Source organism: Gordonia sp. OPL2, assembly GCF_003797825.1.
Taxonomy (GTDB): Bacteria; Actinomycetota; Actinomycetes; order Mycobacteriales; family Mycobacteriaceae; genus Gordonia.
Map to the genome: position 1 here is coordinate 1 of NZ_RKME01000035.1, position 53808 is coordinate 53808.

The 53808-nt window shown below is 66.8% G+C and carries 54 protein-coding genes; 25 read left to right on the top strand and 29 right to left on the bottom strand.

Annotated elements, in window-relative coordinates; all coding sequences use genetic code 11:
• The 8 genes from EEB19_RS23255 to EEB19_RS23290 all read right to left on the bottom strand — a co-directional run.
• Positions 1-1894: ATP-binding protein (locus EEB19_RS23255; protein WP_187589698.1), on the bottom strand; the 1894-nt coding region annotated here is incomplete at its 3' end.
• Positions 1894-2559, bottom strand: a complete 666-nt coding sequence (locus EEB19_RS23260; RefSeq protein ID WP_187589699.1) for a MarR family transcriptional regulator — start codon at positions 2557-2559, stop codon at positions 1894-1896. The genes EEB19_RS23255 and EEB19_RS23260, both read right to left, overlap by 1 nt.
• A 1-nt stretch (position 2560) precedes the next feature.
• The gene (locus EEB19_RS23265) at positions 2561-3661 is read right to left on the bottom strand and encodes an endonuclease domain-containing protein (RefSeq protein ID WP_187589700.1); all 1101 of its coding nucleotides are present in this window, start codon (positions 3659-3661) and stop codon (positions 2561-2563) included.
• A gap of 105 nt (positions 3662-3766) precedes the next feature.
• Positions 3767-4981: a NarK/NasA family nitrate transporter gene (locus EEB19_RS23270; protein ID WP_187589701.1), complete on the bottom strand. Its 1215-nt coding sequence runs from the start codon at positions 4979-4981 to the stop codon at positions 3767-3769.
• Complete coding sequence (narI, locus tag EEB19_RS23275; RefSeq protein ID WP_187589702.1) at positions 4978-5727, bottom strand: respiratory nitrate reductase subunit gamma; 750 nt, start codon at positions 5725-5727, stop codon at positions 4978-4980. The genes EEB19_RS23270 and narI overlap by 4 nt, the downstream gene beginning before the upstream one ends.
• Before the next feature lie 14 nt (positions 5728-5741).
• Positions 5742-6389, bottom strand: a complete 648-nt coding sequence (gene narJ, locus EEB19_RS23280; protein WP_262365872.1) for a nitrate reductase molybdenum cofactor assembly chaperone — start codon at positions 6387-6389, stop codon at positions 5742-5744.
• Positions 6386-8050 (bottom strand): nitrate reductase subunit beta, encoded by a 1665-nt coding sequence (narH, locus tag EEB19_RS23285; protein WP_187589703.1) that lies wholly within the window; start codon positions 8048-8050, stop codon positions 6386-6388. The genes narJ and narH overlap by 4 nt, the downstream gene beginning before the upstream one ends.
• The gene (locus EEB19_RS23290) at positions 8050-11760 is read right to left on the bottom strand and encodes a nitrate reductase subunit alpha (protein ID WP_187589704.1); all 3711 of its coding nucleotides are present in this window, start codon (positions 11758-11760) and stop codon (positions 8050-8052) included. The genes narH and EEB19_RS23290 overlap by 1 nt, the downstream gene beginning before the upstream one ends.
• Positions 11761-12110: 350 nt before the next feature.
• Between EEB19_RS23290 and EEB19_RS23295 the strand changes: the two genes are divergently transcribed.
• Positions 12111-13190, top strand: coding sequence for a tellurite resistance/C4-dicarboxylate transporter family protein (locus EEB19_RS23295; RefSeq protein ID WP_262365873.1), 1080 nt, complete (start codon positions 12111-12113; stop codon positions 13188-13190).
• Here the strand turns inward: EEB19_RS23295 and EEB19_RS23300 are convergent.
• The 3 genes from EEB19_RS23300 to EEB19_RS23310 form a co-directional block, all read right to left on the bottom strand.
• Positions 13168-13509, bottom strand: a complete 342-nt coding sequence (locus tag EEB19_RS23300) for a cupin domain-containing protein (protein ID WP_187589705.1) — start codon at positions 13507-13509, stop codon at positions 13168-13170. The genes EEB19_RS23295 and EEB19_RS23300 overlap by 23 nt on opposite strands.
• 103 nt (positions 13510-13612) lie before the next feature.
• Positions 13613-14578 carry a sorbosone dehydrogenase family protein gene (locus EEB19_RS23305; protein ID WP_187589747.1) on the bottom strand — a complete coding sequence of 322 codons (966 nt, stop codon included), beginning with the start codon at positions 14576-14578 and terminating at the stop codon, positions 13613-13615.
• Between the two features lie 187 nt (positions 14579-14765).
• Positions 14766-15554 carry an ankyrin repeat domain-containing protein gene (locus tag EEB19_RS23310; protein ID WP_187589706.1) on the bottom strand — a complete coding sequence of 263 codons (789 nt, stop codon included), beginning with the start codon at positions 15552-15554 and terminating at the stop codon, positions 14766-14768.
• Positions 15555-15695: 141 nt separating this feature from the next.
• Between EEB19_RS23310 and EEB19_RS23315 the strand changes: the two genes are divergently transcribed.
• The 12 genes from EEB19_RS23315 to EEB19_RS23370 all read left to right on the top strand — a co-directional run bounded on the left by EEB19_RS23315 (position 15696) and on the right by EEB19_RS23370 (position 25968).
• The gene (locus EEB19_RS23315) at positions 15696-16358 is read left to right on the top strand and encodes an EthD domain-containing protein (protein WP_187589707.1); all 663 of its coding nucleotides are present in this window, start codon (positions 15696-15698) and stop codon (positions 16356-16358) included.
• Positions 16359-16605: 247 nt separating this feature from the next.
• Positions 16606-17004, top strand: coding sequence for a 30S ribosomal protein S8 (gene rpsH, locus EEB19_RS23320; protein ID WP_187589708.1), 399 nt, complete (start codon positions 16606-16608; stop codon positions 17002-17004).
• A 12-nt stretch (positions 17005-17016) separates the two neighbouring features.
• Complete coding sequence (rplF, locus tag EEB19_RS23325) at positions 17017-17553, top strand: 50S ribosomal protein L6 (protein WP_187589709.1); 537 nt, start codon at positions 17017-17019, stop codon at positions 17551-17553.
• A gap of 3 nt (positions 17554-17556) precedes the next feature.
• The gene (gene rplR / locus EEB19_RS23330) at positions 17557-17961 is read left to right on the top strand and encodes a 50S ribosomal protein L18 (RefSeq protein WP_262365874.1); all 405 of its coding nucleotides are present in this window, start codon (positions 17557-17559) and stop codon (positions 17959-17961) included.
• Positions 17962-18022: 61 nt separating this feature from the next.
• Positions 18023-18670, top strand: a complete 648-nt coding sequence (gene rpsE / locus EEB19_RS23335) for a 30S ribosomal protein S5 (RefSeq protein WP_187589710.1) — start codon at positions 18023-18025, stop codon at positions 18668-18670.
• A gap of 5 nt (positions 18671-18675) precedes the next feature.
• Entirely contained in the window at positions 18676-18858 is a 183-nt protein-coding gene (gene rpmD, locus EEB19_RS23340; RefSeq protein WP_187589711.1) for a 50S ribosomal protein L30, read from the top strand.
• Positions 18858-19298 carry a 50S ribosomal protein L15 gene (rplO, locus tag EEB19_RS23345; protein ID WP_187589712.1) on the top strand — a complete coding sequence of 147 codons (441 nt, stop codon included), beginning with the start codon at positions 18858-18860 and terminating at the stop codon, positions 19296-19298. The genes rpmD and rplO overlap by 1 nt, the downstream gene beginning before the upstream one ends.
• Positions 19299-19554: 256 nt before the next feature.
• The gene (gene secY, locus EEB19_RS23350) at positions 19555-20880 is read left to right on the top strand and encodes a preprotein translocase subunit SecY (RefSeq protein WP_187589713.1); all 1326 of its coding nucleotides are present in this window, start codon (positions 19555-19557) and stop codon (positions 20878-20880) included.
• Positions 20877-21431 (top strand): adenylate kinase, encoded by a 555-nt coding sequence (locus EEB19_RS23355; protein WP_187589714.1) that lies wholly within the window; start codon positions 20877-20879, stop codon positions 21429-21431. The genes secY and EEB19_RS23355 overlap by 4 nt, the downstream gene beginning before the upstream one ends.
• 33 nt (positions 21432-21464) lie before the next feature.
• Positions 21465-22259: a type I methionyl aminopeptidase gene (gene map / locus EEB19_RS23360; protein ID WP_187589715.1), complete on the top strand. Its 795-nt coding sequence runs from the start codon at positions 21465-21467 to the stop codon at positions 22257-22259.
• A 272-nt stretch (positions 22260-22531) separates the two neighbouring features.
• Positions 22532-23824 (top strand): alpha/beta hydrolase family protein, encoded by a 1293-nt coding sequence (locus EEB19_RS23365; RefSeq protein ID WP_187589716.1) that lies wholly within the window; start codon positions 22532-22534, stop codon positions 23822-23824.
• Positions 23821-25968 carry a bifunctional lysylphosphatidylglycerol flippase/synthetase MprF gene (locus EEB19_RS23370; protein WP_187589717.1) on the top strand — a complete coding sequence of 716 codons (2148 nt, stop codon included), beginning with the start codon at positions 23821-23823 and terminating at the stop codon, positions 25966-25968. The genes EEB19_RS23365 and EEB19_RS23370 overlap by 4 nt, the downstream gene beginning before the upstream one ends.
• Before the next feature lie 158 nt (positions 25969-26126).
• Here EEB19_RS23370 and EEB19_RS23375 read toward each other — a convergent pair whose 3' ends face one another.
• From EEB19_RS23375 to EEB19_RS23405, 7 genes are all read right to left on the bottom strand, one after another.
• A complete protein-coding gene (locus tag EEB19_RS23375) occupies positions 26127-27548 on the bottom strand; it encodes an alanine--tRNA ligase-related protein (protein ID WP_187589718.1) in 1422 nt (473 codons plus the stop codon).
• A gap of 160 nt (positions 27549-27708) precedes the next feature.
• Positions 27709-28569, bottom strand: coding sequence for a formate dehydrogenase accessory sulfurtransferase FdhD (gene fdhD / locus EEB19_RS23380; protein ID WP_187589719.1), 861 nt, complete (start codon positions 28567-28569; stop codon positions 27709-27711).
• 40 nt (positions 28570-28609) lie between these two features.
• A complete protein-coding gene (gene dtd, locus EEB19_RS23385; protein ID WP_187589720.1) occupies positions 28610-29062 on the bottom strand; it encodes a D-aminoacyl-tRNA deacylase in 453 nt (150 codons plus the stop codon).
• A 60-nt stretch (positions 29063-29122) separates the two neighbouring features.
• Positions 29123-30484, bottom strand: coding sequence for an LLM class flavin-dependent oxidoreductase (locus tag EEB19_RS23390; RefSeq protein WP_187589721.1), 1362 nt, complete (start codon positions 30482-30484; stop codon positions 29123-29125).
• A gap of 6 nt (positions 30485-30490) precedes the next feature.
• Positions 30491-31255 (bottom strand): ABC transporter ATP-binding protein, encoded by a 765-nt coding sequence (locus EEB19_RS23395; RefSeq protein ID WP_187589722.1) that lies wholly within the window; start codon positions 31253-31255, stop codon positions 30491-30493.
• Complete coding sequence (locus EEB19_RS23400) at positions 31234-32100, bottom strand: ABC transporter permease (protein ID WP_187589723.1); 867 nt, start codon at positions 32098-32100, stop codon at positions 31234-31236. The genes EEB19_RS23395 and EEB19_RS23400 overlap by 22 nt, the downstream gene beginning before the upstream one ends.
• Positions 32097-33188: an ABC transporter substrate-binding protein gene (locus EEB19_RS23405; protein ID WP_187589724.1), complete on the bottom strand. Its 1092-nt coding sequence runs from the start codon at positions 33186-33188 to the stop codon at positions 32097-32099. The genes EEB19_RS23400 and EEB19_RS23405 overlap by 4 nt, the downstream gene beginning before the upstream one ends.
• A gap of 215 nt (positions 33189-33403) precedes the next feature.
• Here EEB19_RS23405 and EEB19_RS23410 point away from each other — a divergent pair, with 215 nt between their 5' ends.
• A complete protein-coding gene (locus tag EEB19_RS23410) occupies positions 33404-34282 on the top strand; it encodes an LLM class F420-dependent oxidoreductase (RefSeq protein ID WP_187589725.1) in 879 nt (292 codons plus the stop codon).
• A gap of 99 nt (positions 34283-34381) precedes the next feature.
• On the opposite strand, the gene EEB19_RS23415 is transcribed toward EEB19_RS23410, so the two are convergent.
• The 4 genes from EEB19_RS23415 to EEB19_RS23430 form a co-directional block, all read right to left on the bottom strand.
• On the bottom strand, positions 34382-35116 hold the full coding sequence (locus tag EEB19_RS23415) for an SIMPL domain-containing protein (RefSeq protein WP_187589726.1): 735 nt from the start codon (positions 35114-35116) through the stop codon (positions 34382-34384).
• A complete protein-coding gene (locus EEB19_RS23420; RefSeq protein WP_187589727.1) occupies positions 35113-35499 on the bottom strand; it encodes a phage holin family protein in 387 nt (128 codons plus the stop codon). Before EEB19_RS23420 ends, EEB19_RS23415 begins: the two co-directional genes overlap by 4 nt.
• Positions 35500-35669: 170 nt before the next feature.
• Positions 35670-36008, bottom strand: a complete 339-nt coding sequence (locus tag EEB19_RS23425) for an iron chaperone (RefSeq protein ID WP_187589728.1) — start codon at positions 36006-36008, stop codon at positions 35670-35672.
• A 4-nt stretch (positions 36009-36012) separates the two neighbouring features.
• Entirely contained in the window at positions 36013-36474 is a 462-nt protein-coding gene (locus EEB19_RS23430) for a MarR family winged helix-turn-helix transcriptional regulator (RefSeq protein WP_187589729.1), read from the bottom strand.
• Positions 36475-36545: 71 nt separating this feature from the next.
• On the opposite strand from EEB19_RS23430, the gene EEB19_RS23435 reads away from it, so the two are divergent.
• The 9 genes from EEB19_RS23435 (at position 36546) to truA (ending at position 42816) form a co-directional block, all read left to right on the top strand.
• On the top strand, positions 36546-37763 hold the full coding sequence (locus EEB19_RS23435) for an FAD-dependent monooxygenase (protein WP_187589730.1): 1218 nt from the start codon (positions 36546-36548) through the stop codon (positions 37761-37763).
• A gap of 260 nt (positions 37764-38023) precedes the next feature.
• Positions 38024-38245 carry a translation initiation factor IF-1 gene (gene infA / locus EEB19_RS23440; RefSeq protein WP_005170487.1) on the top strand — a complete coding sequence of 74 codons (222 nt, stop codon included), beginning with the start codon at positions 38024-38026 and terminating at the stop codon, positions 38243-38245.
• 74 nt (positions 38246-38319) lie between these two features.
• Positions 38320-38433 carry a 50S ribosomal protein L36 gene (rpmJ, locus tag EEB19_RS23445; RefSeq protein ID WP_005207978.1) on the top strand — a complete coding sequence of 38 codons (114 nt, stop codon included), beginning with the start codon at positions 38320-38322 and terminating at the stop codon, positions 38431-38433.
• Between the two features lie 233 nt (positions 38434-38666).
• On the top strand, positions 38667-39035 hold the full coding sequence (rpsM, locus tag EEB19_RS23450) for a 30S ribosomal protein S13 (protein WP_187589731.1): 369 nt from the start codon (positions 38667-38669) through the stop codon (positions 39033-39035).
• Positions 39035-39442, top strand: coding sequence for a 30S ribosomal protein S11 (rpsK, locus tag EEB19_RS23455; RefSeq protein WP_005170497.1), 408 nt, complete (start codon positions 39035-39037; stop codon positions 39440-39442). Before rpsM ends, rpsK begins: the two co-directional genes overlap by 1 nt.
• A 24-nt stretch (positions 39443-39466) precedes the next feature.
• Positions 39467-40072, top strand: coding sequence for a 30S ribosomal protein S4 (gene rpsD / locus EEB19_RS23460; protein ID WP_187589732.1), 606 nt, complete (start codon positions 39467-39469; stop codon positions 40070-40072).
• A gap of 76 nt (positions 40073-40148) precedes the next feature.
• Positions 40149-41201, top strand: a complete 1053-nt coding sequence (locus EEB19_RS23465; RefSeq protein WP_187589733.1) for a DNA-directed RNA polymerase subunit alpha — start codon at positions 40149-40151, stop codon at positions 41199-41201.
• A gap of 63 nt (positions 41202-41264) precedes the next feature.
• Complete coding sequence (rplQ, locus tag EEB19_RS23470) at positions 41265-41897, top strand: 50S ribosomal protein L17 (protein ID WP_187589734.1); 633 nt, start codon at positions 41265-41267, stop codon at positions 41895-41897.
• The gene (gene truA / locus EEB19_RS23475) at positions 41854-42816 is read left to right on the top strand and encodes a tRNA pseudouridine(38-40) synthase TruA (RefSeq protein ID WP_187589735.1); all 963 of its coding nucleotides are present in this window, start codon (positions 41854-41856) and stop codon (positions 42814-42816) included. The genes rplQ and truA overlap by 44 nt, the downstream gene beginning before the upstream one ends.
• Here truA and EEB19_RS23480 read toward each other — a convergent pair.
• Genes EEB19_RS23480 through EEB19_RS23490 form a run of 3 tightly spaced genes read right to left on the bottom strand, consistent with a single transcriptional unit; the run spans position 42813 to position 45889 of the window.
• Positions 42813-43496, bottom strand: a complete 684-nt coding sequence (locus EEB19_RS23480) for a TetR/AcrR family transcriptional regulator (protein ID WP_187589736.1) — start codon at positions 43494-43496, stop codon at positions 42813-42815. The genes truA and EEB19_RS23480 overlap by 4 nt on opposite strands.
• Positions 43497-43541: 45 nt before the next feature.
• Positions 43542-44480 carry a shikimate dehydrogenase gene (locus EEB19_RS23485; RefSeq protein ID WP_187589737.1) on the bottom strand — a complete coding sequence of 313 codons (939 nt, stop codon included), beginning with the start codon at positions 44478-44480 and terminating at the stop codon, positions 43542-43544.
• A gap of 50 nt (positions 44481-44530) precedes the next feature.
• The gene (locus EEB19_RS23490) at positions 44531-45889 is read right to left on the bottom strand and encodes an MFS transporter (protein ID WP_187589738.1); all 1359 of its coding nucleotides are present in this window, start codon (positions 45887-45889) and stop codon (positions 44531-44533) included.
• A 229-nt stretch (positions 45890-46118) separates the two neighbouring features.
• Here EEB19_RS23490 and EEB19_RS23495 point away from each other — a divergent pair, with 229 nt between their 5' ends.
• Positions 46119-48104 (top strand): sugar phosphate isomerase/epimerase and 4-hydroxyphenylpyruvate domain-containing protein, encoded by a 1986-nt coding sequence (locus EEB19_RS23495; protein WP_187589739.1) that lies wholly within the window; start codon positions 46119-46121, stop codon positions 48102-48104.
• Positions 48105-48133: 29 nt separating this feature from the next.
• On the opposite strand, the gene EEB19_RS23500 is transcribed toward EEB19_RS23495, so the two are convergent.
• Positions 48134-48703 (bottom strand): TM2 domain-containing protein, encoded by a 570-nt coding sequence (locus EEB19_RS23500; protein WP_187589740.1) that lies wholly within the window; start codon positions 48701-48703, stop codon positions 48134-48136.
• 77 nt (positions 48704-48780) lie between these two features.
• The gene (locus EEB19_RS23505) at positions 48781-49806 is read right to left on the bottom strand and encodes an alpha/beta fold hydrolase (RefSeq protein WP_262365875.1); all 1026 of its coding nucleotides are present in this window, start codon (positions 49804-49806) and stop codon (positions 48781-48783) included.
• Between the two features lie 274 nt (positions 49807-50080).
• On the opposite strand from EEB19_RS23505, the gene EEB19_RS23510 reads away from it, so the two are divergent.
• Positions 50081-50710, top strand: coding sequence for a DedA family protein (locus EEB19_RS23510; protein ID WP_187589742.1), 630 nt, complete (start codon positions 50081-50083; stop codon positions 50708-50710).
• A 90-nt stretch (positions 50711-50800) separates the two neighbouring features.
• Here the strand turns inward: EEB19_RS23510 and EEB19_RS23515 are convergent, their stop codons facing one another.
• Positions 50801-52348: a MinD/ParA family protein gene (locus tag EEB19_RS23515; protein ID WP_187589743.1), complete on the bottom strand. Its 1548-nt coding sequence runs from the start codon at positions 52346-52348 to the stop codon at positions 50801-50803.
• 161 nt (positions 52349-52509) lie between these two features.
• Complete coding sequence (locus tag EEB19_RS23520) at positions 52510-53730, bottom strand: CaiB/BaiF CoA-transferase family protein (RefSeq protein WP_187589744.1); 1221 nt, start codon at positions 53728-53730, stop codon at positions 52510-52512.
• Positions 53731-53808: the final 78 nt, after the last annotated feature.

The window sequence follows — 53808 nt, forward strand, 5'->3', positions numbered from 1 at the left end:
AGGGCTCGGGGACAGTCAGCGGCTGGGTTGCCAGCGGGGGCAGCAGGGCAGGCTCGGGTGCGGCGTGCCGGCCGTCCTCGCCGGGCCCCGTCATCGGTTCGGTCGCGAGGGACGGCGCCACGATGTCGCGGAGGAACGCGATCTGCCCGGCCGGATTGCGCAGGGCGATCCACTCGCTCAGGAATTCCGAACGCTCCGAACGCAGTTGACGTAGCGCCATCAGGGTGCGGATGTCGTCGTCGGACCACGCGACCACATGCCCGCCGCGTGCGTGCATCTCGTCGACCATCTGGGTGGTCTTCGCTCCCGACGGCCACGGCGTGCGGCGCAGGACGATCAGGGTGCGCCGCTTGCCGCCGAGACTGAGTCCGGCGGCAGTGGTGGCGTTGGCGAGGCGGGATTGAACAGATCGGTAGTGGGTCGCTGCGATTGCCCGAAAGCTCCACGATTGTTCAGAATCGGTCTCGAGGTCCACGATTCGGCGCAATGTCCCGTGGAGGTTGGCTTTGGGGCTGGGCTTCGGATCTTGCTGGAACCGGTCGCCGTCTTCGGGTAGGGCTTCGATCCACGATGCGAGACCTGCGTGGAGCAGCGGCGGAACGACGGTATCTTCCTGCTCGGCCGATGTGGCTGCAGTAATGTCGGCGGTGGACTTGAGCTGTTCGAATCGCCGGTCTAGTTGGGCCAATTCGGGGTTGTCCTCGGAGGCGCGGCCGTTGTCGGTCACGCTCGTTCGACCGAGGCTGCGCATCTCGGTGAAGGTGTCGGAGCGCACGGATGCCGCGATGTGGCGATCAACAGCGCGCATCAGCTCGCGCGGAGTGTAGTCGCGTCCCTCGGCGAGGGCCTCTTCGGTGACAGGCCAGGTTGCGTACGGCGGTGAGAAACCTGCCTCGGCGAAGCACGGAGCGAAGCGTTTCGCGAGGAGGGTCCGCCCGAACTCCACCGTCGTCGGTCGCTGCAAGATCGGCGGTTGGCGGAATCTGTCGACCACTGACCTCATGACGTGGCTCTCGAGGTATTCCCAGGCAGCCGTGATGCAGGAGACGACGGCGACGGTGCGGCTCATCGTCTCCCTGACGGACATGAGTCCGTGAGCCACCTTCTCGACCGAGTTCTCGTCCTCACGTCGTTCCGACTTGGCGGCCTCGATGAGGGTGTCGATCTGATCGATCGCCAGAACCGCGGCATTGTCGAACGCGATGATCCGCGAGATGTTCTCGACGATCTCCTGGTATCCGAGCCGGGCGTTCCGGATGCCCCAGGCCGATAGATCTTCAGCATCGTCGATGTCGAGATGGAGGAACGACTCGCCGAGATCCTTGACGGCGAAGTCATCGGACTCGGTCAGTACGAGCGCGCGCAGGATGTGCTGCGATCGTCGGCGGTGGCGAGAGTGCCTGGTGTAGACACCTCGGATGAACTGGTCGAGGTGGTCGGGTGACAGTTCGGCCTCGCCCGAGACGGCGGCGATGATCTCGTCGGGCAGGCCCGCCTCACGACCCAGACGATCGAGAAGTTGGGTGAGTTGCGAACGGTGCGTCGGGGTCGGACGACTCAGGTCCTCCAACAGGCCGACCAGAATCGATCTCCAGAAGTCCTCACCGTCAAGGAGTTTCACCAGAAAGAAGTACCCGCCGCGGGAGTGGACCTGTTCGCGGACCTGACCGAAGAGGTGTGTCTTCCCCGATCCGGCGGGACCGCGGACAGCGACGCCGAGTGGACTTGCGGAGGTGCTGCGGGCCGCGTCGCCGAAGGCGCGGAGGATCTCGTCGACGATGCTGTCGTGCAATCCCGGAACGTGCAGTGGTGCCTGTGGCCCCCAGACATCGTCCGGTGTGGTCGCCCAGTCGAGACGGATGGCCTCGAGCGCTCGTCTGGTCTGGGTGTCCATCAGACCTCCTCGATGGCAAAGAGGTGGCAATCCTGTGTGCCGACTCGGACGGACGCCTTCCGCCCGTCATCGGTCAGCAGCATCTGGTCCTCCTGCGGGATGAGGCTGACTCCCGGTTCTCGCTGGAGAGCGACCAGCGCAGTGTCCAACTCCGAGCGATCGATGCCGGCGAGCGCCTGACGCAGTGCGAGGACACCGACCCACCGTCCAGGGCCGGACGTCACGGCGTTATACGTGGCCCTGATTCTCCGCTCGAGCGGAACCGCATCCGCCGGCGGCTCTGCGGAGGGTTCCGCGTCTGCCGCCGATCCACCCCCGACCACCCCGAACACCTCGTGCAACCGCAGATCGCTCGCCTCCAGGTAGCGACCGACCCCTGCCATGACCGCGTAGAGCGCGCGGATCGGGGGCAATGACTTCGGCGGGGGCGCGGCGCTGAGTTCCTGGGCACACCATGCCCATCCACGATCGGTCAGCGAATGGCTGAAGGCGTTGCGAGCGCCCTTGCGTGATTCGATCAGACCCAACCGGTTCAGCTTGTCCCGGCTGGACTTCTTCAGCTCGGGCGCGAGTGCCGCCAGGTCAGGGTTGCGTACCTCGCGCGCCTGCGCCATCAGCACGAAGAGCACGGCACTCTCCGACGGTGTCAGCTGCGGATGATCCATCTCAACTCTCCTCGGGACGTTCGACGGTGGTGGCGAATGAGGTTGCGGCAGAAAGAATATGGGTCTCTGAACGCAAACGGAGCGTCGTTCGGAGTTCGTCGACGACGAGCCCGACGTCGGAGAGCACCTGCTGATTGGTGTAGCGCAGGACCATGCACCCCTGGCGTTGCAACATGTTGTCGCGGGCGCGGTCGGCCGCGTATTTGTCCGGCCGACGATGGTCGTCGCCGTCGACCTCGACGACGAGCCGGGCGTGCGGCCAGAACACGTCGACGATCGCCATGGGGAGCATGGGGTCGAGATCGTCGATCCTACGGTTCCATCGTCGGCCGTCGGCCCAGATCGTCCTCGACAAAGCGCGTTCGAGTGCCTGTTCCGCTGCGCTGTGTGGCGACGGCAGTCCCTCGCATCGCGAGATGGTGAGGACCGGAGGATCGTCGGTGTCGTCGGAGCGAGGTGTCGGGTGATCTGCCTGCTGAGCTGGTGCACCCATTCGATCGGGCCGGCCTCTCACGTGGGTGCAGCGCGTCACCTCCGGCATCACCCCTGCCGGCAACCAGACGGTGAGCCGACCGTGGTGGGCGAGCCACGTGAGGGCTTCCGACACCGCGTTCTGAACGTCCGCACCGGAAACCTCGTCGGCCCCGACGGCCACCGCGATCGACTCTCTGCCATAACCGCGTCGGATCAGCCGGGCGAGCCCGCGTATGCGAATCTCCGTGGAGAACTGTGATCGTGGCGCCGTCCCGGCCGCAGCGGCACGCGCCAGCTCGACGACGAACGGTCGATAATCCTCGTTGCCCGAGCACAGCTCGCGTGCCAGCTGCTCTGCGGTCGCGGTATCGACCGTCGGGCCGAGATCGTCGTCGGTGAGCCATACGGGAAACAGGCGCATCGCAATGTCGGTCATCGCGTCGGCGATCTCGTCGACGACTCCGCGCGCACTGTTCAGACCGGTGCGCCAGTACGCGAGGATCACCGGGATGTCCGAGCGGATATCGGTGAGGAGGTCGTCGAGATCCTGCGGCGTGACGTCGACGAGTCGGAGTACACGGCCGGGCCGCACGACGTGACTCGACCATGCGTCATTCGGGCCGCCCACGTCGCTGTTCTCCATCGCTGGTGCGGTGCTCGCAGGCCCGCACGGATTCGTCGAAGAGCAATATAACCGGCGACCTGGACGGTCGCTGATCGGTGGTGTGGACGGTCAGGTGGGATGACCCTCTCGCCGCTTGATCCCGAAGATGGTGAACACCAGGGCGAAGCACGCGGTGATCACCAACAGGACGAGGCCGACCGTGTAGCTGTGCGCCGCGGCGTCGTAGGTCGCTCCCATCACGAGCGGCGGGAAGAACCCGCCGAGACCTCCGGCCGCGCCGACGATGCCGGTGACCGAGCCGACTCGGGCCGCCGGGGCGTCCCGGGCCACCCAACTGAACACCGATCCCGATCCGAGTCCCATGCACACCGCCATCAGGACGAAGTCCAGACCTGCGGGGATCTCGAGCGGCGGCTGGGTGATCATCCAGACCGCGAGGAGTGCCGCGCCGGCGGTGGAGACCGCCGTGATGATGCGCGGCCCGAAACGATCGGACAGGATGCCGCCGAGGGGGCGCGCGATGACCGCGGCGACGGCGAAACCGGCGGTGCGTGTCCCGGCCGCCTGCAGGTCGAAGTCGTAGATGTCCTTGAGATAGGTCGGCAGGTACGTGGAGAAGGCGACGAACCCACCGAAGGTCGCCGCGTACAGGAAGCCCATCTGCCAGGTGATCGGGAGTTTGGCCGCCGCAATCAGTTTGGGTGCCACGGCATCGCGGTTCGGACGCCATTGCGGCGCGTCGTGCATGAACATCCAGACGATGACCGCGACGGCCACCAGCGCGACGGCGATGATGACGTGGGTCGTCACGTAGCCGAACCAGCTCACGAATCGCGGCGTGAAGAACGCCGACAGCGCGGTGCCGCCCATCCCGGCGCCGAACACGCCGGTCGCGAATCCGCGTTTCGACGGGTCGTACCACGCGTTCACGAAGGGGATCCCGACCGCGAACGTGGTACCGCCGATACCGAGGAAGAACCCCATGACGAGGAGCATCGGGTAGGAACCGATCTCCCCGGCGACCGCGACGAGGACTACGAACGGCGCGGTCGCCACCAGCAGCACCGGGAACATGAGGCGACCACCGAAGCGGTCGGTCAGCGCGCCGGTCAGGATGCGGCCGAGCGAGCCGACGATGATCGGGATGGCGACCAGCACCGACTTCTGCGTCGACGAGAGATCGAGGATGTCCGAATACCGGACTCCCAGCGGTGCGATGAGATTCCACGCCCAGAAACTGATGCAGAAGGCGAGGGTGGCGAGGAAGAGGTTCAGTCCCTGACCGGCTCTGAGCGCTGCGGGATCTGCGGTGGGTGCGGTCATCGATCCCGATCCTTTGCTCCGACCGGAGCCCACCCCCGCCGGGCCGGTTGGTTGCCCGGGGCGGTGCGCTGATCACGGCTGCGATAGACGATGTAGGGGCGGAAGAGGTAGTGCAGTGGCGCGGTGAACATGTGTACCAGGCGGGTGAACGGCACGAGGCAGAACAGCAACATGCCGATCAGGACGTGAACGTGGAAACGCAACGGAGCGGCGTTCATGGCGTCGATGTCGGGCCGTAACAGGAATATCGACCGGAACCACGGCGAAACGGTCTGCCGGTAGTTGACGCCCGGTCCGTGTGGGTCGATGGTGCCGATCAGGGTGATGAACGTGCCCGCGACGAGAGCGGTGACGAGTACCGCGTACATCACTTTGTCGTTGCGGGTGGTTGCCATGAAGACGGGGCCGGTCGTCCTGCGCCGGTAGATCAGCAACGCGATCCCGACGAGCGTGGCCACCGCCGCGATGATGCCGAACAGCCCGGCACCGTAGTGATACAGCGTTTCGGACACCCCTAGTGCGTCGGTCCAGGATTCGGGGATCACCAGGCCGATCGCGTGTCCGACGATGACCACCAGGATGCCGTAATGAAACATCGGCGACGCGACCCGGAGCAGCCGCGACTCGTAGAGCTCGGACGATCGCGTGGTCCACCCGAACTTGTCGTATCGGTACCGCCACACGGTCCCGCCGATGAGCAGCCCGAGCGTCACGTACGGCAGGACGCCCCACAAGAAGATGTCCACGGCTCACCTCACAATCACGTCGGGTTGATCGGCAGGAGCCGCGGGTCGAAGGGCTCGAGACCGACGGACTCCATCGGTATCGGCGCGCGCAGTGCCATCGCCGACTCGCGGTCGGCGGGTGCCGGCCCGGGCAACGTCGCGCAGACCGCGGCGAGGACATCGGCGTGGTGGCTGCCCCGCTCTGCCAGCGCCAGTCGGATCAACTCCAGTGCAGGGCGGTACTTCTCGAGGACCTCGCGGCCCCGACGCGGATCCGCTCGAGCGCTGAACTCGAGCACGATGGGGAGATGGTCCGGTAGTTCGCCGCCCAGATCGACGAGGAAACCGCTGTCGCGGTAGAGCTGTTTGAACTCGCCGAGCGTCGCCCCTCGACGACGGGTGTCGCCGTCCGTCCAATACGACAGGTAGAGAGTGTGTTTGCGGGACAGGTCGAAGACATCGATGTAGTCGCGGCGGAGCCCGTCGGGGTCTGCGGTGTCGAGATGATCGACGAATCCGCGCAGCAGCGTGACCTGCCGCACCGGCGGTTGTTCGTCGAGTGCGTCGCGCAGCAGGTCGAGCCGGCCGAGTAGCACGTCATCGGGATATCCGAGGCACCAGGACGCCACCTGATGGATCACCCGGTCGTCCGGACCGGTATGCCTGCGGCGCAGCGATCTCACGGTTGCCCACCCCGTTCGGGAAACATCCCGGGGGGAACGCCGTTGCCGTCCCAGTTGAGCAGATTCGTCCGGCCGGCGAGCGCACGGTCGCCGGCGGCGACATCGCCGGTCTGCCGCTGCTTGAGCGCGTGGAAGGTCTCGACCGACACCGGGGCCGGCCGACCACTCGCCTCCCCGAAGGCCGACGAGTCGAACATGCCGGGGCCGTCCTCGTAGTCGAGCGAGCAGGCCATCTCGTCCAGCTTCTCCGCCTGCTCCAGGTGCGCCGTCGGGATCACGTATCGCTCTTCGTACTTCGCGATGGCCATGAGGCGGTACATGGTGTACACCTCTTCCTCCGTCAGGCCCACCGATGCCGGGATGTCCGCATCGGGCTCACGGCCGAGGGTGACGTCGCGCATGTACGCCCGCATCGCCGCGAGACGTCGCAGCACCGAGTCGATGACCGCCGTGTCGCCGGCGGTGAAGAGTTCGGCGAGGTACTCGACGGGAATCCGCAGGGCGTCGATCGCGCCGAACAGCGTGCGGTGACTCTCGGCGTCATGTCCCTGCTCCGACAGCAGGTCGACGATGGGGGACAGCGGCGGTACGTACCAGACCGTCGGCATCGTCCGATATTCCGGATGCAGCGGCAACGCGACCCGGTATTTCTTCGCGAGTGCGTACACCGGTGAACGGCGGGCCGCGTCGAGCCAGTCCTCGGGGATGTTGGCGGCCCGCGCCGCGGCGATCACGGCCGGATCGTTCGGGTCGAGGATCAGATCGAGTTGCGCCTCATACAGATCGCGCTCGTCGGCGACCGACGCGGCGTCGGTGACCGCATCGGCGTCATAGAGGAAGATGCCCAGGTATCGCAGGCGTCCCACGCACGTCTCGGAACACACCGTCGGCTGCCCCACCTCGATGCGGGGATAACACAGGGTGCATTTCTCGGCCTTGCCCGACTTGTGATTGAAATAGATCTTCTTGTACGGACACCCCGTGATGCATTGGCGCCAACCGCGGCAGCGGTCCTGGTCGACCAGCACGATCCCGTCCTCGCTGCGCTTGTAGATGGCGCCGGACGGACACGACGCCATGCACGACGGGTTGAGGCAGTGTTCGCAGATGCGAGGGAGATAGAACATGAACGTCTGCTCGAAGCTGAACTTGACGGCGTCTTCACAGTCTCGGCGCAGCTTGGCGACGATCGGATCCAGATCACCCATCTCGGTGGCGCCGCCGAGATTGTCATCCCAGTTCGCCGACCACGTCACCGTGGTGTCCTCGCCGGTCAGCAACGATTTCGGCCGGGCCACCGGAAAGTCGTCGCCCAGCGGGGCGTCCACCAGCGTCTGGTAGTCGTAGGTCCACGGCTCGTAGTAGTCGGAGATCGTCGGTTGCACCGGGCTGGCGAAGAGCGTCAGCAACTTCTGCAGGCGACCGCCGGTACGCAGCCGAAGCTTGCCCTTCTTGTTCAGATGCCATCCGCCACGCCAGCGTTCCTGATCCTCATACCGCCGGGGATAGCCCTGTCCGGGACGCGTTTCCACATTGTTGAACCACACGTACTCGGTGCCCGACCGGTTGGTCCACGCCTGCTTGCAGGTGACCGAACACGTATGACAGCCGATGCATTTGTCGAGGTTCATCACCATTCCGACCTGCGCCATGACACGCATCAGTACGTCACCTCCTGGCTGCGCTTGCGGATGGTGGAGACCATGTCGCGCTGGTTGCCGGCAGGCCCGAGATAGTTGAACGCGTAGGAGAGTTGCGCATATCCACCGATGAGGTGAGATGGCTTGACCAGCAGGCGCGTCGCCGAGTTGTGGATTCCGCCGCGGCGGCCCGTCGCCTCCGATTTCGGCACGTCGATGGTCCGCTCCTGCGCGTGATAGACGTACGCGACACCCTCGGGCATCCGATGGCTGACGATGGCCCGGCAGACGACGACCCCGTTGGTGTTCACGCATTCGATCCAGTCGTTGTCGTGGACATCGATCGCGGCCGCATCCTGCGGGCTGAGCCAGGCGGTCGGACCGCCCCGCGACAACGACAGCATGAACAGATTGTCCTGATACTCGGAGTGGATGGACCACTTCGAGTGCGGTGTCAGATAGCGGACCGTGATCTGCTGCTCGCCGTCGGGACCGAGCTTGGGCTCCCCGAAGAGTCGGTGCATGTCCAGCGGTGGCCGATAGGTCGGGAGGGACTCGCCGAGGTCGATCATCCAGTCGTGATCGAGGTAGAAGTGCATCCGGCCGGTGAGGGTGTGGAACGGCTTGAGCCGCTCGATGTTCACCGTGAACGGCGCATATCGCCGACCGCCGGTCTCCGATCCGGACCACTCGGGTGAGGTGATCACCGGAACGGGAGCCCGTTGGGTGTCGGCGAAGGTGATGCGTTTCTCCTCGGCACCGGCCGCCAGGTCGACGAGCGGTTTGCCGACACGTTTCTGCAGTTTCTCGAATCCGTTGACCGCCAAGGCCCCGTTGGTCGTACCGGACAGACCGAGGATCGCCTCGGCGAGCTTGGCGTCGGTGTCGATGGCGGGACGCCCGTCGCCGGCGCCGCCGAGCATGACGCCGTTCGACGCGGCGAGCCGGCTCGTCTCGTCGGTGAGGTCGAAGGTGACGTTCTTGACGGTGAACCCGAGCGTGTCCGCCAGCGGCCCGATGGCGGCGAGCTTGTCGGCGATGGCGGTGTAGTCACGTTCGACGACAACGAAATTGGGCATGTTCCGGCCAGGCCGTCCGGGGGCGTCACCGTCCCGCCAGTCCACGACCCGACCGTGCGGTTGCGCGGTCTCACCGGGCGTGTCGTGCTGGAGCGGCACGCTGACGAGATCCTTGCGCACACCCAGGTGCGTTCGGGCCTGCCGCGAGAGTTCCTGCGCCAGCAGGTGGAACAGATCGAAGTCGGACTTGGCCTCCCACGGCGGATCGATGGCCGGGGAGAACGCGTGCACGAAGGGATGCATGTCGGTCGACGAGAGATCGTGCTTCTCGTACCAGGTCGCCGCCGGCAGCACCACGTCGGAGAGCAGCGTGGTCGACGTCATCCGGAAGTCGGCCGACATCAGCATGTCGAGCTTTCCCTCCGGGGCCTCGTCGTGCCACACGACGTCGCTGGGACGTGGGCTGTCGGGTTGTTCGGAGCCCAGGACGTTGTGATGCGTACCGAGGAGGTGCCGAAGGAAGTACTCGTTCCCCTTGGCCGACGACCCCATCAGGTTCGATCGCCAGAGGACGAGGGTCCGCGGCCAGTTCTCGGGGGCGTCGACGTCGGTGATCGCCGGGGTGAGGCTACCGTCGCCCAGTTGCGCCGCCACGAAGGTCGCCGCATCCGGTGCCGCTCCGGCGTCCACCGCGGCCGTCGCCTGGTCGGCGATCTCGAGCGGATTGCGATCGAACTGAGGGTAGAACGGCATCCAGCCGAGCCGGGCGGACTGCGCGATGGCGTCGGCCGTGTGCTCGTGGGTCAGCGTGCCCCGCGACAGCGGCGATGCGAGCGACGCCGTCGAATATCCGTCGTTGCGCCACTGATCGGTGTGCATGTACCAGTACGACGTCCCGGTCATCGTCCGGGGCGGACGAGACCAGTCGAGCGCGTTGGCCAACGAGATCCAGCCCGTGATGGGCCGGCACTTCTCCTGCCCGACGTAGTGGGCCCAGCCGCCGCCGTTGCGCCCCATACAACCGGTGAGAATGAGCAGGGAGAGGATCGCGCGGTAGGTGGCGTCGCCGTGAAACCACTGGCAGATCCCGGCGCCCATGATGATCATCGATCGGCCGTCGGACTCGATCGCGTTCGCCGCGAACTCGCGTGCGACGCGGATCGCGGCCTCGGCGGGGACGCTGGTGATCTCGGCCTGCCACGCGGGTGTGTACGGCGTCGAGGCGTCGTCGTACCCCGACGGCCAGTCCCCGGGCAGATCGTCGCGCCGCACCCCGTACTGGGCGAGCATCAGGTCGAACACCGTAGTGACGAGGTTGCCGTCGACGCGGATGGCCGGGACACCCCGTCGCAGGACGGAACCGCTCCCGTCCGGCGCGTCGAAGGCGGGCAAGGAGACCGCGATCGATTCGGCGCCGGTGCGGCCGAGCAACGTCAGTGCGGGGGTGATGCCCTCGAGGTCGAGGTTCCACCGGCCCTCCCCGGACGCGGAGTATCGAAATCCCATGGACCCGTTGGGGACGATCGGTGTCCCGGTCGCGTCGTCGAGCACGACCGTCTTCCATGCATCGTCGGCATCGGGGTCCGAATGCGACGGTCCGAGATCCTCGGCGGTGACGAACTTGCCCGGCACGTGACCTGTTTCGTGTTCCTCCAGGTGCACGAGGAACGGCAGATCGCTGTACGTGCGCACGAAGTCGTCGAAGAAGGGGGTCCGCTTCTGGACGAAGTACTCCGTGAGGATCACGTGGCCCATGGCCATCGCCAGCGCCGCGTCCGTGCCGGCCTGGGCCGGAAGCCATTCGTCGGCGAACTTGGTGTTGTCGGCGTAGTCGGGGCTGACGGTCACCACCTTGGTCCCGCGATAACGGACCTCGGCCATCCAATGCGCGTCCGGGGTGCGGGTGACGGGGACGTTGGACCCCCACATCATCAGGTACGTCGCGTCCCACCAGTCGCCCGATTCGGGGACGTCGGTCTGATCTCCGAACACCTGCGGGCTGGCGACGGGCAGGTCGGCATACCAGTCGTAGAACGATGTCATCACCCCACCGATGAGCTGGATGAAACGTGTGCCGACACAGTGCGACACCATCGACATCGCCGGGATGGGGGAGAAGCCCGCGCAGCGGTCCGGCCCATAGGTCTTGATCGTGTGGACGTGGGCGGCGGCGACCATCTCGATGGCCTCGTCCCACGTCACCCGGACGAGGCCGCCCTTGCCGCGCGCCTGCTGGTACGACCGGCGGCGGATCGGGTCTCCGACGACATCGGCCCACGCGAGCACCGGGTCGCCGAGACGTGCCTTCGCCGCCCGGAACATCTCGACCAGCACACCTCGGGCGTAGGGATGACGCACTCGGGTGGGGGAGTAGGTGTACCAGGAGAACGCCGCGCCGCGCGGACACCCGCGGGGCTCGTATTCGGGCCGATCCGGTCCGACCGAGGGGTAGTCGGTTTCCTGTGTCTCCCAGGTGATGATGCCGTCCTTGACATACACCTTCCAGGAGCAGGAGCCCGTGCAGTTCACCCCGTGCGTGGACCGGACGATCTTGTCGTGGCTCCATCGATCCCGGTAGAAGATGTCTCCGGCGCGTCCACCCTCCCGGAAAACGGCTCGGCCGTCATCGGTCTCGTCCCATCGCGTGAAGAATCTGCCGATGTCGAGAAGAGCGGCTGCTGCGTCGCCCTGTACTCCAGAAGACCGGGCCATGTGGTCACTGTAGGGGTGTTTGCATCCCGTTGCCGGGTTTATCGGCGATCAGGTCTGTCGGCATTCGTGATTGTCTGCCTGCCGCGACATCGCCGAAACATGTGGCGCCCGATAGGTTTCAGCGCTGTTGAGGCGATCGGCGAAAAGTATGGGGACACAGGATGTTTCCGAAAAGTACCCGGTAAGTCGACGCGCGGTCCATAAGCTCTCAGTGCACAGAACCACGTGTGAGATCTCTTTCTTTCGCGTATACCTTCCATTCACGACGAGGTCGGTCGCCGCAAAGGTGAGGCAATCCTTTTTTCGTCGTCCTGACGAGAACGGATCGCGTCAATGGAACACTGAGACCTGTGACCGGGGACGCCGCAGACGTCGGGGACGCCGAGCTGGAGGGTGCGCGGGCGCGACGTCTACCGCAGGCCCGACCCGGCCAGTTCACCTTCGTCATGGCCACCGGGATCGTGTCGACCGCGCTGCACAACACCGGAGCGCACGGGCTGTCCGACGTCCTCCTGGTCCTCGCGGTGACCGGATACGTCGTACTCGCCGCTCTGGTCGGCGTGCGGTGGGCGACCGAGCGTTCCGCCCCACGGGACGATCTCCACACGGGTACGTTCACCGTGTTCGCGTTCACCGCCGCGAGTGGGGTCCTCGCCGCGCGATTCGCGGCGATGGCGATCGACGGGGCCGCGATCACCCTGACAGCGATCGCTGCGGTCACGTGGTTCGTCCTCGGCTACGTCGTGATCGGTGTTGTCGTGCGTGACAACGGGACTCGTGGTCTGTCCCGGGTCGACGGCACCTGGTTCCTGGTCGTCGTCGCGACCCAATCGGTGGCGGTGTCGTCGGGAGCCCTCGCCGACGCCGGACATCGCGAGGGCTTCGCAGTCCTGGCCGCCATCTGCTGGTCGGTGGGCCTGGTGCAGTTGATCCTGATCGCCGCACTGATGGCGGCCCGGCTGCTCACCGTGCCGCTCCGCGTCGACGACGAGGTCGCTCCGTTCTGGGTGTTCATGGGCGCGGGCGCGATCTCCGTGCTGGCCGGTGCCGAGATCCTGGGTGCGGCGGCCGATCAGACGTTGCTAGACGACGAGGTCGTCGCGTCGGTGAGCACGGCGCTGTGGGCGTTCGCGACGTGGCTCATACCCCTGCTGATCGCGCTGACGGTGTGGCACGCGCGACGGCCCGGGGCCGTCACCGGATTTCGAACAGCGCTGTGGTCCATGGTGTTTCCCATCGGCATGTACGGCGAGGCCAGTCATCAGCTCGGGGTCTTCCGATCGAGACCGTGGCTGGAATCGCTGGGGGCGTGGGAATCGTGGGTGGCCCTGTCGGTGTGGGCTGTGGTGTTCGTCGGGATGCTCGTCTGGTGGACGCGATGGCTGGGTCGTCGACGAGGGGGTGGGGTCAGGGTTGCTGCGGACCGGTGATCACCGTCAGCAGGATGACCGAATCATCCTGTGCGAGCAGACTGTGTCGGGTGTCGGGCACCGCGGCGAGATCGCCCACGACACCGTCCCAGCGATCGTCGCCGGCCACCAGGGTGACGCGACCCGTCAGCACCTGGAGCGTGGCCTCGCCGGGGCTGTTGTGTTCGGAGAGGGAGTGTCCCGCGGCCAGGGCGATGACGGTCTGTCGGAGGTGATGAGCCGAGTTCCCGTACAACGTGTGTGCGGCCCGGCCACTGTGCGCCTCCCGCGCGGCGGCCAGCAGTTCGTCGACGAGATCGGGCAGATGCGTGACGTCCATGATTCCATGGTGCTCCGATCGGCATCGGTTGTGTCCGGACTCGCGGGTAAACGTGACTGCCATGTCATCGAACTGGTTCAACGGCTGCGATTGCGACGCCGGTTCACGACAGCGGGATCCGCAGGATCCGGTCGTCCCCGTCGCCGGGCAGCCCACGGCCGTCGGTGTTGCTGGTCCCGATCCACAGAGACCCGTCCGGCGCGGCCGCGACCGCTCGAATGCGGCCGTACTCGTCGGTGAAGCGCGCCATCGGTGTCCCGCCGGAGGTGCCCCGCAGCGGGACCTCCCACAGCCTGCGACCGCGCAGAGCGCCGACGTAGGCGCGGTCTCCGACGATGGCGAGTCCTGCGGGCGACGCCTCCCCGGTGGACCACGTCGTGACCGGTGGGATCCATCGCGGGTCGTCGGACTCGCCCTCGACCTCGGGCCAACCGTAGTTGCCGCCGCGGCGGATGAGATTGAGTTCGTCCCGGTCGTTCTGTCCGAACTCGGTCGCCCAGAGCCGGCCGGCGCCGTCGAACGCGAGCCCCTCGACGTTGCGATGCCCATAGGACCACACCTCGTTGCCGAAGGGGTTTCCCGGCGCAGGTCGCCCGTCCCGGGTGATCCGCAGGATCTTGCCGTTGCGTGCCCGGATGTCCTGGGCGACCTCGGGCTGCGCCGCATCACCGACGGCGACGAACAGGGTGCCGTCGCGGTCGAACAGCATCGCACCGCCGTGGTGATTGAACGCGGTGTCGAGTCCGGTGACGACCGGCCGGGGTGTGCCGAGCCGTGCGCCGTCGAAATCCATTCGGACGACGCGATTGTCGTCGGCCGTGGTGTAGTAGGCGAACACCGTTCCGGGGTCGTCGGCGGCGACGGCGAGACCCTGCAGCCCGCCCTCGCCACGTGGCGCGACGTCGGCGACATCGCCGACGGTCCGCACAATGCCGTCCGGCCTGATCTGTGAAATCCGGGCGTCGTCGCGCTGGGACACCAGCGCACTGCGATCGGGCAGGAACACGATGGACCACGGGACGTTCAGGCCGGCCGCGATCACCTCGGGCGCACCGGCGGGCGCGGGCATTCCCGGACTGCCACCATCGGACGGCTCGACGGGTCCGCGGGATGACGACGAGCACGCACCCGCGACCAGGGTGGTGGCCGTCGCGCCGGCCACGGACAGGAATTGTCGTCGGTTCACTCTTCCGATGGTCCACGAAATCGGACATCTGCGACGGCGGTGCACCTCACGGCGAGGTCAACGGTGTGTGTCAGCGACCTGTCTCGACGGGGAAACCGCGCAGGCGAAGCGCTGCCTCGAGTGACGTGCGCTTGCGCAGGAACTCGCCGGTGCGGATCGAGTCCTGCGCGAGATACAGACCACGGAGGAAGGTCGCGCCCCGGTTGTCGCGGTGGCCACCGTCGGCGCCCGCGCGGATGAGCAACAGACAATGGTCGACGTTCTGTACGCCCGCCGCGGTGAACAGCGGTGTCTGGCCGGACAACGGCTGAACCGAATCGAGATCGGCTCCGGCGTCGATGAGCTTTCGGACACTGTCGTCGCGACCGTGGCGCACCGCCGTGTGCAGGGCATTGCCACCGAGCCGATCCTCGGCATCCGCCAGTGTCGGATCGAAGGCGAGGAGCGCGTCGACCGATGCCGGCCGATCGCGCAGCAGGGCGTAGGTCATCGCGTTGTAGCTGCTCCCGCGGGTCAGCCGGGCGTCGGCGCCGACCTCCAGCAACGTCGTCACGGTGCGCGGGCTCTCGAACTCGACGGCTAACTGCAGGGGCGACAGCGCCGTGCGGCGGGGGTCGTGGTCGTTGCCGCGGGCGTCGACGTCGACGCCGTCGGCGATCAGATCGCGAGCTCTGTCCGCATCGCCGGCCCTGGCGGCCTCGATCAGGGCGACGGTGCGACTGTCGAAGTACTCCGCGGCGTCGGCGCCACCGATCACCTTGCGAACCGAGTCACACCCCGACACCGCCAACGCGATGACAATCGAGGCCAGCGCGATGAGGCGGCCACCCCCGCGCAGAGGTCCCGGCGATGTCGACATGAGATCCCCTCGATGATGGACGATCCGAAATTTCGCCACGGGTGGGCAGAAGTATCCATCGGCGGCGACGAGACCTCCATATGCTTCCCGAATGACGGAGGCGGACGAACGGCCGACGGCCGACGGGCGACGGGGGAGACGATGCCGAAAGTGATGATCGCGCTGCGGGGTGCGCTGGGCGCGACCCCGGACATCGGGGTCCTGGCGCCGGGGCTGCGCACGGCCGGGGCGACGCGCGTGCAGCTCAACGTCTCCGACGACGTGGTCGCCGACGCGATGCGGATCACCGAACTCGATCCGCCGATCATGGCGGTGGTGAGCGTATGGCTCGACGATCCGGTGGCGGCGGTCGACGTCGTCGCGGCGCTGGTGCCGGATATCGACGCCTGGCGGGTCGCCGAGCGGACACCACTCGAAGCGGTCGTGTGCGGCGACGGATCTCGCGTGGACGCGTTGTCGAATCTGGCCTTTCTCCGACGACCCGCCGACCTCGACCGCGCCGAATGGCTCCATCGTTGGCTCGACGACCACACCCGGGTCGCGATCGACACGCAGGCGACCTTCGGCTACACCCAGAACATCGTCGAGAAGACCCTGACGGACACGACCCCGCCGGTGGACGCCATCGTCGAGGAGCTCTTCCCGATGGCCGCGGTGCACGACATCCACGCGTTCTACGGCAGCGGTGGAGACCAGGCCGAACTCGAGCGTCGGATGACCGCCATGCTGGAGAGTGTGCAGCGTTTCGGCGCCGACCGGCACCTCGACGTGGTGCCGACCTCGCGCCACGACGTGTCGTGGTGAACGCCGCGATTTGGGTCTGGCCAGCGACTTCTCTACACTAGAACGGTTGCCTGCGCTCTGCGGTCTTCCCCGGGGCGCGCACGCCACAACCGAATAGTCTCCGGTGCCGGTGAAAAACCGAGGGCATCGGCGGCGAGAACCTTATTGACAACTATCCACTTCGTGGAAGGCCCACCGCAGGTCAGGGATCATTTCCCGGCGATCGGCGCTGTATGGGAACCGCTACGAGAAAGGTTGACGGTCAACCATGACCATGACTGACCCGATCGCAGACTTCTTGACACGTCTGCGTAACGCCAACTCGGCGTTCCACGACGAGGTGACACTCCCGTCGTCGAAGATCAAGGTGAACATCGCCGAGATCCTCAAGCGCGAGGGCTACATCACCGACTACCGCATCGAAGATGCCGAGGTCGGCAAGAGCCTCATCGTCACCCTGAAGTACGGCCCGAGCCGCGAGCGCAGCATCGCCGGCCTGCGCCGCGTCTCCAAGCCGGGACTCCGGGTGTATGCAAAGTCCACCAACCTGCCCAAGGTTCTGGGCGGCCTCGGCGTGGCCATCATTTCCACGTCATCCGGCCTGCTCACCGACCGCCAGGCAGCCAACCAGGGCGTGGGCGGCGAAGTCCTCGCCTACGTCTGGTAGGGGAGCCTCACCATGTCGCGTATCGGTAAGAATCCCATCGAGATCCCCGCAGGTGTCGACGTCACCGTCGACGGCCAGAACGTGAAGGTCAAGGGCCCCAAGGGTGAGCTCTCCGTCACCGTGTCGGAGCCGATCTCGGTTGCCAAGGAAGACAACTGCATCGTTGTCACCCGGCCGAATGACGAGCGTCGCAGCCGTGCACTGCACGGACTGAGCCGTTCACTGGTGAACAACCTCGTCGTCGGCGTCACGCAGGGCTACACCACGAAGATGGAGATCTTCGGTGTCGGCTACCGCGTGCAGGCCAAGGGCAAGGACCTCGAGTTCGCCCTCGGCTACAGCCACCCCGTGCCGATCGAGGCTCCCGAAGGCATCAGCTTCGCCGTGGAGTCCCCGACCAAGTTCTCGGTCTCGGGTATCGACAAGCAGCAAGTCGGCCAGATCTCGGCGAACATCCGCCGCCTGCGTCGTCCGGACCCCTACAAGGGCAAGGGCATTCGCTACGAGGGTGAGCAGATCCGTCGCAAGGTCGGAAAGACGGGTAAGTAAGCCATGAGTGATACAGCAACCAAGACCGTTCGCAAGCCCCTGGGCAAGGACGTGTCGACCCGTCGTCGCACCGCGACCACGAGTCGTCACTTCCGTCTCCGCAAGAAGGTCAGCGGAACGCCGCAGCGTCCGCGTCTCGCCGTCAAGCGCAGCTCGCGTCATATCCACGTGCAGCTGATCGACGACCTGGCCGGCAAGACCATCGCCGCGGCGTCCTCGATCGAGGCCGACGTGCGTGCCGCCGGTGGCGACAAGTCCGCGCAGGCCGCCAAGGTCGGCGAACTGATCGCCGCTCGCGCCAAGGCCGCCGGTGTCGACACCGTCGTGTTCGACCGCGGCGGCAAGGACTACCACGGTCGGATCGCGGCACTCGCCGACGCCGCCCGCGAGGGAGGGCTTGCCTTCTAATGAGCACGAGTCTGAAGACCATCTACACAAGCACGACAGTCAACACCGGAGGGGACCTCTGATGCCCGGACGTCAGCGTGACGGCGGAAACGGACCCGCCGGAAACGACAACAACCAGAATGCAGCCGGCGGCAACGACCGCCGTGGCGGCGGCCGTGGCCGTCGTGACGACCGCGGAGGTCGCGACCGCGAGGATCGCAACCAGCTCGAGCGGGTCGTCGCCATCAACCGTGTGTCCAAGGTGGTCAAGGGTGGACGTCGGTTCTCCTTCACCGCTCTCGTCGTCGTCGGCGACGGTCAGGGCATGGTCGGCGTCGGCTACGGCAAGGCCAAGGAAGTCCCGGCCGCGATCCAGAAGGGCGTCGAGGAGGCTCGCAAGAACTTCTTCCGCGTGCCGCTGATCGCCGGCACCGTGACCCACCCGGTTCAGGGTGAGGCCGCGGCCGGTGTCGTGATGTTGCGTCCGGCCAGCCCCGGTACCGGTGTCATCGCCGGTGGCGCGGTGCGTGCCGTGCTGGAGTGCGCGGGCGTCCACGACGTCCTCGCCAAGAGCCTCGGCAGCGACAACGCGATCAACGTGGTCCATGCCACCGTTGCCGCGCTGAAGATGCTGCAGCGTCCGGAAGAGGTCGCCGCACGTCGTGGTCTGCCGATCGAAGATGTCGCACCCGCGGGCATGTTGCGTGCCCGCGCCGGCCAGGGAGTCTGATCGACATGGCAGAACTCAAGATCACCCAGATCAAGGGCACCATCGGTACCAAGCAGAACCAGCGTGACAGTCTGCGGACCCTCGGACTGAAGGGCATCCGCAAGTCGGTCACCCGCGAGGACACCCCGATCAACCGCGGCCTCATCAACGTGGTTCGGCACCTCGTGACAGTTGAAGAGGTCAAGTAATGACAATCAAGCTCCATCATCTTCGCCCCGCTCCGGGCGCGAAGACCGAGAAGACCCGCGTGGGTCGCGGCGAGGGCTCCAAGGGTAAAACCGCGGGCCGTGGCACCAAGGGCACCAAGGCACGTAAGAACGTGCCCGCTGCCTTCGAGGGTGGCCAGATGCCGATCCACATGCGGCTGCCGAAGCTCAAGGGCTTCACCAACCGCAACCGGGTCGAGTATCAGGTCGTCAATGTCGGCGACATCGCCAAGCTGTTCCCGCAGGGCGGCACCATCGGCGTCGACGAGCTCGTCGCGGCCGGCGCGGTCCGCAAGAACCAGTTGGTGAAGGTCCTCGGCGACGGCGACCTCGGCGTCAAGGTCGACGTCACCGCCAACAAGTTCACGGCTTCGGCCAAGGAGAAGATCGCCGCTGCCGGTGGCAGCGTCACCGAGCTCTGAATCGAGTCCGTCACCGTCGGCGGTCGGCAATGACATCCAGCGGATACATTGCCGACCTGCCGGCGGTCTCGCTGTTCGAGGGGCCACCGACAGGTGATCGCCCGGACAAGGCGGACATCGGCCCGTCGCGCTGACAAGGGCCGATGGCGTGACTGTTAGAGTTCAAGCGTTGTCTTGACGCTTCGATCACCGTCGATTGCCGAGCACGTGGGGGGACGTTCGAGTCCATCCGCGTGGTCGTTCCTAGGAGGAGTTAGTGTTTTCCCCCCTCGTCGCGGCCTTCCGGACGCCCGATCTGAGGAAGAAGATCCTCTTCGTCATCGGCATCATCGTGCTGTATCGACTGGGTGCGACCATTCCTTCCCCCGGCGTCGACTACAAGGCCGTCCATGCGTGTCTCGACGAGGTCTCGCGCGGCGACTCGGCCAACATCTATTCGCTGATCAGCATGTTCTCCGGCGGCGCACTCCTGCAGCTGTCGGTGTTCGCGATCGGCATCATGCCCTACATCACGGCGAGCATCATCGTCCAGCTGTTGACCGTGGTGATCCCGCGTTTCGAGCAGTTGCGCAAGGAGGGGCAGTCCGGCCAGGCGAAGATGACGCAGTACACGCGTTATCTCACTGTCGCACTGGCATTGCTGCAGTCGACCGGCATCGTGGCGCTGGCCGACCGCGGTCAGCTGCTGCAGGATTGCTCGACAGGCGATCAGATCCTCAACGACCAGTCCATCTTCGGACTCGCGATCATCGTGCTCGTCATGACCGCCGGTGCCTGTGTCGTCATGTGGTTCGGTGAGCTGATCACCGAGCGGGGCGTGGGCAACGGCATGTCCCTGCTGATCTTCGCCGGTATCGCGGCCCGAATCCCGGCCGAGGGCAAGACGATTCTCGACACCCGCGGCGGACTGGTCTTCGGCCTCGTCTGCGTCGCCGCCCTGTTGATCGTGGCGGGCGTGGTCTTCATCGAGCAGGGCCAGCGCCGAATCCCGGTGCAGTACGCCAAGCGCATGGTCGGCCGCAAGATGTACGGCGGATCGTCGACGTATCTGCCGCTCAAGGTGAATCAGGCCGGCGTCATCCCGGTGATCTTCGCCTCATCGCTGCTGTATCTCCCGCAGCTGATCCTGCAGTTGACGCAGGGCTCGAGCGGCGAGCAGTCGACCTGGCAGCGCTACATCAGCCAGTACCTGACGGATCCCAGCAGCTGGGTGTACATCCTCGTGTACTTCCTGATGATCATCTTCTTCACGTACTTCTACGTCGCGGTCACGTTCAATCCCGAAGAGCGCGCCGACGACATGAAGAAGTACGGCGGCTTCATCCCGGGTATCCGCCCGGGCACACCGACGGCGGACTACCTCGGCTATGTGTTGAGCCGCATCACACTGCCGGGTTCGATCTACCTGGGTATCATCGCCGTACTGCCAAACCTGTTCCTCGAGATCGGTAACAGCGGTGGTGTGCAGAACCTGCCATTTGGGGGCACGGCCGTGTTGATCATGGTCGGCGTGGGTCTGGACACGATGAAGCAAATCAACAGTCAATTGATGCAACGCAAGTACGAAGGGTTCCTCAAGTGAGACTCGTGATTCTCGGCCCCCCCGGCGCAGGTAAAGGCACTCAGGCGGAACTTCTGTCCGAGGCACTGGGCATTCCGCACATCTCCACGGGAGACCTGTTCCGCGCCAACATCTCCGAGGGCACGGCCGTCGGTATCGAGGCCAAGCGCTACCTCGACGCCGGTGATCTGGTCCCGTCCGAGATCACTGTCGACATGGTTCGTGCCCGCGTCGGCGAGCCCGATGCCGCAAAGGGATTCATCCTCGACGGCTTCCCCCGCTCGACCGAGCAGGCCGACGCACTCAAGGACATCCTCGCCAAGCTGGACACCGGCCTCGACGCCGTGCTGTCGTTCGTGGTGGACACCGACGTCGTCGTCGAGCGCATGATGGCCCGTGGGCGCGCCGACGACACCGAAGAGGTCATCCGTAACCGGATGGCGGTGTACACCAAGGAAACCGCGCCGCTCCTCGAGTACTACGGCGACGAGGTCAAGACCATCGACGCCGTCGGTGACGTGCAGGACGTGCATCAGCGCGTGCTGAGCGCCCTCGGCGCCGGCGTTTCCTGATCCCGGCGATCACCACAGAGATCGGTCGCGCCCATGGCATTTCGCAAACCCAAACCGGTTCCGTTCCGGAGCGCCGGTGAGGTCGATGCCATGGCTGCGGCCGGTGCCGTCGTCGGCAACGCGCTCGTGGCCGTTCGCGCGGCGGCGGTGGCCGGCGCGACCACACTCGACCTCGACGAGGTCGCCGAGACCGTGATCCGCGAGGCGGGTGCGGTCCCGTCGTTCAAGGGCTACCACGGATTCCCGGGCTCCATCTGCAGCTCGGTGAACGAGGTCGTCGTCCACGGGATCCCGACGTCGGACACCGTGCTCTGCGAGGGAGACCTCGTGTCGATCGACTGTGGAGCCATCCTCGACGGCTGGCACGGAGACTCCGCGTGGACCTTCGGTGTCGGCGAACTGTCCGACGCCGACGCAGACCTGTCGGAGGCGACACGTCTGTCGATGGAGGCCGGGATCGCGGCCATGGTCGAAGGTGCACGCCTGACCGACATCTCGCACGCGATCGAGACCGGCACCCGCGCGGCGGAACAGAAGTTCGGCAGGTCGTTCGGGATCGTGTCCGGGTACGGGGGACACGGCATCGGACGCGAGATGCACATGGAGCCCTTCCTCGCGAACGAGGGCAAACCCAATCGCGGTCCGGTACTCGTCATCGGCTCCACTCTCGCCATCGAGCCGATGCTCACACTCGGTACCACCGAGACCAGCGTCGCCGACGACGACTGGACCGTCGTCACCGACGACGGGTCCCGCGCCGCGCACTGGGAGCACACGGTCGTCGTGACCGGTGACGGCCCGCGGATTCTGACGACCCGACCGAGCTGATCTCCGGTCGCTGTCACCGTCGGAGATCGCCGGTGAACAGAAGTTGTCGAATATGCTGCGCGATGTCGATGTGTGCATTACGCTTTCGCTATCTCGCAAGAGAGCGAGGGGGATGCGCCGGTTGGGGTGCCCTTGATACGTTCGATCCGTATGTCCTCCACTGACGGCTTGGTGCCGGTGGTCTGACACCGTTTCGCGTGATCCGGCTGTCTCCACCTCGGGATTCACCGGTTGCGGCCGGCCCCCGAAGTCCATTGCGGCGGAGGGTGGAGATGGGACTTTCCTCGTCACTGTCGATCGTCGGTGGTTGGGTTCCGGTCAGCGTCACCATTCTCGGTATTCTCGGATTCCTCTGGTTGATCGTGTATCCCAGCGTCCGTTACCTGCTCGTCGTGGTGCCCGTGTCGATCGCCGTCGCGGTGGTCGGCACGATCGCGATCCGTTACATCATCGAGGACGTCTGGCATCCCTTTCCCGAGCCGATCCAGACGAAGGTCTACATATCGGGCGGTGTGGCCGTGCTCGCCGCGATCCTCATGGTGGCGCGATTCATCGTGGGACGCGGCGTCGCGCAGAAGCTTGTCACGATCGTCGCGGGACTGTTGGCCATCACGATGGGGCTGTCGCAGATCAACATCAGTTTCGCCGCCTACCCGACCGTCGGTGCACTCATGGGCGACGTCGGTGCGAGTTCGGTGTCGCTCTCCCAACTCGACGATCACAGTCTGCGGGTCGTACCGATCGACGAGTGGCACGAGCCCGCCGGGATGACCGGCGGCGGGCGGATTCTGACGGCCACGATCCCGGGCACCAAGTCCGGCTTCCAGACGCGGCCGGCCAAGATCTACCTGCCGCCCGCCACGTTCACCACGCCCACGCCACGGCTCCCGGTGCTCGTGCTGATGGCCGGACAGCCCGGTTCCCCGGACGACTGGCTGCTCGGTGGCCAACTCGTGAGCACGATGGACGAGTTCGCCCGCACCCATCACGGCCTGACACCGATCGTCGTGGTCGCCGACGCGACCGGAACCGAACTGGGCAACCCGATCTGCGTCGACTCTAAGCTCGGCAACGTCGCCACCTACCTCACCCAGGACGTACCCGATTGGGTCGGAGAGAATCTGCGTAACGCCGACACGGCGCGGACGAAATGGGCGGCGTCGGGACTGTCCTACGGCGGTACCTGCTCGTTGCAGCTGGCGACGAACTATCCCGAGTTGTACCCGACGTTCCTCGACATCTCCGGCCAGCTCGAACCCACCCTGGGATCTCGACAGCGCACGATCGATGTGGCCTTCGGCGGCGACGCCGCCGCCTTCCGCGCCGTGAACCCGATGGACCTGATGGCCACCCGGCAGTATCCGGATTCGGCCGGTGCGTTCGTCGTCGGATCGGGCGACACGGAGTACAAATCGGGCGTGCAAGCCACCTATGAGGCCGCCAAACGTGCTGGGATGGACGTGCACTACTCCGAGGTGCCGGGCGCCCACACGTTCGCGGTGTGGTCGGCCGGCCTGCGTCAGCAGATGCCATGGCTGGCCAAGCGATTGGGGATACCCGAATGAGCGCACCCACCGTCGAGAACGTCGATGAGGCGCCGAGCGCCCTCGTCACACGAATCCGGGCGATCGCGACCGCCCTTGTGCGACTGCCCTTCACCCTGACGCTGTGGGTGCTGGTCTTCGTCCTCGGCCTCGTCACCGGGTCGCTGTGGGATCACGCGAGTCACAAGTCCTGGTATCACGACGTCGCTTTCGGCCTTCCCGCCGTCGAGGAGGGCAAGTGGTGGACACTGCTCACCTCGTCGGTGTTCGAGCCCAGTCCCGGAAAGTACGCCATTGCGCTGGTCCTGATCGCCGTCGGGATCGGCTGGGCCGAATGGCGTCTCGGGACGGCGCGCGTCGCCATCGTGGCGATCGGCGGCAAGATCGTCGCGGAGCTGTTGACGGTGCTGCTGGTGTGGCTGTTCAGCCGCGACTTCACATCGTGGCAGTGGATCGACCACCTGGCGGATTCCCGCGGAACCGGGGTGATCACGATGGTGGTGGCCGCGGTCGCGGTCGCGTCGGCGACGTTGCGATCACCGTGGCGCCTTCGGATCCGTGTCCTGCTGGGTGCCGTCGTGGCGATCACCTTCCTGTTCGAGGGCACCTTCGGCACAGTCCAATACGTTCTGGCCACGATCATCCTGCTGCCCATCGGTGAGCGGTACTTCAGCACCGCCGAACACGGCTACCTGCCCCGGACCCGCCGCGAGGTCCGGATGCTGGGATGCGCGGGTGTGCTGCTCATCGCGGCGGCCAACCTGCTCGTGTTCTTCTTCCCCGGCAGCGGACCGCTCGGGCCGACCGACTCCGGCGACGAGTCCACCTTCTCGATGCTGATCATCCTGGTGATCAACCTGCTGATCGCCGATCAGTTGCGCCGAGGCCGACGATGGGCCTGGTGGGTGGCGATCGTGATCGGTCTCCTCAACGTCGTCGTCACCGTCCTTGTGGTCGCCTTGGTGGCACTGTCGGATTTCGAGGCGGAGGGTGGCGTCACTGTCGGCACGACACTGCTGTGGTGTGTGGTTCTCGCCGTGCTCATCCCGGGCCGATTCGCCTTCCGGGTGCCGTGGCGTACCAAGCGGGTGGGCGCGGGCGAAGGCGATCCCGTCGTTGACGTGAAGGATCTGCTGCACGAGCACGGCGGCGGAACGATGTCGTGGATGATCACATGGCCCGGCAACGAATACCTCTTCACCGACGACGGTGCCGGTGCCGTCGCATATCAGCGGCACATGGGAACGCTGCTCGCGCTGGCGGATCCCGTCTGCGATCCCGCGGGACGTCGGGAGGCGGTCCGGGCTTTCATCGACCTCGCCGAGCGCAGTGGCAAGACACCGTGCTGGTTCTCGGTCGGAGCCGAGACCGCGCAGATCGCCGACGAACTCGGATGGCGCAGTCTGCAGATCGCCGAGGACACCATCGTCGACCTGCCCGAACTGGCATTCAAGGGCAAGCCGTGGCAGCACGTCCGGTCGGCCATGAACAAGGCGAAGAAGGAGAACATCACCTTCCGCTCGGTGGTCCTCGCCGACGAGTCGTTCTCGATCAAGTCGCAGGTGCGGGCGATCTCCGAGGAATGGGTGGGCGACAAAGGGCTGCCCGAGATGGGATTCACGCTCGGCAGCGTCGACGAGGCGATGGATCCCGAAGTGCGCGTGGCACTCGCGCTCGACGACACCGGCAGCGTCCATGGGGTGCTGTCATGGCTGCCCGTGTACGGACCCGCCGGTGGCGACGGGGAGCAGACCGAGCACGGCACCGTCCGCGGCTGGACCCTCGACGTCATGCGCAGGCGCACCGACGGGTTCGGTCCGGTCATCGAGTATCTGATCGCGTCGTCGGCGATGGCGTTCAAAGAGGAGGGGGCGCAGTTCATCTCGCTGTCGGGTGCGCCGCTTGCCCGCAGCGCGGATGCCGCGGAGGAGGAGGGCATGGATCGTCTGCTCGACAGCCTCGGCGCTGCCATGGAGCCGTTCTACGGATTCCGCTCGCTGCACGCCTTCAAGAAGAAGTTCAGTCCCCGCTACGAGCCGGTCTTCCTCGCCTTCCGCGACGAGAGTGACCTCCCGCGAATCGGATTGGCGATCTCCCGCGCCTACCTTCCCGACGCCACACCCGGACAGCTGGTCCGCCTCGCCGCGTCGGGGAAGGGGGACTGACCCTTCGTGGCTTCGTCGCTACGCTCCTCGCACCTCAGGGAGCGGACGTGGCCGTACGCTACGCTCCTCGCACCTCAGGGGGCGGATGATGAGAGGCACACGGTCGTTGATCCCTGAGGAGCGAGCGTGCGAGCGTCACGAAGGGTCCCCGGACCCGACTACTCGTGCGCTCCGAGCTTGGTGGCCGCCTGCGACCTCCGGCGCTGCTCCTCACGGCGGCCGTCGAATTCGGCCCGCCAGTCGGTCGACAGGACCAGACCCTGACGCTGCGCCTCCTCGGTGCTCAGCTCGACCGGAAACCCGAATGTGTCACTGAGCGTGAAGAAGTCGTCGCCGGTGATCGGGCGGTCCTCCTTGGCGATGTGGCGGAGTTCACGCAGGCCCTTGTTGAGGGTGCGGCGGAAGGCGCGTTCCTCCTTCTGGAGGACCTTGACGATGGTCTCGCGTTTGTCACCGACCTCCGGATAGGCGTCGGCGTATATGTCGGCGACGACGTCGACGAGAGGTGCCAGCACGTTGTTCTCCACACCGAGCTCGGTCGCGAACCGGATCGCGCGGCGCAGCAGACGCCGCATCACGTAGCCGGCCTCCCGGTTGCTCGGTGTCACGCCGTCGGCCGCGAGGAAGACGGCGCCGCGCACGTGGTCGGTGACGATCCGCATCGCGTGGGTCTCGTCGTCGTATGACTTCCCGGACAGCTCCTGGAGTTTCTCGATGATCGGCCAGAGCAGGCTGACCCGGAAGACGTCCGGACTGTCGATCGCCGCTGCTGCGATCCGCTCGAGACCGCCGCCGTAGTCGACGTTGCGGTGGGGTAGTTCGGCGAAGCCTGCGCCGTCGTCCCCGACGGTCCGGCGGTACTGCATGAACACCGAGTTGCCGATCTCCAGGTACTGCCCACCGTCGGAGTTCTGGTGGGGGAAGCGACCATACGCGGTATCGTGGGTGACCTGAGGGAAGTAGTAGAAGACCTCCGAGTCCGGTCCGCCCGGGTCACCGACGGGCATCTCGTTCGGTCCGCCGGCCCGCGACCACCAGTTCTTGTCCTGGTAGAAGGCGATCCGGGCGCCTTGATTGCCGACGTCGTTGCCGTGTTCCTCGGTGATCAGGTCGACGCGATCGGCCGAGACGCCGGCGTTCTGGAACAGCTCGGTCCATATGTCGGCACTCTCCTCGTCGCGGGGAATGCCGTGTTCGGTGTCGCCGGAGAACACACTGACGTAGATCCGATTCGGGTCGAGCCCGACGACGTCGACGAGGAACGAGAAGAACATCGGAATCTGTTCGGCCTTGAAATAGTCACCGAGACTCCAGTTGCCGAGCATCTCGAAGAAGGTGGTGTGCCGGTTGTCGCCGACCTCCTCGATGTCCTGTGCGCGAACACAGGGTTGGACGTCGGCGAGGCGGTTCCCGGCGGGATGCGGTTCGCCGAGGAGGAAACGCAGCAGCGGCTGCATGCCGCTTCCAGTGAACAGTGTCGTCGGATCGTCGTGGGGAACCAGCGATGCCCGATCGATGATCGTGTGGCCGCGTTCGGCCATCATCGCGAGGTAGGCGGCCCGGATCTGCTGTGCATCCATGACACGATTCTCCGACTCTAGGGGATGAAACCGGGTGGAACCGGACCACTCCGATGGTTGCGGTCGCTGTCCTAGGAGGCAGCGTAATCGGACAAATGCCGAAAAGTGTGGCGAATGTTGACTGTGGTGAATCAGCTCGGCGACCGGACGGCCGGGAGCCTCAGGACGACCGGGCCGACAACGGCGCCGGTGTGGCGTCGACCCGGTCGGCGTGGGTGTAGACGACCATCGAGTCCCCGCGCGAGAACCCGATGAGCGTGATGCGGCGTTCGTCGGCGAGTTCGGCGGCGAGCGAGGACGGCGCGGAGACGGCCGACAGGACCGGGATCCCGGCCATCGCCGCCTTCTGCACGAGTTCGAAACTGGCACGTCCGGAGACCTGGAGGACTGTGTTGTGCAGGGGGAGTCGCTGCTGGGTGGTCGCCCAGCCGACGACCTTGTCGACCGCGTTGTGGCGGCCGACGTCCTCGCGGACGGCCAACAGTTCGCCGGTCGTCGCATCGAACAGACCCGCCGCGTGCAGCCCGCCGGTTTTGTCGAAGACCTTCTGTTCATCGCGTAACCGGTCGGGGAGGGCCAGCAGCAGTTCGGCGTCGATCGGCGTCGTCAGGGTGCCGACGTCGAACGCCGATCGGGTCGTGACCGATTCGATGCTGTCCTTGCCGCACACGCCGCAGGCACTGGTGATGGGCAGATCGCGGGCGCGAAGCGTCACGGGGATCGTGACGTCCGGTGCGAGGGCGATGTCGAGGACGTTGTAGGTGTTGGCGCCGTCGTCGTCGGTGCCCGCGCAGTACCGCGCCGTCATGACGGCATCCGCGGTGGTGACGACGCCCTCGGACACGAGGAATCCGATCGCGAGCTCGACGTCGTTGCCGGGGGTGCGCATGGTGACGGCGAACCGATCGCCGTCGAGGCGGATCTCCAACGGCTCCTCGACGGCGAGGACGTCGGCACGCGCCGTCGGCGCGATGCCGCGGCGAATCCTGGTCACCCGTCGTCGGGAGGTGATACGTCCCACGAGGTCGACAGTACTGCGCGGAGTGCGACCGTGCCCTCGGTCAGGTGTCGAGGATGAGCGTGACCGGGCCGTCGTTGACGAGGTGGACGTGCATGTGGGCGCCGAATCGGCCGGTCGCGACGTTCGCCCCGGCATTGCGCAACGCCCCGATGACCCGCTCGACGAGCGGTTCGGCGATCGGACCGGGAGCCGCCGCATTCCACGAGGGACGCCGACCCTTCACAGTGTTGGCGTACAGCGTGAACTGGCTGATCACCAGGATCGGGGCGCCGACATCGGAGGCGGACCGCTCACGACCGGCGTCGTCGGTGTCGAGGATGCGCAGCCGCCAGATCTTGTCGGCCAGCCGTACGGCCTGCTCGTCGGTGTCGTCGTGGGTCACCCCGATCAGGGCGACCAGACCGAGGCGGCCGTCGGCGAGGTCGAGCGCACCGACCGTCTTGCCGTCGACGACCACGGAGGCCTCGGAGACACGTTGGACGACTGCTCGCATGCGCACCAGGCTGCCACGTCACGCGATGACAACGACGCGAGGGCCCGGCCGGGGGTCCGTTCAACCTGCGTGCGATGCGACACGCCCGTCGGCGAATCGGCTCACCGGACGGGGTAGACCGAAATGTTCACGCAGCGTGGTGCCCGTGTATTCGGTCCGAAAGAGGCCGCGTTGTCGCAGCAGCGGGACGACGGTCTCGGTGAATGCCTCGAGCCCACCCGGATAGAACGGTGGCATCACGTTGAAACCGTCTGCGGCACCGTGGGTGAACCAGTCGGAGATGGTGTCGGCGATCTGCTCCGGCGTTCCGGCCACCACGCGGTGTCCGCGAGCCCCGGCGAGACGGTGCAGGAGCCCCCGGACCGTCGGCTTCTCACGCGCCACGATCCCCGCGACCACCTGTTTGCGGCTGCGGGTGTTGTCGGTGACATCCCCGGCGTCGCCGAAGATGTCGGGTGGGACAGGGCCGTCGAGATCGAGAGAGGACAGATCGACCTCGGTGATCCCGCGCAACTGATAGAGCCCGTACGCCGGGACGGTGAGTTCGTCGAACTCCCGCTCGAGAGCCCTCGCCTCCCGCTCGGTCCCGCCGATGAAAGGACTGATGCCCGGCAGGATCTTGATGTGATCGGGGTTGCGGCCCAACGACTCTGCACGTGTTCGGATGTCGGCGTAGAAGGCCTGGGCGTGCTCTTTGAGCTGATGGGCGGTGAAGATGGCCTCGGCGTACTGCGCAGCGAACGCGCGTCCGTCGTTCGACGCCCCCGCCTGGACGAGGACCGGATGACCCTGCGGTGAGCGCGGTGCGTTGAACGGGCCACGGACCGCAAGGTGCGTGCCGATGAACTCGGCGCGGTGGATCTTGTCGGTGTCGGCGTAGATCCCTGAGTCGCGGTCGAGGACGACGGCATCGTCCTCCCAGCTGTCCCAGAGTCGAATGGTGGCGTCGACGAACTCGCGTGCCCGCTCGTAGCGGATCGCCGGGTCGGGATGGGCCGGCAGACCGAAGTTCTCGGCTGCCGCCTCACTCGAGGTCGTGACGATGTTCCAGCCTGCCCGTCCCTTGGACAGGAAGTCGAGGCTCGAGAACAGGCGCGCCAGGTTGTACGGCTCGTAATAGGTGGTGGATGCGGTGGCGATCAGGCCGATGCGTTCGGTGGCCGCCGCGATGCTGGTCAGCAGGGTGACCGGCTCGAGTCGCCCGGCGGTGCTGTAGCGGGCTTCCGAGCGCAGGGCCGGGCCGTCTGCGAGAAACACGGCGTCGAAGCGGGCGGCCTCGGCCGTGCGTCCGATCTGCTGGTAGTAGTCGGCGTCGAAAATCCGCTCGGGTTGCGAGGACGGATGCCGCCACGCAGCCTCGTGATGTCCCGCGGGGTAGATGAACGCGTTGAGGTGGAGTTGACGTTTCTGCTCGGCAGGCATGAGTTCCTATCCGTTCGTTGTGGTCTCGACACCGAGCGCCTCGAGGAGCGCTTCGCGGTGTGCGACGAATGCGGGATCGCGCAGTGAGCGGTGCGTTCTGAGGTCGGTGAGGTCACGGTCGGCGACGAATCTGCCGTCGTCGAGGACGAGGACACGGTCGGCGAGGGTCACCGCCTCGTCGACGTCGTGGGTGACGAGCAGCACCCCGGGCCGATACTTGTCGCAGAGCCGACGGAGCAGGGTGTGCATCCGTAACCGTGTCAGTGCGTCGAGCGCGCCGAACGGCTCGTCGGCGAGCAGGAGATCCGGTCGACGTACCAGCGACCGGGCCAGCGCGGCTCGCTGCTGTTCGCCGCCGGAAAGCTCGTTCGGCCAGGCGTTCTCGCGTCCGCCCAGTCCGACGTCGTCGAGTGCGCCCTGTCCGGCCGCCCGGGCATCGCGGCCGGAGAGTCCCAGGATGACATTGGGCAGCACTCGCGCCCACGGCAGCAGTCGCGAATCCTGGAAGACCACCGAGGTCTCCTGCGCCACATCGAGTTCGCCGGTGCCGTCAACGCCGGCGTCCAGACCCGCGACCGCACGCAGCAGGGTGCTCTTGCCGCTGCCGCTGCGTCCGAGCAGTGCCACGAACTCGCCCGACACGATGGTCAGATCGATGCCGTCGAGGACCGCCCGGTCCCCGTAGCGGCGGGTGAGATCGCGTGCGGCGAGCACTGTTCCGTGTCCCGCCTCATCGACGGACGGGCGGTTCAGCCCAGCGACCTGCGCCATGACAGTGCCCTCCTCTCGATCGCACGGACGATGACGTCACCGACGAGACCGAACACGGCGTAGACGACCAGTCCGACGACGACGATGTCGAGCTGTCCGTACACGCGGGCCTGGTTCATGAGATAGCCGACCCCCTGCGTCGCGTTGACCTGCTCGACGACGACCAGGGCGAGCCAGGAGATGGTCACGGCCAGGCGGAGTCCGGTGAAGAACCCGGGAACGGCGCCGGGCAGCGCGACGCGTCGGATGAACTGCCACTGGGAGAGTTTCACGGTCTGAGCGAGCTCGACATAGCGGACGTCGACGCCGCGCAGTTGGGCATGGGTATTGATGTAGACCGGTATCAGCACGCTGGTCGCGATGATGATGATCTTCATCTGGTCGCCGATCCCGAACCAGAGGATCGCCAGTGGGATGATGGCCAGCGTCGGGATGGCACGTTTGATCTGGATGGGTCCGTCGACGATCGCCTCGCCCACCCGGCTCAAGCCGGCGATCAAGGCCAGGACGACTCCGAGAACGACGCCGATGACCAGCGAGATCGACGCGAGACGCAGGGACGCCAGGATGTTCTCCGGCAGCCGGCCGTCGGCCCAGAGTTCCGCCGTCGTCGCGGCGATCGTCCCCGGAGCGGGCAGTGTTCGTGCGTCGATGACACCCGTTGCGGAGCCGACGATCCAGATGAGCAGCAGCAGTGCCGGTCCGACGAGCCATCCGCCCGGGATGCGGCGACCGGGACCGAGGCGACGGCGAGCGTTGCCGTGACGGCGCTCGAGGACCGGAGCCGCGGCCTCGCCAGGCGTCGGGATTCCGGTGGCGGAGTGACGGATCGTCGCCGTTGTCATCGGGCCACGTCTTCCGGTCGGCGGGTTGCGCCGTACTTGCGGACGGCGTCGTCGACCACCGGCGCGAAGCGGAGATCGAAGAGGTCGGCGGACGTCACCGGTTCAGGCAGGGCGTCGGCCTTGTCGAGCAGGTCGATGGTTCCCTGCTGACGTGCGACGAGTGCGCCGTCGAGCGCCGGGATCGCCGTTGTGCCGTTGCTCTGCAGGATCTTCCAGCCGTCGGCCTCGGACACCTTCTGATCGTCGACGTAGTAGGCGTTGATCCATTCCACCGGATGGGTGTTCGTCCAGTGGAAGGCCTGCACGAGTGTGGTGGTGAGGGCCCGCAGTGCAGCGGCCTTCGCGGGCTCGGCCAGCGACTCGCCGCGCGCATACACGTAGCTGAGGCCCTCACTGATCTTTCCGGCGACGGCCGGGTCCACGATGGATGCGCCGTCGCGTCCGTGGTCGCGCAGGTAGCGGGTCAGGCGTGGCTCGTTGAGTGGCGCGACGTCGACCTCACCGGCGCCGAGCGCCTCGGAGAACTCGGCGAGTTGCAGTCGGGTCAGCTCGACGTCGTCGGTCGACAGTCCCGCATTCTGCAGAGCACGGAGGACGACGACCTGCTGGGCCGTACCTTCGGCGTAGGCGATCTTCTTTCCCCGCAGATCGTGGAGGGAGCGGATCGTCGTGCCCGGGCTCGTCGCCAGCGACATGCTCGACGGTTTGACCTCGCGGGCGAGGATGATCGGGACCTGCTGTCCGGTCGCGGCCGCGTGCACAGGTGGTACGTCGCCGACCGGTGCGACGTCGGCGGTGCCGGCGCGAAACGCCTCGAGCACGGCCGGGCCGCCGACGAAGTTGGCGTATTCGACGGCGAACGGAAGTGTCTTCTCGAGTCCGCTGGCCTGCAGCAGAGTCCGGATCTGATTCTGCTGGTCGGCGACGACCAGCGTGGTGCCCGCCGGAATCTCGGTGGGAAGCGGTGTGTCGGTGTTCAATTCCGGCCCAGCGCTCGACGAGCAGGCGGACAGCGTTGTCGCGACGGCGACGAGTGTGACCAGCCAGGCGGATCTGCGTCGTCGAAAGCCGCGCGCGGCCAAAGACATTGATGTGGACGATGCGGTCACGTCTGGAGTACCCCCGGGATGTCAGTCGTCGGTGTGATGTCGATGGATCACCATCACCCGGCGCCTCCGACGTTCCAACCGTTAGACCCCCGCTGGTCTTTTTGTCTGTTTCGTCATCGGAGAGGATTCGGGTGCGGAATCGCCGGGCGGAACCGTGTGGAATCTTCTGCGTGCCCCGTGTCGTTGACCCCGACATGACCAGTGACATCAGCACGAGCACCGCAGAGCACGGCGAGGATTCCGACAAGGCCGCGCACATCGCGCGATTCGGCACGCACGGCACATGGGGATGGCACGGTCGGTTCTCGGCCGACGAGGCACGCCGGATCGAGGAACTCGGACTCGGCACCATCTGGCTCGGCGGCTCGCCCAAGGATCTCCAGCCGGTCCGAGAGGTTCTCGCGGCGACCGATCACATCACCGTCGCCACCGGCATCGTCAACATCTGGAACACCGACGCAGCGGTCATCGCCGACGAGTTCCACGCGCTGGAGACCGATTTCCCCGGACGCTTCTATCTCGGTGTCGGCGCCGGACATCCCGAGGCCACCGCCGAGTACCGCAAGCCGTACGACGCGGTCAGCGCCTACCTCGATGTGCTGGACGAAAAGTCGGTACCGGTGAACCGACGACTGCTCGCCGCGCTCGGGCCCCGGATGCTGCGGTTGTCGGCCGACCGCGCCCTCGGCGCTCATCCGTACCTCACACCACCGGCCCACACGACGGTGGCTCGCGACGAACTGGGAGCCGGCGTGCTCCTCGCTCCCGAGCACAAGGTCGTCGTCGAGACGAATGCCGTCGCGGCGCGGGCCGTGGGCCGTCCGCCGGTGGACCAGCCCTACCTGCATCTGCAGAACTACACGGCGAACCTGAAGCGGCTGGGCTACACCGATGCCGACATCGCCGACGGTGGCAGTGACGAGCTGATCGACGCATTGGTCGCGCATGGTGACGCGGCGTCGGTGCGGCGCCAGGTCGATGCGCACCTGGACGCCGGCGCCGATCACGTCGCCATCCAGGTCCTCGGATCCGAGACTCCCGTCGACGAACTCGCCGCGATCATCGGGGCGTGACCCCACCCGGCCCGGTTGTTTGACGATCGCTGAGGAGCGAGGCGCCGGCTCGTCTGCTTGACGATCCCTGAGGAGCGGGCGAGCCGTCCTGTCCGTGGGTCAGGTCAGCGCGTAGGTGACGGTCACCGAGAAGGTGAGCGTCTGCTGGCCGGGCTCGACGGGGACAGGCGCGGCCGCCACGGACGAATCCCGTTGCAGGGGAGCGGGTTGCTCTTGCCCGCTGGTCGTCTCGGCGATCTTCTGCACCTTGCCGAGCGAGTCGCCGGCGAGGGATGCGTATTGATCGGCCCGCGATCGGGCGTCGTCGAAGGCGGCCTCCCGGGCCTGCTTCATCAACTCGGCGTCGTCGTCGATCGCGAAGGTGACGTTGCTGATCCGGGTGTTGTCGCCGCCGGCGGTGGCGGCCGCCGCGAGGACGGCGGATGCCTTCGCGATGTCGCGGATCGTCACGCGGATCGTGTTGGTCGCCTGATATCCCGAGATCTCACTCGATCCACCGGGTAGCGCGTTCGCGTAGCGGGGACTCAGATCGACCTGTTGGGTCGCCACGTCCTTGCGGTCGACGCCCTGGGCGACGACGGCATCGGTGACCTTCGCGACCTGCTCGCTCGATTCGTTCAGTGCGCTCGAGACGTCCGCGGCGGTCGCCTCGACCCCGATGTCGGCGCGCAGGGTGTCCGGTACACCGGTCACCTTGCCGCTGCCGACGACGGTCACCGTGCGCGGATCGTCACCACCGCCGTCACTTCCGCACGCACTCAGTCCCAGCGCGGCGATGACGGCGACGGCGACGGCGAGTGCGGCCGGCCGGGCCGCGCGGCGCCCGTGCCTCACACCGGTTCCTTGAGCAGCAATGCGAGGGCCCACCCCACGATGGAGATCACGATCGCACCCAGGATCGCCGACCAGAAGAAGCTGTCGACCTCGAGTCCCCAATGGGTGGTGTTGCGGGTGATCCACGCGGTGATCTCCAGCATGAAGGCGTTGATGACGATGTGGATCAGCCCCAACGTCAGGATGTAGAGGGGGATCGAGAGCAACTGCACGATCGGTTTGATGATCGCGTTCACGGCGCCGAAGATCAGTGCCACCACGACGACGATCCCGACCTTCTCCCACGTCGTCGATCCTCCGACGAAGTCGAGACCGGGCACGATGAGGGTGGCGATCCAGAGGGCGAAGCCGGTGAACGCGGAGCGAATCAGGAACGCGGACATGGGCACAGTGTGCCAGGAGAGTCGCCGAACACCCAGCACACGCGTGTCCCGTGCGGGAAGATCGTGGACTTTCGCGGGCCGGTTCGGTGGCGGCCATCGCAGCGGGCATCGTGCTTGCGTGGGTGGCCCTGATCGAAGTGTTGCGCTGACGGCGCCCGGTCCGGATCGGCTCAGATCTGGTCGCGCCGAGCCGTGACCAGGATGCGGATGGCGTCGGCGGGTGGGGGAGCCGACGGCTGGAATCGGATCGTGCCCTTCTCCGTGTCGAAGCCGTCGAGCCGCGGTGCCGCGGCCGCCACCGCGTCCGCGCTGAACGGATAGATGCCGATGTGCTTCTTGGTGCGCATCACCGACAACAGCGGCTTACCGCGGTAGGTGAGGGCCGGCATCCCGTAACCCTTGCCCTGTTCGGCATCCGGCACGACCTCGCGGGCGATCGCGTAGATGGCCTCGACCGCATCGCGATCGGCGGGTTCGAGTCCGGCCAGATAGTCGTCGACGGTGCCCATGTCCTCATTCTCCCGCGTCCACGCGGGTCCGGTGCCGTTCCGTGAGCTCTGACATCGAGTCGAGTAGTTCGCCGAGTGCATCCAACTCGGCGATCGTCCGGTCGTCGAACAGATTCTGCCCTTCGGAGACCATCGGTCCATATGCGGACCAGACCTGCTGCTGTCCGTCCTCGGTGAGCTCGACGAGAACCTTGCGCCGGTCGGTCGGTGCCGCGGTCCGTCGGACGAACCCCTTGTCGACCAGTCGATCGATGAGCGCGGTGGTCGCTGCCGGACGCAATCCGGTGGCCGCGGCGATCTCGCCGGCCGTGCACGGTCTCTCCGACAGCCAGTCCAGACATCGCATGTCGGCCGGTCCCACACCCAGCCTGCGCGCGACAGCGTCGTCGAATGACTGGACCGTCCGCTGGTATCGCTGCATCGCGCGGCCGACGTCGGCCATCGCTGCTTGACGGGTGCGCGCCACCGTGGTTTCCTTTCGAAATACGAAACATTCGAAAATCGAATCATACGATCTTCGTACGAAGGGATGATGTCATGCGAGCTGTGGTGGTGGGCGGGGGAATCGCCGGACCCGCGGTCGCTCTGGCGCTGCAGAAGGTCGGGATCGAACCGTCGGTGGTGGAGGCGCGACCTGCGGACGCCCGCGCGGCGGGTTCCTGGTTCACCATCTCGCCGAACGGTCTGGCCGCGCTGGCCGAGGTGGATGCGCTGCAGCGGGTACGGGCGCTGGGCGTCCCGACGCGCCGAAATGTGATGACCGGCGCCACCGGACGCACACTGGGAACGCTGTCGCTGGGTGCACCGCTCGACGACGGCACCCCCGCGTTGTCGTTCCACCGGCCGCGGCTGGCGTCGGCGTTGCTCGACGAGGTCGCCGAGCGCGGCATCCGGGTGTACGAGGGGACACGTGTCGAGGCGGTCTCCGAATCGGGAGACGTCGTGGTCGTCGACCTCGCCGACGGCCGCCGGCTGACCGCGGACGTCGTCATCGGCGCCGACGGAATCCACTCGGCGGTCCGCGCCTGCATCGATCCCACCGGTCCGGCCGGGCGATATGTCGGACTGACGAACTTCGGCGGCATCACCCGGAACACGCCGCTGTCCGCGGCGCTGGCAGCGGAGTCGTGGACCTTCGTCTTCGGTCGGCGAGCATTCTTTGGCGCGCTGCCCACGCCGGCGGGTGACGTCGTGTGGTTCGCCAACGTCCCGCGCGAGCCGATCTCGCCGGCCGAGCGCGCGGCGACGACCCTCGGCGATTGGCGATCTCAGTTGGTCGAACTGGCCGACGCCGACGACGGTCCGGTGGCCGCGTTGATCCGTGACGGTGAGCTCGAGCTGGCGGGTGACAACACCTTCGACCTGCCAACGGTGCCGATATGGCATCGCGGGCGGATCGGGCTGATCGGCGACGCCGTGCACGCACCCGCGCCCAGCTCGGGTCAGGGGGCGTCGATGGCGCTCGAGGACGCAGTGGTCATGGCGTCGAGCCTGGGCCGCGCCGACACGGTGCAGGAGGGATTGCGTGCATTCGAACACTTACGGCGGCAGCGGGTGGAGAAGATCGTCGCCATGGGCGCCAGGGCGAGCAGCACCAAGACGCCCCGCGGTCTGCGTCGGGTGCTCAACGACACCGCGATGCGCCTGGTGTTCCGGTACGTCGTCACCGAGCGGTCGCAGGAGTGGGTGTTCGCCCATCGGGTGCGGATCGAGACCCCGGCGGGCACCGGCGACCGCGATGCGGGTGGGCGCTGAGTGCGGTCGTCGTTCTGGCGGTTTGGACTGTTCTGCCAGTTCGCGTAACATAGAACGTCGGTGTGCGTCGCATGCCGGTCCTTGCGTGTCCTCGGCCCTGTGGCCGGGGGACATCCGGGTCCGGCGGTGATCACCCTGATGGGATCGATCACCCGATCCGGTGCCATCACCCTAACGGATATACATTGATTCAACCCGGCTTCGCGTCCCGGTTCCGCTCCTGCGGCCACCGAGTTCGCCGAGCCAGGATCGCGGAGGACATGGCGAAAAAAGACGGGGCCATCGAGGTCGAGGGACGAGTCATCGAACCCCTGCCCAATGCGATGTTTCGCATTGAGCTGGAGAACGGTCACAAGGTCCTCGCCCACATCAGCGGCAAGATGCGGCAGCACTACATCCGCATCCTGCCCGAGGACCGGGTCGTCGTGGAACTCTCGCCCTACGACCTCGGTCGTGGGCGCATCGTTTATCGGTACAAGTAAGACTTTCCCCAGACAGGGGTGAGGACAGATCAGGCGCGGCTTCGTCGTGCCTGGACCATCGAGGAGAAGCGGACGTGAAGGTTCAGCCGAGCGTCAAGCCGATCTGCGAGAAGTGCAAGGTGATCCGCCGTAACGGTCGGGTCATGGTGATCTGCGAGAACCTGCGTCACAAGCAGCGTCAGGGCTGATCATCGGCACCCCTCGGGGTCGCTTGAGACGTCGCGCCGGGAGCGAAGCGAGCGGGCGACAGAGTTACAGACAACTGAATACACCTACAGAGCTGAACAGATTCTTGTGAAGCCCTCCTGGCACCAGCACCGACATACGGGTCGGCGCCCACCTCCGGTTCAGAGGCCGGAGCCCTCCGCAGAGAGAGGGGCGGACCAGGAGCAGACCTCTGAGAAGTGAAGGAAACCGCCACATGGCACGTGTTGCTGGTGTGGATCTCCCCCGCGAGAAGCGGCTGGAGATCGCACTGACCTACATCTACGGAGTTGGTCGTACCACCTCCAAGGAGATCCTCGACGGAACCGGGCTCAGCCCCGACCTCCGTGCGAAGGATCTGACCGACGCAGACGTCGCGAAGCTGCGTGAGTACATCGAGAACTCGGTGAAGGTCGAGGGTGACCTGCGTCGCGAGGTTCAGGCCGACATCCGTCGCAAGATCGAGATCGGCTGCTACCAGGGTCTGCGCCACCGTCGTGGCCTGCCCGTCCGTGGACAGCGCACCAAGACCAATGCCCGCACTCGCAAGGGCCCGAAGAAGACGATCGCCGGGAAGAAGAAGTAATGCCACCCAAGTCACGTAGCGCAGGCCCCAAGAAGGGCACCCGCCGTCGCGATAAGAAGAACGTCCCGCACGGCAACGCACACATCAAGTCGACGTTCAACAACACCATCGTGTCGATCACCGATCCCAACGGCGCCGTCATCAGCTGGGCGTCCTCGGGTCATGTCGGCTTCAAGGGCTCGCGCAAGAGCACCCCGTTCGCGGCTCAGCTCGCGGCCGAGAACGCTGCGCGCAAGGCACAGGAGCACGGCGTCAAGAAGGTCGACGTGTTCGTCAAGGGACCGGGCTCGGGTCGTGAGACCGCCATCCGGTCGCTGCAGGCCGCCGGTCTCGAGGTCGGCACCATCTCCGATGTCACCCCGCAGCCGCACAACGGTTGCCGTCCGCCCAAGCGGCGCCGGGTCTAGCGGGAAAGGGAGGACTAGAAAACCATGGCTCGTTATACCGGCCCCGCAACAAAGAAGTCCCGTCGTCTGCGCGTCGATCTGATCGGCGGAGACCAGGCGTTCGAGCGTCGCCCCTACCCGCCCGGCCAGCACGGCCGCTCGCGGATCAAGGAGAGCGAGTACCTGCAGCAGCTGCAGGAGAAGCAGAAGGCCCGCTTCACCTACGGAGTGATGGAGAAGCAGTTCCGTCGCTACTACGAAGAGGCCAACCGTCGCAACGGCAAGACCGGTGACGAACTGCTGAAGATCCTCGAGACCCGCCTCGACAACGTCGTCTACCGGGCCGGCCTGGCCCGGACCCGTCGTCAGGCCCGTCAGATGGTCACGCACGGCCACTTCACCGTCAACGGTGTGAATGTCGATGTGCCCAGCTACCGGGTCAGCCAGTACGACATCATCGACGTCCGTCCGAAGTCGCTGCAGACCGTGCCGTTCCAGATCGCCAAGGAGATCCAGGGCGACCGTCCGGTCCCGGGCTGGCTGCAGGTGGTCCCGTCGACGCTGCGCATCCTCGTGCACCAGGTGCCCGAGCGCGCGCAGATCGATGTGCCGCTGACCGAACAGCTCATCGTCGAGTTCTACTCGAAGTAATACGCCCTGCAGCACAACGCTGCTCGGTTCACCCTCGAGGCCGTCAAATAGCGGTCGGCCAAAGGAGAAACACGAAATGCTCATCTCACAGCGACCCACCCTGACCGAGGAGATCATCGCCGACGACCGGTCGAAGTTCGTCATCGAACCTCTCGAGCCCGGCTTCGGCTACACCCTCGGCAACTCGCTGCGTCGTACCCTGCTCTCGTCGATCCCCGGAGCTGCGATCACCAGCATCCGCATCGACGGTGTCCTGCACGAGTTCACCACCGTCCCCGGGGTGAAGGAGGATGTCACCGACATCATCCTGAACCTCAAGGGCCTCGTGGTGAGCTCCGAGGAGGACGAGCCGGTCACCATGTACGTGCGCAAGCAGGGTCCGGGCACCGTCACCGGCGCCGACATCGTCCCTCCGGCCGGTGTCACCGTGCACAACCCCGACCTGCACATCGCCACCCTGAACGACAAGGGCAAGCTCGAGATCGAGCTCGTCGTCGAGCGGGGTCGCGGCTACGTGCCGGCCGTGCAGAACAAGGCGTCGGGTGCCGAGATCGGCCGTATCCCGGTCGACTCGATCTACTCGCCCGTGCTCAAGGTGACCTACAAGGTCGAGGCCACCCGTGTCGAGCAGCGCACCGACTTCGATCGTCTGGTGCTCGATGTCGAGACCAAGAACTCGATCAGCGCCCGCGACGCCCTGGCGTCGGCCGGCAAGACCCTGGTCGAGCTGTTCGGTCTGGCACGCGAGCTCAACGTCGAGGCGGAGGGTATCGAGATCGGGCCGTCGCCGGCCGAGGCCGACCACATCGCGTCGTTCAGCCTGCCGATCGAGGATCTCGAGCTGACCGTCCGGTCCTACAACTGCCTGAAGCGCGAGGGTGTCCACACCGTCGGCGAGCTGGTGGCACGGACCGAGTCGGATCTGCTCGACATCCGCAACTTCGGGCAGAAGTCGATCGACGAGGTCAAGGTCAAGCTGCACGCTCTGGGACTGTCGCTCAAGGACAGCCCGGCCAGCTTCGACCCGTCCCAGGTCGCCGGTTACGACCCGGCAACCGGAACGTGGTCGGATGACGCGTCGTTCGACGCCGACTCCGGTGAGGATTTCGCTGAAACCGAGCAGCTGTAAGGCTGTCGCCCAACCCTGACTTCCGCATCACTGCGATCGGGAGTTTCTTCTAGGAGAAGAGAAATGCCCAAGCCCACCAAGGGTGCCCGCCTCGGCGGGTCGGCCAGCCACCAGAAGGCGATGTTGGCGAACCTCGCCACCTCGCTCTTCGAGCACGGCCGGATCACCACCACCGAAGCGAAGGCGAAGCGGCTGCGCCCGTACGCCGAGAAGCTGATCACCCACGCCAAGGCCGGTTCGCTGGCCAATCGGCGTGAGGTGATGAAGGACATCCGTGACAAGGATGTCGTGCACACCCTGTTCGCCGAGATCGGTCCGTTCTTCGCAGACCGTCCGGGCGGCTACACCCGCATCATCAAGACGCTGCCGCGCAAGGGCGACAACGCCCCCATGGCCGTGATCGAGCTGGTGCGCGAGTCGACCGCGTCGAGCGAGGCCAGCCGGGCCACGCGCGTCGCCGCCTCGAAGAAGGCCGCCGAGGACAAGCTCTCGGAGACCGAAGACGTCGTCGCGACCGAGGGTGACACCTCGGCCGCCGACGCGGAGAACCCGGTGCAGGCCGTCGAGGCCGACGCCAGCGACGCTCAGGTCGAGAACGCCGAGGCCGTGGCCGAGGCCGTTGACGACGAGTCCAGCGCGGCGACCGCCCCCGATGCCGAGGCAGCGGGCGCGGACGTCGACGGCGACAAGAAGTAGTCGGCTGAGTTCAGCAGAATCGTCGGAACCCGCCGTCACCGATCCCGGTGACGGCGGGTTCTCTCGTACCGCGGGTGGTTCGTCGGTCCGGCTCCGCCTCGACATCTCCTACGACGGCACCGATTTCGCCGGCTGGGCGCCCCAGATCGGTCAACGGACGGTGTGCGGACTGCTCGACGACACGCTCGGGACGATCCTCCGGGTGCCGGTCCGGCTCACCGTCGCCGGGCGCACGGATGCCGGGGTCCATGCGACCGGGCAGGTCGCGCACACCGACATCCCCGCGTCGTCGCTGGACACGCGATCGATCGACGGGGATCCATCGCGTCTGGTCGGCCGGCTGGCGAAGATGCTGCCCGACGATGTGCGGGTCCGACGGATCGCCGCCGTGAGTGCGGACTTCGATGCGCGCTTCTCGGCGCTCCGGCGCCACTACGTCTACCGTCTGACCGACACGGTGTGGGGCGCCGAACCGATCGTCGCCCGCACGACGGCGACCTGGCGTCGGCCACTCGACGTCGACGCGATGAACGATGCCGCACGCTCCCTGATCGGTCTCAACGACTTCGCGGCGTTCTGCCGACGGCGGGAGGGCGCGACGACGATTCGGGACCTGCAGCGCTTCGAATGGATCGCCGATCCCGAGGGGGTCCTGATCGGGCGGGTCAGTGCCGATGCCTTCTGCTGGTCGATGGTCCGGTCCCTGGTCGGCGCCGTCGCCAGCGTCGGTGACGGTCGGCGCGACGTCGACTGGTGTCGCGGGCTACTGGCGGAACGGTCGCGCGGCAGCACGGTGCCGGTCGCGGAGGCCAAGGGCCTGTGCCTCGTCGGCGTCGACTATCCGTCCGACGCGGAATTGGCTGCGCGCAACGAGATCACCCGCGACGTGCGGTCACCCAAGGGTTGCTGCGGGGACTAGAGCTCCGGCCTGCCGCTCGGCGGGTCGCCTTCGTCGCCGCCGTCGTCGAGGTCGGTCAGGTAGGCGACGATCATGTCGCCCAACATCTTTCGCTGAGTCGATCGTTGGTCGGCTGCGGTCAGGTCGCGACCGAACAGCGTCTTGAACGTGTAGCGGTTGGCGACCCTGAAGAAGCAGAAGCTGCTGATCGCGAGATGGACGTCGAGTGCGTCGACGTCGGTGCGGAAGATTCCGCGCTCACGCCCGATCTCGAGGATTCGGCCGAGGATGTCCACGGCCGGGCTGCCGAGCTCGTGGACCGCTGTGGCGTTCTTGATGTGCGCACCCTTGAGGATGTTCTCGCCCGCGACGATCCGGATGAAGTCCGGGTTGCGGTCGTGATGATCGAAGGTGATCTCCGCAATTCGCCGGATGGCCGCGACCGGGTCGTCCTCGGACTCGGTGACACGCTGCTCCAGGCGGCGGATCCTGCCGTACGAGGCCTCCAGCACCGCCTGATACAGGCCATCCTTGTCGCCGTAGTAGTAGTAGATCATCCGTTTGGTGGTGTGGGTCTTCGCGGCGATCTCGTCGACCCGCGCGCCCGCGTAGCCTTTGTTGGCGAACTCTTTGGTGGCCACCGCGACGATGTTCGCCCTGGTTCGCTCACTGTCGCGCCGGCGGACTGTCTCGGTGGTCACCCCATGAACTCTATCGTTCGTTCATCGCACGGGTCCGGACGACGATCACGCGCTGCGCGGGACGCCGAGGTCCTCGGCCGCGATCAGCTCGCGGATGTGCTGCGTCATGCGCTCGGCGTCGGGTTCGAGACCGCTGAAGAGCCGAAGTGCGTCGACAGCCTGGTGGACCGCCATGCCGTCGCCGGTGAGGGTCCGTGCGCCGACGGCGCGGGCGGTGGCGATCAATTCGGTCACCACCGGTCGGTACACGACCTCGGCGATCCAGAGATCGGGACGCAGAGTGCCGGCGGAGACGGCCATTCCGGGATGGGCGGCCATCCCCACGGGGGTGGCGTGCACCACTCCGTCGGCCGTGGCGATCGCCGCGTGCGCATCCGCGGTGCTGCCGGAGGTCACCGACGCGGCGCCGAAGATCGCGCCCAGCAGTGTGGCGAGATCCTCCGAACGCCGCGGGTCGGCGTCGACGATGTGCAGGTGCGCCGTGCCGCGGGAGAGCATCGCGTACGCGACCGCGGCACCGGCTCCGCCCGCCCCGAGCTGGATGACCGAGGTCGTGCGCACCGGATCGGCGCTGTCGACGCCGAACCCGAGATCGAAGTTCCGGGCGAAGCCGGACCAGTCGGTGTTGTGCCCGATCCGGCGGCCGTCGGAGAACACGACGGTGTTGACCGCTCCGAGGCGCGCGGCGTCCGGCGACAGATCGTCCAGATGGGCGAGGACGCGTTGCTTGAATGGATGCGTCACGTTCAGCCCCCGCATACCGACGTCCGCCGCGCGGTCGAGCAGACCGCCGAGGTCGAGGTCCGCGGTCCGTGCCGCCGGGACGTCGAACACCAGATAGGCGTAGTCGACACCCTGCTCGGCGGCCTCGCGGTCGTGCATCGGCGGGGTGAGCGACTGCGAGATCCCTTGCCCGACCAGGGCGCACACCATCGCTCCGTCGTCGATCCGGCGGGTGGCGGTGGCGAACTCTGCTGCGAACATGTGCGGTGACTCCTGGTCGGGCCGGGGATCGGGATCGGACGAAATGGTGATCAGGCGGGGCTGCCGTTGAGCACCCGGTGCTCGGCGTCGGTCGCCGGGTCGCGTGGCTTCTCGCCGAGGAGCATCGTGTCGGTCTTGTTGGTCTCGATCGCGGTCGAGGCGGCGGCGGCAGCGATGAGCGAGCAGACGGCGACGACGATGGCGACCGGGACCCAGCCCATCCGGCCCTCGCCGAGGATGGCGGCGGCGACGAGCGGAAGGAAACCGCTGCTCATGAACCCGATCTGCGTGCCGATCGCCACGCCCGAGTACCGGACCCGTGCCGGGAACATCTCGGAGTAGAACGACGGCCAGGTCGCATTCGCCGCCGCGTAGACGACGGACTGGATGATCACGGTGGAGATGAGGATGATCCAGAACGATCCGGTGGTGATCAGGAACAGGTACGGGAAGGCGAGGACCGCGCAACCCAGCGCGGCTCCGATGAACACCGGCTTGCGGCCGATGCGGTCGGCGGCCATTCCCCACAGCGGCTGGCTGAACAGCATGATCAGGTTGGCGACGACGCTGACGAGCAGCATGGAGCTCTTGGTCACCTCGAAGTCGTCGGTCGCGTACTTCAGGGCGAATGTCGAGAACAGGGTGCTCATCACCGAGATCAGGGCGCAGGCGATCACGCGGACCAGGGCCCGCCAGTGGAACCGGAGAAGTGCCAGCAGTGGGATGTCGGAGACACCGTCGGAGTCCTTGACCTTCTCGAAGACGGGTGTCTCGGGCATGGAGCGGCGGATCAGGTAGGCGACGATCATCACGACGGCGCTGAACAGGAACGGGATGCGCCAGCCCCAGCTGAGCAGGATGTCCTCCGGAAGGGCGGCGACGGGGATGAAGACCAGCGTTCCGACCAGCAACCCGGCCTGGGTGCCGTTGAGTGTCCAGCTGGCGTAGAAGGCGCGCTTGCCCGAGTCCGCGTGCTCCACGGTCAGCGAACTCGCACCCGACTGTTCACCCGCGGCCGAGAGGCCCTGCAGCAGACGCAGGGTCACGAGCGCGATCGGCGCGGCGATCCCGATGGTGTGGTAATCGGGCAGGCACCCAATGAGGAAGGTCGCGATACCCATCAGCAGCAGCGTGAAGACGAGCACGCGCTGACGTCCGATCCGGTCACCGAAGTGCCCCAGGATCACCGCACCGACGGGGCGGGCCACGTAGGCGACGCCGAACGTGGCGAAGGCTGCGAGAGTTCCTGCGCCCGAACTGAACTCGGGGAAGAAAATCTTGTTGAACACCAACGCGGATGCGGTGCCGAAGATGAAGAAGTCGTAGTACTCGACCAGGCTGCCCATGAAGCTGGCCAGTGCGGCCTTGCGCGGCGCGGGCGCCGGCAGGTCGTGGTGGGTGGTGGTCATCGGTCCTCCTGATGTGGTGGCCGCCACCACGTAGGCGGCGTGTGACTGAGACTACAAACCGGGTGGCACCACGTCAAGACAACTAACCAGATAGTTCATTGAAACCGCTATTCGTGCACGTCACCGCCTATTCAAAGTTCCCCTCATGTGGTCGGCGATGGACTCGATAATGAACTATTTGGTACATTCGCTGGGCATCGTGTCCCAGATCACCATCGGAGGTTTGACGATGTCCACAGCCTCGACCTCGACGGCCGCGTCCCCGTTCCCCGTGGCGGGCACCGACGGTCTTCCGCGGACCTCGATCGCGACGGTGTGTCTGTCGGGGACTCTCGACGAGAAGCTCGACGCCGCTGCCGCCGCCGGCTTCGACGGCGTCGAGATCTTCGAGCCCGACCTCGTCGCGGAGCCGTCCGGACCCGCCGAGATCGCCCGCGCCGCGCAACGGCGGGGGCTGTCGGTCGATCTGTATCAGCCCTTCCGGGACCTCGACAGCATCGACGAGGACCGCTTCGAGCGGAATCTCGTGCGGTTGGACCGCAAGTTCGACCTGATGGACGAACTCGAGTGCGATCTGCTCCTGGTCTGTTCGTCCCCGCTGGCGGGCGCGGTCACCGACGACGTGCGACTCGGGGAGCAGCTCGCCCGCGCCGCGGAGCGGGCCGAGACGCGGGGCAAACGGCTCGCCTATGAGGCGCTGGCCTGGGGCACCCACGTCAACGATTACCGCCATGCGGCCGAACTCGTTGCCGCGGTGGGAAACCCTGCGCTCGGCACCTGTCTGGACAGCTTCCACGTGCTGTCCCGCGGCGACGATCCGTCGGCCATCGCGAACCTCCCGGCGGAATCCATCTTCTTCCTGCAGCTCGCCGATGCGCCGACGATGCGCATGGACATCCTCCAGTGGAGTCGGCACCACCGCTGCCTACCCGGTCAGGGCAACTTCGATCTGGGGGGGTTCATCCGGGCGGTCATCGCATCCGGCTACCGCGGTCCGTGGTCGCTCGAGGTGTTCAGCGACATCTATCGCCACGCGGATCCCGGACGGACGGCGCGCGACGCGCACCGGTCGTTGCGCTACCTCGCCGAACTCGGTGCAGGCGAGGGTGATCCGGCGGGCCTCGCCACACCGATCGGCTCGCGATCGGTCGCGTCACGGCCGGGCCTGGCAGCCGGTGACGTCGTCTCGGTGCGCGTGGCCGCCGGCCCGGTGATGGCGCCGAAGGTTGCAGAGACCCTGTCCCACATCGGCTTCGATCTCCAGGGTGTCGACAGCGTGACCGGACTCCGGTTGTACCGGGACGCCGACCTCGCCGTCGTGGTCGATGCCACCGCCGGCACCGTGTGGACGGCGCCCGGTGTGCCCGCCGACATGCCGACCATCGCGCAGATAGGTCTGCGCAGTGACGCGCCCCTGGCCTGGGCCGAGCGTGCCGCGGCGTTCGACGTGCCGGTGGCAGCGGTGTCGGCGCCGGGTAGCCCCGACGGATCATCCGTGGCCGACGAGGTGGTCCGGCTCGAGGTGACCGACACCCTGGCCATCGACCTGCGTGCGACCGCATCCGCCGGGGGTTGGCAGCAGCGATTCGACCTCGTGCCCCGTCGACCCGAGGTGCCGTCGAGCCTGTTCACCGAGGTCGATCACGTCGGCATCGGGATCGCCAACGCCGAGTGGGAGGGCGCCATGTTGTTGTTGCGGTCGGTGTTCGGAATGCGTGTCGACGACGGCCTCGACGTCCCGGACGCCGTCGGCACGATGCGTAGTCAGGCACTGACACTGCCCACCGCCTCGGGCTCGGCGGTCCGGGTCGTCGCGTCGATGGTCCCGACCCAGCTCGATGCGCATGGTCCGCTGCGTCGACGGGGTGGGCTGACCCATGCGGCGTTCGGTTGTGACGACATCGTCGTCGCGGCACGGGAGTGTCGCGCGCGGGGCCTGCGCGCTCTGCCGATCCCCGACAACTACTACGACGACCTGCGCGCCCGGTATGACCTGTCCGACGCGGTCGTCGAGGAGATGCGAGAGCTCGACATCCTCTACGACGCCGACGGCCACGGCGGTGAGTTCTTCCACTTCTTCACACCGACCATCGGCGAGGACCTGTTCTTCGAGATCGTCGACCGTCGGAACGGCTATCGCGGATACGGAGAGGTCAACTCGCCCGTGCGGGTGGCTGCCGAACTGCACCGTCGGGCGGGCCAGACCGCCACGTGAGGAACCGACGGCACGGCTGTCACCGGGGGTCAGGACCGAAGCGGCAGCCCGTTGCGGTCGCGCACGCTCCCGGTGAGCATCATGATGCCGTCGATCAACGCCCAGAGTCCGACGCCCATCAAGATGAACAGACCGACGATGAACACCACCGTGATCCAGCCGAGAATGGTCAGGCCGAGCTGGATTCCACCGGTCTGGTTGTCGCCCAGGTAGAAACGACCCACACCGAACGTGCCGAGAAAGATCTGCAGGAGTCCGGCGACGATCTTGGACTTGTCCGAGTAGGGCAGCCCCGACATCGGATCGCGCCCGAAGGGTGCCGAGGGATCCATTCCCGGTGCCCCACCGTACGGATTGCCGTAGTTGGCATAGGGCTGGCCACCGTAGGGCTGGTTGACATAGGGCTGGCCACCGTAGGGCTGGCCGCCCTGGGGCACCCCGTAGGGCTGACCGGTCGGGCCGTACCCGGCGGGGTTGCCGTAGGGATCGCCGTACGGATTCGGCTGCGAGTAGGGAGTCGCCTGACCGTATGGATCACCGGACGTGCCTGCGCGGGGGTCGCGGTACGGATCGTCGGAGGAGTGGCCGGGATAGCTCATCGGCACATCATCGCACGATCACCTGTCGTACCGCGGCACACGTCATACGGCCGGATGACCGGCTGGATTCGCCGCGATCAGGTCGCGCTGCGGCCGTCCTCGATCGCCTCCAGCACGGCCTCGACCGTCTCGTCGTCTCCGACGAACTCCTCGGGACGCTGTCCTTCGCTCATCAGGTGACGCCAGTTGACGGGGTCAAACACCACCGCGTCGTGTCGGTCGATGAAGTCGATGACGAGTTTGGCGAATCTCTCCGGATCGGATCGGAAGGGGAAATGGCCACAGCCCGTGAAGGTTTCGAGTTCGGAATGTGGGATCGCCGAATGGGCGAGCAGCGCGTGCTGGTAGGGGATCACGGTGTCCTCGTCACCCCAGATCAACAGCACGGGCAGACGCTCGGTCAGGTAGCACCGATCCATCATGGTGACCACCTGGCCGCGCCAGTCGACCACGGCACGCAAGGTCCGCAGGAACGCCGACGATGCCGTCGGATCGGTCAGGTCGCCGAGGACGCGGACCAGATCCTCGTGGTCGTTGAGCAGCCGGCGTGGCGAGACCGCGTTCGGCACACCGGGGATCCGCGGCGCTGCGGCGAGGGTGCGCGCACCCAGGCGCAGCGCGGGCACGACGCCGGGCAGGCGGAGCATCGTGAGGATCTCATGGGCGACCGGGGTGGAGACGAGACGTAGCGCGGGGTTCACATCACGCGTCACGCCGCCGGCCGCCACCAATACCAGGCGCTCGGCGAACCGTGGGAACTGGTAGCAGAACTGCATGGCCACGCCACCGCCGAGGGAGTGCCCGACGACGGTCACCTTCGAATGCCCCAGCACGACCAGCAGGTCGCGCATCCCGTTGGCGAAGGCCGGGACCGAGTAGTCGGCGCGGGGTTTGTCGGACAGGCCGTGACCCAGCAGGTCGGGCGCGATGACCGTGTAGTGCTGTGCCAGCGTGGGAATCACCTCGTCCCAGGTGGACGAGTTGTCGCCGATGCCGTGGATCAGCAACAGCGCGGGCCCGCTCCCGGCGATGCGGTAGGCCCGACGATATCCGTGGATCGTGTGATATTCGATGCGGACGTCGGTGTCGAGAACCGGGCGCAACGATGGGGCCTTCGGCGACGTCGCACGCGGTCGCCCGCGGACGCCCCCGGAGGGCGGGTGAGTGGTTCCGGACACGGTGGCTCCTCGTGCATTCACGTCTCTGGTGCGCGCTCGTCTCGCGGTGCTGCCGCGGCGGCGTCCTGACCCCCGAGTAAACCCTACGTTGGCACATTCTGCCCAGGATGTTGCATCGAGTTAACGTCGGTTGAACGCTGGTGCGCGGTCTGCCGTCGCAGCGGTCGGGTGGGATGCCTGCCTGACTAGGCTGGAGGCGATGAATCCGTTCGATGTCGACAGCTTCCTGGCCACCGGCGGGCTGATCGGTCTCTGCGTTCTGATCTTCGTCGAGACGGGGCTGCTGATCGGCTTCGTCTTTCCCGGTGACTCGGTCCTGTTCACCGCGGGCGTGCTTGCTGCGCAACCGGATCCGTTTGCGCCATGGTGGCTCCTGTGCCTCGCGGTTCCGGCCGCGGCGATCATCGGCGATCAGCTGGGCTATCTCATCGGCCGACGCCTGGGGTCGGGTGTGGTCGAGGGGCGGGTCATGCGGATGATCGGTCCGGAGCCCCTGGCGAAGACGCATCGGTACTTCGAGCGATTCGGTGCCGCGACGGTGTTCTTCGCCCGGTTCATCGGGATCGTGCGGACCCTGACGCCGGTCGTCGCCGGCTTCACCGGCATGTCCTATCGGGTGTTCACGCTGTTCAGCGTTCTCGGCAGTATCGCCTGGGCGGCAGGGCTGATCATGCTCGGATACTGGCTCGGCCAGGTGGCGATCATCCGCGATCACCTCGAGTTGTTCATCATCGCGTCGGTGCTGACGGTCGTGGTCCCGACTGCGATCCACTTCGGGCGCCGGTGGCGTGCGACGCGGTCGGTGCCCGACGACGATCCGGCCGCATGACAAGGACCGAGTCCCGGCGACCGGTGATCAGATGATGGCGACCGTATCGCTGACCGTCACGTTCCCCGTCATCCACATGCGATCCGCGAGCTACTGGTAGAACGGCTCGTCGCGGTCGGATCCCGACGAGAAGTCGTCGGCGATCGTCGCGGCGAGCTCGGCGAACGCCCGACGGGTGTTCTTGCCGACCAGTTCGAGGTCGACGTCGGCGCCTTCGGAGAGATGATCGTCGAACGGGATCTTGTGCACGGCCCGGCATCGGGTGAGGAAGTGCTGGCCGAGCTGATCGGTGTCGATCGTCGACGCGCCGGGCCGGGACGAACTGAGGACCACGACGGCCCGCGACACCAGGTGACCGTAACCGTGGGCCTCCAGCCAGTCGAGGGTTGCGCCCGCGCTGCGCGCACCGTCCATCGCCGGTGAACTGACCAGGATGATCGCGTTCGCCATGTCGAGGACGCCGTTCATCGCCGAGTGACTCAGTCCGGTGCCGCAGTCGGTGATGATGATGTTGTAGAAGCGCTGCAGGATGCGCATGACCCCGCGGTACTCCTCGTCGCTGAACGCCTCGGCCATGGCCGGATCACGTTCGGACGCAAGCACTTCGAGCCGACTCGGCGCCTGCGACGTGTGTGCGCGGACGTCGGAGTACCGGTACACGTTCTCATCGGCCAGCAGATCCCGGACCGTCGAGCGGGTCTGTTGCGGTACCCGCTGGGCGAGGGTGCCAAGATCCGGATTCGCATCCACCGCGATGACGCGATCACCACGCAGAGAGGCGAAGGTCGAGCCCAGACCCACCGTCGTGGTCGTCTTGCCCACGCCGCCCTTGAGGGACAGGACCGCGATCCGGTAGTCGCCGCGGACGGGACGATTGACGCGCTCGAGGAGATGCTTGTACTCGATATCCGCCTGGGATTCACCGGGATTGATCGCACCGGCGGACATGGTGTGCACGGCACGGCGCCAGCCGCGGCTGGGCGCGCGCCGGGCCTTGCGGATCAGCGCCACCTCGTCGAGCGCCGGCCCGGCATGGGGATCCCCGTAGCCGGGGGGAGTCATCGGATAGCCGTTGCCGTACGGCGCGCCCGGGCCCATCGGAGGCGCCATCGGTCCAGGGGCCGGCGGCGGTGCCTGCGTGGGATGCGGCTGTTGGTGCTGCTGCTGCGCAGGTGCGGTCGGGGGCGGACCCGGCTGGTACGGCGGTGCCGGGTACGAGGCCGGAGGGGTGGGGGGTGGCGAGTACGCGGCAGGCGGCGCCTCGAAGGCCTGGTCGACGGCAGGCCGTGGTCCCATCGGGTGCGGCGGGCGTGCTGGCTCGCTGTTCGCGCCGGTGCTGGTGGGCCCGGTGCTGGTCGGACCGCTTGCCGGACCGGTGCCGGTGGGATCGCCACTGCCCGGCGCGAAAGGCTGGGCGGGCGCGGGTGGCCCGGTGAGGTCGGCACGCGAGACCCCGGGCGGAGGCGGACTGGGTTGTGTCCGTTCCGGATGCGGGCCGGTCGTCGGAGACGGACGCTGTTCACGCGACGGCGGTGCGGACTCGGGCGCCTCGAGCGACTCCGGATCGGCGAACTGGAGCCACGGCGGGGGCGCCGGCACGCCGGAATTGTCGAAACTCCCGGAGTTGTCGTACGTCATTCGGATGAATCCCCCTGTGAACGGTTCGATGGTGTGAATTCCATCGTTCGCGGAGAGTCTACCGAAGACGGGTCGGTCCGCTGCATGGCGTCAACGGTCGCCCGAGCGGCTGACCAGCCACGTTGCCGACTTCGTCGCGTCGGTCACCCAGGGTCATCGGTTCAGATGACCCGCTGCTCGATCAGGGACGACATGGTGGCGTCGTCGACGCCGAGCAGGCCCCGGTAGATCTCGTCGTTGTGGGAGCCGGGGCGGGGAGGGCCGGCCGACCGGACATGGCCGGGTGACTCCGACAGTTTCGGCACGATCCCCGGTCCGAGCACATCCCGGCCGAGTCGCTCGTCGTGGTGCGGCACGAGCATGTCGCGTGCGAGTATCTGTGGATCGCGGACCACCTCGGCGACGGTGTTGACCGGACCGACGACCACACCGGCCGCGCCGAGGATCTCGATCAGTTCGTCACTGCTGTGGGCGATCGCCCAGTCCGCGATGATGCCGTCGAGCTCGTCCTGGTTCTCCCCGCGCGCCCGGTGGTCGGCGAACCGCGGGTCCGTCGCGAGGTCGGGCCGGTTCATGGCCCCGCAGAGCCTGCGGAAGACCGTGTCCTGGTTCGCCGCGATCACCAGTCGCAAGCCGTCGGAGGCGAGATACAGGTTCGACGGCGCGATCCCGTCGAGACGGGTGCCCGACGGTCCGCGGACCACCCCGCCGAGGTCGTAGTCGGCGATCGTGGACTCCTGGACGGCCAGACACGCCTCGGTCAGGGCGGTGTCGACGACCTGGCCGCGGCCGGTCACCGTGCGCCGGTGCAACGCCGCGAGGGCGCCCTGGACCGCGAACATGCCGGCGAGGGTGTCGCCGAGCGACAGCGCGAGCCGTGGCGGTGCCTCACCCGGATAGCCGTTGAGGTAGCGCAGACCGCTCTCGGCCTCGGCGACCGAGGCGTATCCGGCACGACCCGCCGCCGGCCCGGTCTGGCCGTAGCCGGACACCCGCACCAGGATCAGGCCCGGATTCCGTCCGGCCAGTACGTCGTAGCCGAGATCCCAGCGTTCGAGGGTGCCCGGGCGGAAGTTCTCGACGATGACGTCGGCATGGTCGACCAGTCGCAGGAACAGGTCGCGCCCGGCCGGTGCCCGCAGGTCGAGAGTGATGGCCTTCTTGTTGCGCGCGTGGACCGTCCAGTAGACCCGCTCGCCGTCCGCCTCGGCCTGACCCCAGGTGCGGATCGGGTCCGGGGCACCGGGCGCCTCGATCTTGATGACCTCGGCGCCCATGTCGCCGAGCAGCCGGCCCGCGAACGGACCCGCGATCAGCGTGCCCAGCTCGAGGACGCGGAGACCGTCCAGTGCTCCCTGCGGAGAAACCTCGGAGTGCGTCACCTTGTCAGCATCGCCGATGCCCGGCCGTGGGTGGTGCCCGGGTGCCGAATGGCGTCGGGGCCCGACGGGGTGCGGGGT

Bases quoted from the DNA above. Each gene is read 5' to 3' on its own strand.
- EEB19_RS23420 (WP_187589727.1), bottom strand. From the start codon at position 35,499: ATGTCCGCGTTCCTGATTCGCTCCGCGTTCACCGGCTTCGCCCTCTGG.
- EEB19_RS23510 (WP_187589742.1), top strand. From the start codon at position 50,081: ATGAATCCGTTCGATGTCGACAGCTTCCTGGCCACCGGCGGGCTGATC.
- truA (WP_187589735.1), top strand. From the start codon at position 41,854: ATGCCGAGGCAGCGGGCGCGGACGTCGACGGCGACAAGAAGTAGTCGG.
- rpsE (WP_187589710.1), top strand. From the start codon at position 18,023: ATGCCCGGACGTCAGCGTGACGGCGGAAACGGACCCGCCGGAAACGAC.
- EEB19_RS23515 (WP_187589743.1), bottom strand. From the start codon at position 52,348: ATGACGTACGACAACTCCGGGAGTTTCGACAATTCCGGCGTGCCGGCG.
- EEB19_RS23495 (WP_187589739.1), top strand. From the start codon at position 46,119: ATGTCCACAGCCTCGACCTCGACGGCCGCGTCCCCGTTCCCCGTGGCG.
- EEB19_RS23315 (WP_187589707.1), top strand. From the start codon at position 15,696: ATGCCGAAAGTGATGATCGCGCTGCGGGGTGCGCTGGGCGCGACCCCG.
- EEB19_RS23435 (WP_187589730.1), top strand. From the start codon at position 36,546: ATGCGAGCTGTGGTGGTGGGCGGGGGAATCGCCGGACCCGCGGTCGCT.
- EEB19_RS23300 (WP_187589705.1), bottom strand. From the start codon at position 13,509: ATGGACGTCACGCATCTGCCCGATCTCGTCGACGAACTGCTGGCCGCC.
- EEB19_RS23405 (WP_187589724.1), bottom strand. From the start codon at position 33,188: ATGTCTTTGGCCGCGCGCGGCTTTCGACGACGCAGATCCGCCTGGCTG.
- rplF (WP_187589709.1), top strand. From the start codon at position 17,017: ATGTCGCGTATCGGTAAGAATCCCATCGAGATCCCCGCAGGTGTCGAC.
- EEB19_RS23260 (WP_187589699.1), bottom strand. From the start codon at position 2,559: ATGGATCATCCGCAGCTGACACCGTCGGAGAGTGCCGTGCTCTTCGTG.
- EEB19_RS23400 (WP_187589723.1), bottom strand. From the start codon at position 32,100: ATGACAACGGCGACGATCCGTCACTCCGCCACCGGAATCCCGACGCCT.
- dtd (WP_187589720.1), bottom strand. From the start codon at position 29,062: ATGCGAGCAGTCGTCCAACGTGTCTCCGAGGCCTCCGTGGTCGTCGAC.
- narH (WP_187589703.1), bottom strand. From the start codon at position 8,050: ATGCGTGTCATGGCGCAGGTCGGAATGGTGATGAACCTCGACAAATGC.
- rplR (WP_262365874.1), top strand. From the start codon at position 17,557: ATGAGTGATACAGCAACCAAGACCGTTCGCAAGCCCCTGGGCAAGGAC.
- EEB19_RS23500 (WP_187589740.1), bottom strand. From the start codon at position 48,703: ATGAGCTATCCCGGCCACTCCTCCGACGATCCGTACCGCGACCCCCGC.
- infA (WP_005170487.1), top strand. From the start codon at position 38,024: ATGGCGAAAAAAGACGGGGCCATCGAGGTCGAGGGACGAGTCATCGAA.
- EEB19_RS23365 (WP_187589716.1), top strand. From the start codon at position 22,532: ATGGGACTTTCCTCGTCACTGTCGATCGTCGGTGGTTGGGTTCCGGTC.
- EEB19_RS23290 (WP_187589704.1), bottom strand. From the start codon at position 11,760: ATGGCCCGGTCTTCTGGAGTACAGGGCGACGCAGCAGCCGCTCTTCTC.
- rpsM (WP_187589731.1), top strand. From the start codon at position 38,667: ATGGCACGTGTTGCTGGTGTGGATCTCCCCCGCGAGAAGCGGCTGGAG.
- EEB19_RS23485 (WP_187589737.1), bottom strand. From the start codon at position 44,480: ATGTTCGCAGCAGAGTTCGCCACCGCCACCCGCCGGATCGACGACGGA.
- EEB19_RS23390 (WP_187589721.1), bottom strand. From the start codon at position 30,484: ATGCCTGCCGAGCAGAAACGTCAACTCCACCTCAACGCGTTCATCTAC.
- EEB19_RS23305 (WP_187589747.1), bottom strand. From the start codon at position 14,578: ATGCCCGCGCCCGCCGGTGCGCCCGAGGTGATCGCGGCCGGCCTGAAC.
- rpmD (WP_187589711.1), top strand. From the start codon at position 18,676: ATGGCAGAACTCAAGATCACCCAGATCAAGGGCACCATCGGTACCAAG.
- EEB19_RS23270 (WP_187589701.1), bottom strand. From the start codon at position 4,981: ATGACCGCACCCACCGCAGATCCCGCAGCGCTCAGAGCCGGTCAGGGA.
- map (WP_187589715.1), top strand. From the start codon at position 21,465: ATGGCATTTCGCAAACCCAAACCGGTTCCGTTCCGGAGCGCCGGTGAG.
- EEB19_RS23370 (WP_187589717.1), top strand. From the start codon at position 23,821: ATGAGCGCACCCACCGTCGAGAACGTCGATGAGGCGCCGAGCGCCCTC.
- EEB19_RS23490 (WP_187589738.1), bottom strand. From the start codon at position 45,889: ATGACCACCACCCACCACGACCTGCCGGCGCCCGCGCCGCGCAAGGCC.
- rplQ (WP_187589734.1), top strand. From the start codon at position 41,265: ATGCCCAAGCCCACCAAGGGTGCCCGCCTCGGCGGGTCGGCCAGCCAC.
- rplO (WP_187589712.1), top strand. From the start codon at position 18,858: ATGACAATCAAGCTCCATCATCTTCGCCCCGCTCCGGGCGCGAAGACC.
- rpsD (WP_187589732.1), top strand. From the start codon at position 39,467: ATGGCTCGTTATACCGGCCCCGCAACAAAGAAGTCCCGTCGTCTGCGC.
- EEB19_RS23395 (WP_187589722.1), bottom strand. From the start codon at position 31,255: ATGGCGCAGGTCGCTGGGCTGAACCGCCCGTCCGTCGATGAGGCGGGA.
- EEB19_RS23425 (WP_187589728.1), bottom strand. From the start codon at position 36,008: ATGGGCACCGTCGACGACTATCTGGCCGGACTCGAACCCGCCGATCGC.
- EEB19_RS23465 (WP_187589733.1), top strand. From the start codon at position 40,149: ATGCTCATCTCACAGCGACCCACCCTGACCGAGGAGATCATCGCCGAC.
- EEB19_RS23375 (WP_187589718.1), bottom strand. From the start codon at position 27,548: ATGGATGCACAGCAGATCCGGGCCGCCTACCTCGCGATGATGGCCGAA.
- rpsK (WP_005170497.1), top strand. From the start codon at position 39,035: ATGCCACCCAAGTCACGTAGCGCAGGCCCCAAGAAGGGCACCCGCCGT.
- EEB19_RS23410 (WP_187589725.1), top strand. From the start codon at position 33,404: ATGACCAGTGACATCAGCACGAGCACCGCAGAGCACGGCGAGGATTCC.
- rpsH (WP_187589708.1), top strand. From the start codon at position 16,606: ATGACCATGACTGACCCGATCGCAGACTTCTTGACACGTCTGCGTAAC.
- EEB19_RS23310 (WP_187589706.1), bottom strand. From the start codon at position 15,554: ATGTCGACATCGCCGGGACCTCTGCGCGGGGGTGGCCGCCTCATCGCG.